General features: G+C 36.6%; 49 protein-coding genes, 1 tRNA gene and 1 pseudogene. 8 read left to right on the forward strand and 43 right to left on the reverse strand.

Going from position 1 to position 42,273, the window contains the following annotated elements; all coding sequences use genetic code 11:
* Positions 1–102: 102 nt before the first annotated feature.
* Positions 103–176 (reverse strand) — tRNA-Ala (locus tag G7Y56_RS15400).
* A gap of 360 nt (positions 177–536) precedes the next feature.
* Between G7Y56_RS15400 and G7Y56_RS15405 the strand changes: the two genes are divergently transcribed.
* The 4 genes from G7Y56_RS15405 to G7Y56_RS15420 all read left to right on the forward strand — a co-directional run bounded on the left by G7Y56_RS15405 (position 537) and on the right by G7Y56_RS15420 (position 3,570).
* Complete coding sequence (locus G7Y56_RS15405) at positions 537–1,115, forward strand: RteC domain-containing protein (RefSeq protein ID WP_165044884.1); 579 nt, start codon at positions 537–539, stop codon at positions 1,113–1,115.
* A gap of 121 nt (positions 1,116–1,236) precedes the next feature.
* Positions 1,237–1,614, forward strand: coding sequence for an AlpA family transcriptional regulator (locus G7Y56_RS15410; RefSeq protein WP_165044886.1), 378 nt, complete (start codon positions 1,237–1,239; stop codon positions 1,612–1,614).
* A gap of 14 nt (positions 1,615–1,628) precedes the next feature.
* Positions 1,629–1,913 carry a helix-turn-helix domain-containing protein gene (locus G7Y56_RS15415; RefSeq protein WP_165044888.1) on the forward strand — a complete coding sequence of 95 codons (285 nt, stop codon included), beginning with the start codon at positions 1,629–1,631 and terminating at the stop codon, positions 1,911–1,913.
* Positions 1,914–2,118: 205 nt separating this feature from the next.
* The gene (locus G7Y56_RS15420; protein ID WP_165044890.1) at positions 2,119–3,570 is read left to right on the forward strand and encodes an IS1182 family transposase; all 1,452 of its coding nucleotides are present in this window, start codon (positions 2,119–2,121) and stop codon (positions 3,568–3,570) included.
* A gap of 250 nt (positions 3,571–3,820) precedes the next feature.
* On the opposite strand, the gene G7Y56_RS15425 is transcribed toward G7Y56_RS15420, so the two are convergent.
* The 5 genes from G7Y56_RS15425 to G7Y56_RS15445 form a co-directional block, all read right to left on the reverse strand.
* On the reverse strand, positions 3,821–5,029 hold the full coding sequence (locus tag G7Y56_RS15425) for a hypothetical protein (protein ID WP_165044892.1): 1,209 nt from the start codon (positions 5,027–5,029) through the stop codon (positions 3,821–3,823).
* 100 nt (positions 5,030–5,129) lie between these two features.
* The gene (locus G7Y56_RS15430) at positions 5,130–6,236 is read right to left on the reverse strand and encodes a ParB/RepB/Spo0J family partition protein (RefSeq protein WP_165044894.1); all 1,107 of its coding nucleotides are present in this window, start codon (positions 6,234–6,236) and stop codon (positions 5,130–5,132) included.
* Positions 6,237–6,249: 13 nt separating this feature from the next.
* Positions 6,250–6,567, reverse strand: a complete 318-nt coding sequence (locus G7Y56_RS15435) for a hypothetical protein (RefSeq protein WP_165044896.1) — start codon at positions 6,565–6,567, stop codon at positions 6,250–6,252.
* Between the two features lie 13 nt (positions 6,568–6,580).
* Positions 6,581–6,829 (reverse strand): hypothetical protein, encoded by a 249-nt coding sequence (locus G7Y56_RS15440; protein WP_165044898.1) that lies wholly within the window; start codon positions 6,827–6,829, stop codon positions 6,581–6,583.
* Between the two features lie 126 nt (positions 6,830–6,955).
* Entirely contained in the window at positions 6,956–7,993 is a 1,038-nt protein-coding gene (locus tag G7Y56_RS15445; RefSeq protein ID WP_165044900.1) for an ArdC family protein, read from the reverse strand.
* Between the two features lie 103 nt (positions 7,994–8,096).
* On the opposite strand from G7Y56_RS15445, the gene G7Y56_RS15450 reads away from it, so the two are divergent.
* Positions 8,097–8,249 (forward strand): hypothetical protein, encoded by a 153-nt coding sequence (locus G7Y56_RS15450; protein ID WP_165044902.1) that lies wholly within the window; start codon positions 8,097–8,099, stop codon positions 8,247–8,249.
* Between the two features lie 126 nt (positions 8,250–8,375).
* Here G7Y56_RS15450 and G7Y56_RS15455 read toward each other — a convergent pair whose 3' ends face one another.
* The 13 genes and pseudogenes from G7Y56_RS15455 to G7Y56_RS18465 all read right to left on the reverse strand — a co-directional run bounded on the left by G7Y56_RS15455 (position 8,376) and on the right by G7Y56_RS18465 (position 15,549).
* On the reverse strand, positions 8,376–8,924 hold the full coding sequence (locus G7Y56_RS15455; RefSeq protein WP_165044904.1) for a hypothetical protein: 549 nt from the start codon (positions 8,922–8,924) through the stop codon (positions 8,376–8,378).
* A gap of 136 nt (positions 8,925–9,060) precedes the next feature.
* On the reverse strand, positions 9,061–9,843 hold the full coding sequence (locus G7Y56_RS15460) for a hypothetical protein (protein ID WP_165044906.1): 783 nt from the start codon (positions 9,841–9,843) through the stop codon (positions 9,061–9,063).
* Positions 9,844–9,880: 37 nt separating this feature from the next.
* Positions 9,881–10,294, reverse strand: coding sequence for a hypothetical protein (locus G7Y56_RS15465; protein ID WP_165044908.1), 414 nt, complete (start codon positions 10,292–10,294; stop codon positions 9,881–9,883).
* 73 nt (positions 10,295–10,367) lie between these two features.
* Positions 10,368–10,895, reverse strand: coding sequence for a hypothetical protein (locus G7Y56_RS15470; protein ID WP_165044910.1), 528 nt, complete (start codon positions 10,893–10,895; stop codon positions 10,368–10,370).
* Between the two features lie 10 nt (positions 10,896–10,905).
* A complete protein-coding gene (locus tag G7Y56_RS15475) occupies positions 10,906–11,448 on the reverse strand; it encodes a hypothetical protein (protein WP_165044913.1) in 543 nt (180 codons plus the stop codon).
* Between the two features lie 19 nt (positions 11,449–11,467).
* Entirely contained in the window at positions 11,468–12,079 is a 612-nt protein-coding gene (locus tag G7Y56_RS15480) for a helix-turn-helix domain-containing protein (protein WP_165044914.1), read from the reverse strand.
* 86 nt (positions 12,080–12,165) lie between these two features.
* The gene (locus tag G7Y56_RS15485) at positions 12,166–12,546 is read right to left on the reverse strand and encodes a hypothetical protein (protein ID WP_165044916.1); all 381 of its coding nucleotides are present in this window, start codon (positions 12,544–12,546) and stop codon (positions 12,166–12,168) included.
* 12 nt (positions 12,547–12,558) lie between these two features.
* A complete protein-coding gene (locus G7Y56_RS18460; protein ID WP_185154003.1) occupies positions 12,559–13,134 on the reverse strand; it encodes a hypothetical protein in 576 nt (191 codons plus the stop codon).
* A gap of 18 nt (positions 13,135–13,152) precedes the next feature.
* Entirely contained in the window at positions 13,153–13,560 is a 408-nt protein-coding gene (locus tag G7Y56_RS15495; RefSeq protein WP_165044918.1) for a hypothetical protein, read from the reverse strand.
* A gap of 1 nt (position 13,561) precedes the next feature.
* Positions 13,562–14,539, reverse strand: a complete 978-nt coding sequence (locus G7Y56_RS15500) for a hypothetical protein (RefSeq protein WP_165044920.1) — start codon at positions 14,537–14,539, stop codon at positions 13,562–13,564.
* A gap of 83 nt (positions 14,540–14,622) precedes the next feature.
* Positions 14,623–14,907: pseudogene (locus G7Y56_RS15505) on the reverse strand (DUF4326 domain-containing protein); the annotation flags it as partial.
* Position 14,908: 1 nt separating this feature from the next.
* Entirely contained in the window at positions 14,909–15,067 is a 159-nt protein-coding gene (locus tag G7Y56_RS15510) for a hypothetical protein (protein WP_165044922.1), read from the reverse strand.
* Positions 15,068–15,108: 41 nt separating this feature from the next.
* The gene (locus G7Y56_RS18465; RefSeq protein WP_185154004.1) at positions 15,109–15,549 is read right to left on the reverse strand and encodes a hypothetical protein; all 441 of its coding nucleotides are present in this window, start codon (positions 15,547–15,549) and stop codon (positions 15,109–15,111) included.
* A 1,261-nt stretch (positions 15,550–16,810) separates the two neighbouring features.
* Here G7Y56_RS18465 and G7Y56_RS15520 point away from each other — a divergent pair.
* Positions 16,811–17,326: a hypothetical protein gene (locus tag G7Y56_RS15520; protein WP_165044924.1), complete on the forward strand. Its 516-nt coding sequence runs from the start codon at positions 16,811–16,813 to the stop codon at positions 17,324–17,326.
* 85 nt (positions 17,327–17,411) lie between these two features.
* Here G7Y56_RS15520 and G7Y56_RS15525 read toward each other — a convergent pair whose 3' ends face one another.
* From G7Y56_RS15525 to G7Y56_RS15640, 24 genes are all read right to left on the reverse strand, one after another.
* Positions 17,412–18,371 carry an SLOG family protein gene (locus G7Y56_RS15525; RefSeq protein WP_165044926.1) on the reverse strand — a complete coding sequence of 320 codons (960 nt, stop codon included), beginning with the start codon at positions 18,369–18,371 and terminating at the stop codon, positions 17,412–17,414.
* A gap of 11 nt (positions 18,372–18,382) precedes the next feature.
* Complete coding sequence (locus G7Y56_RS15530) at positions 18,383–18,832, reverse strand: DUF3873 family protein (protein WP_165044928.1); 450 nt, start codon at positions 18,830–18,832, stop codon at positions 18,383–18,385.
* 6 nt (positions 18,833–18,838) lie between these two features.
* Positions 18,839–18,991: a hypothetical protein gene (locus tag G7Y56_RS15535; RefSeq protein WP_165044930.1), complete on the reverse strand. Its 153-nt coding sequence runs from the start codon at positions 18,989–18,991 to the stop codon at positions 18,839–18,841.
* A 173-nt stretch (positions 18,992–19,164) separates the two neighbouring features.
* A complete protein-coding gene (locus tag G7Y56_RS15540; protein ID WP_165044932.1) occupies positions 19,165–19,869 on the reverse strand; it encodes a radical SAM protein in 705 nt (234 codons plus the stop codon).
* Between the two features lie 77 nt (positions 19,870–19,946).
* Positions 19,947–20,993 carry a hypothetical protein gene (locus tag G7Y56_RS15545; protein WP_165044934.1) on the reverse strand — a complete coding sequence of 349 codons (1,047 nt, stop codon included), beginning with the start codon at positions 20,991–20,993 and terminating at the stop codon, positions 19,947–19,949.
* Positions 20,971–21,723 carry a hypothetical protein gene (locus tag G7Y56_RS15550; RefSeq protein WP_165044936.1) on the reverse strand — a complete coding sequence of 251 codons (753 nt, stop codon included), beginning with the start codon at positions 21,721–21,723 and terminating at the stop codon, positions 20,971–20,973. Before G7Y56_RS15550 ends, G7Y56_RS15545 begins: the two co-directional genes overlap by 23 nt.
* 127 nt (positions 21,724–21,850) lie before the next feature.
* Complete coding sequence (locus G7Y56_RS15555) at positions 21,851–22,609, reverse strand: phosphoadenosine phosphosulfate reductase family protein (protein WP_165044938.1); 759 nt, start codon at positions 22,607–22,609, stop codon at positions 21,851–21,853.
* A 29-nt stretch (positions 22,610–22,638) separates the two neighbouring features.
* On the reverse strand, positions 22,639–23,037 hold the full coding sequence (locus tag G7Y56_RS15560; protein ID WP_165044940.1) for a hypothetical protein: 399 nt from the start codon (positions 23,035–23,037) through the stop codon (positions 22,639–22,641).
* Positions 23,038–23,690: 653 nt separating this feature from the next.
* Positions 23,691–24,215, reverse strand: a complete 525-nt coding sequence (locus G7Y56_RS15565; protein WP_165044942.1) for a hypothetical protein — start codon at positions 24,213–24,215, stop codon at positions 23,691–23,693.
* A 67-nt stretch (positions 24,216–24,282) separates the two neighbouring features.
* Positions 24,283–24,954 carry a hypothetical protein gene (locus tag G7Y56_RS15570; RefSeq protein ID WP_165044944.1) on the reverse strand — a complete coding sequence of 224 codons (672 nt, stop codon included), beginning with the start codon at positions 24,952–24,954 and terminating at the stop codon, positions 24,283–24,285.
* Positions 24,955–24,978: 24 nt separating this feature from the next.
* Positions 24,979–25,614, reverse strand: coding sequence for a hypothetical protein (locus G7Y56_RS15575; RefSeq protein WP_165044946.1), 636 nt, complete (start codon positions 25,612–25,614; stop codon positions 24,979–24,981).
* Entirely contained in the window at positions 25,611–25,829 is a 219-nt protein-coding gene (locus tag G7Y56_RS15580) for a hypothetical protein (RefSeq protein WP_165044948.1), read from the reverse strand. The genes G7Y56_RS15575 and G7Y56_RS15580 overlap by 4 nt, the downstream gene beginning before the upstream one ends.
* 7 nt (positions 25,830–25,836) lie before the next feature.
* Entirely contained in the window at positions 25,837–26,673 is an 837-nt protein-coding gene (locus tag G7Y56_RS15585; RefSeq protein WP_165044950.1) for a hypothetical protein, read from the reverse strand.
* Positions 26,674–26,689: 16 nt separating this feature from the next.
* Positions 26,690–27,088, reverse strand: a complete 399-nt coding sequence (locus tag G7Y56_RS15590) for a hypothetical protein (RefSeq protein ID WP_165044952.1) — start codon at positions 27,086–27,088, stop codon at positions 26,690–26,692.
* 241 nt (positions 27,089–27,329) lie between these two features.
* Positions 27,330–27,908, reverse strand: a complete 579-nt coding sequence (locus tag G7Y56_RS15595; RefSeq protein WP_165044954.1) for a hypothetical protein — start codon at positions 27,906–27,908, stop codon at positions 27,330–27,332.
* The gene (locus G7Y56_RS15600) at positions 27,905–28,372 is read right to left on the reverse strand and encodes a hypothetical protein (protein ID WP_165044956.1); all 468 of its coding nucleotides are present in this window, start codon (positions 28,370–28,372) and stop codon (positions 27,905–27,907) included. The genes G7Y56_RS15595 and G7Y56_RS15600 overlap by 4 nt, the downstream gene beginning before the upstream one ends.
* A gap of 12 nt (positions 28,373–28,384) precedes the next feature.
* On the reverse strand, positions 28,385–29,176 hold the full coding sequence (locus G7Y56_RS15605; protein ID WP_165044958.1) for a hypothetical protein: 792 nt from the start codon (positions 29,174–29,176) through the stop codon (positions 28,385–28,387).
* Between the two features lie 224 nt (positions 29,177–29,400).
* A complete protein-coding gene (locus tag G7Y56_RS15610) occupies positions 29,401–29,574 on the reverse strand; it encodes an RNA polymerase (protein WP_165044960.1) in 174 nt (57 codons plus the stop codon).
* 13 nt (positions 29,575–29,587) lie between these two features.
* Positions 29,588–29,806 carry a hypothetical protein gene (locus tag G7Y56_RS15615; RefSeq protein ID WP_165044962.1) on the reverse strand — a complete coding sequence of 73 codons (219 nt, stop codon included), beginning with the start codon at positions 29,804–29,806 and terminating at the stop codon, positions 29,588–29,590.
* Between the two features lie 4 nt (positions 29,807–29,810).
* Complete coding sequence (locus G7Y56_RS15620; protein WP_165044964.1) at positions 29,811–30,317, reverse strand: hypothetical protein; 507 nt, start codon at positions 30,315–30,317, stop codon at positions 29,811–29,813.
* 10 nt (positions 30,318–30,327) lie between these two features.
* Complete coding sequence (locus G7Y56_RS15625; protein ID WP_165044880.1) at positions 30,328–30,885, reverse strand: hypothetical protein; 558 nt, start codon at positions 30,883–30,885, stop codon at positions 30,328–30,330.
* A 23-nt stretch (positions 30,886–30,908) separates the two neighbouring features.
* Positions 30,909–31,817, reverse strand: coding sequence for a hypothetical protein (locus G7Y56_RS15630; protein ID WP_165044882.1), 909 nt, complete (start codon positions 31,815–31,817; stop codon positions 30,909–30,911).
* Positions 31,814–32,230, reverse strand: coding sequence for a hypothetical protein (locus G7Y56_RS15635; RefSeq protein ID WP_165044966.1), 417 nt, complete (start codon positions 32,228–32,230; stop codon positions 31,814–31,816). The genes G7Y56_RS15630 and G7Y56_RS15635 overlap by 4 nt, the downstream gene beginning before the upstream one ends.
* An 82-nt stretch (positions 32,231–32,312) precedes the next feature.
* Positions 32,313–32,708: a hypothetical protein gene (locus tag G7Y56_RS15640; RefSeq protein ID WP_165044968.1), complete on the reverse strand. Its 396-nt coding sequence runs from the start codon at positions 32,706–32,708 to the stop codon at positions 32,313–32,315.
* Positions 32,709–33,616: 908 nt separating this feature from the next.
* On the opposite strand from G7Y56_RS15640, the gene G7Y56_RS15645 reads away from it, so the two are divergent.
* The gene (locus G7Y56_RS15645) at positions 33,617–36,595 is read left to right on the forward strand and encodes a T9SS type A sorting domain-containing protein (RefSeq protein WP_165044970.1); all 2,979 of its coding nucleotides are present in this window, start codon (positions 33,617–33,619) and stop codon (positions 36,593–36,595) included.
* A gap of 103 nt (positions 36,596–36,698) precedes the next feature.
* A partial coding sequence (locus tag G7Y56_RS15650) for a SpvB/TcaC N-terminal domain-containing protein (RefSeq protein WP_304487072.1) occupies positions 36,699–42,273 on the forward strand: 5,575 nt, incomplete at its 3' end.

The following is a 42,273-nucleotide window of genomic DNA, read 5'->3' on the forward strand; positions in this document are numbered from 1 at the left end:
TCGCGGTTAAATTTATTTATGCAAGGGTAATAAATTCTATCAAATTTATCTTTTTGCTCTTGTTACATCATGTCAAAGATCATTATTCTATTACTAGAAATGTGGAGAATAACGGATTCGAACCGTTGACCCCCTGCGTGCAAGGCAGGTGCTCTAGCCAGCTGAGCTAATCCCCCATTGTTGTAGTTAACGGTTAGCAGTCTACGGTTAGTAGTAAACTACTGCGGCTTGCTGGTAACTGTTGAACTGACCTGGTAGTCCCAGGCAGAGTTGAATAAATTAGATAATCAACTGTACATAAGCACATTAACTAAAAAGTCCTAATTTTCTTCTTGTTTGCCCATTATTTAAGGACTCAGCTTCATTATCTCGAAATTCAGCTCGCTTGCTGAATGTTTTTGGAACATCTTGTTCGTTTAACCGGGTGCAAAAGTAGAAGATTATTTTGAATCTGCAAAGGATTTGAACTTTTATTTTTAATTTTATTTCCTAATATCAATCGGGTCTGGTATTAATAATTTATAATACAAGATCTTATGAACACAGAAATAAATTGTAAATATAATGATTTATTAGTTTCCATCATTGAAAATTTAAAGAATGAAGAAGTAGATAGACGATTAGAATCATTTGTTCACGAAATGATTGAATTCTGTTCCTCTGATAGCAGGATATTTACTATATATCGTATCTTAAAGGAAATAGAAGTTGATATAGCTCTTAAAAAGAAGAGTTTAGATCCTTCTATGGCTGGTATTCTTGAGAAAATATGTTCCTATATTAATACGGAAGTAGAAATCGCTCTCTTTAAATTAAATCAGCCTACACTTATAGATATTGAAAATAATATGAAAGCTGATATTCCTCCCCTACTTAAATGGACGGATGATAAGGTAGCACTGGTTGAGTTAATATATGCCATTACAAAGTCTGTTAATAATGGAAAAGGCAGTGCCAAGAAGATTGTGGCTTGCTTTGAATTTATCTTCCAGATAAACTTGGGTAATTTTTATGATACTCTATCTGCTATCAACGACAGAAAAACTAATATAACCAGATATTTAGATTCTCTTCCTAAAAACCTTCTTGATACTCTAAATAAATTAAACGAGTAAATCGCTGTTTATCTGCATAATAGAAATAAATCGTTACCGATCTCTGTACTGATCTCGGTAACGATTGATTTTTTAATACTTCATCTTTGTCACAGATTAATTCTTTAAAAATTACATAGTTATGGAATCTCAAAGAAACATAGGGTTTGAGGATGAAGCCTTCAAGACTATAATGAACAAATTAGAAAGGGTAGATGATTTCGTTAGACAGGTCGCTCCTCTTATAAAAGAATATCATGATATTAAGAAATGCAGTCTGGCTGAAAAGAGATTTATCAGCTCAAAGGAAGCTGCAAAAGTACTTGGCATTTCTCGCAGAACATTGGATCGTTATAAGAAAGCAAAAAAAGTATTCCATTATGTGCAGTTGGGAGGCCGTGCTCAATATGATTACAACGAACTGGTAAGTTATAGGTATAACCAAAGGCATCCGAATACTAAAACAGGTTTCATGTCTAAAATATGCACATCCATTGCCAATAAGAAGAAGAAAAAATAATACGAACAAAGCTAATGGATAATCTTTCTGAAAATTTAGATAAGTGGATGACAATAGTTATGAGACTATTGGAAAAGCTGAATGATAAGCTGGATAGGCTTAACAAGGTAAAGGACTGTTTAGACGGTGACGAATTATTAGATAATCAGGATTTGTGCTTATTGTTGGGTGTAACCAAAAGAACTTTACATCGCTACAGGAAAAAAGGACTAATAACCTATTACATGATAGATAGTAGAAAGGCATATTATAAAAAATCAGAAATTCCTGATTACTTGATCAAAAAGAAACGAAAATGAGGACTTTTTCTATTATTAACAATTTCCATAAGATTCATAATTAATTATCAATGTCACTTACTGTCGGGAGATAGAATTGTGACAAAGAACCCGGAAAACCGTGAGGGAGGGCACTGAAAAAGTGGTAATTTACATTCAAACAGTGGGCATATCCTTTTGAGGTATGCCCACTGTTTTGTATATTTAAAGTATAAACGATATGCTTATGCTACCACAACAAGGTCGTCTTTTATTGAGTAACCACAGTGATCTTTACGATATAATAATCGCGAAAGATAATCTATTGCGTCGCATCAAAGAGTTGATTGATTTCTCGTTTGTTCGGGAAGAATTAATCAATAAGTATTGCCATAACAATGGTCGCAGAGCTGTGGATCCCGTTTGCCTGTTTAAGTACTTGCTCCTGAAAACGATCTACGATATTTCGGATGTGGATGTGGTAGAGCGTTCCCGTGTGGACATGTCTTTCAAATATTTTTTGGATATGGCACCCGAAGATGATGTCATCAATCCCAGCACTTTGACTAAGTTTCGTCGGCTGCGGCTCAAAGATACGGATTTGTTGAATCTGCTCATCAGCAAGACAGTCGGACTGGCTATAGACAAAGGCATAATCAAATCCACGACTCTTATCATGGATTCTACGCACACATCTTCGCGAGCAAATCCCCATACACCTATTGAGGTGCTGAAGATGCGTTCCAGAGAGTTGCGCAAATCGTTGTATGAAGTAGATGAATTTATTAAAGACTCGTTACCCGGCAAGAATATAGACTATAATTTGGAAAACGAACTTACATATAGTCAGGCATTGGTACATAATCTCAAGGATAATGAAAGATTGACCTCTATTCCGAAGGTAAGAGAAAAACTAAACCTGTTGCGCGAAACTCTAGATGATATTGCAGACCATTATACGATCTCCACCACAGATACAGACGCACGCGTAGGGCACAAAACCAAGGATACCTCTTTCTTTGGTTTTAAGACTCATATAGCCATGTCTGAGGAACGTATTATTACAGCTGCCACCATTACCTCTGGCGAAAAAGGAGACGGATATCAGTTACCTTCATTGGTTGAAATCAGTAAAGCCAATGGGATACAGCTTGATACGATTGTGGCAGACACAGCTTACTCAAGTGCATACAATCTGAGATTAGCACATAATCAGCAGATAGAACTGGTTTCCAAATTACACCCTTCCATCAGTCACGGCTTTCGTGAAAATGCTGATTGTTTTAAATATAACAAGGATGCGGGTATGTATATTTGTCCGGCTGGACATATGGCAATCCGAAAGGCGAAGGATTCAAGGGCTAAGGAAAAGCTGACGCCAAGGCAAGTGTACTATTTTGATGTAAACAAATGCAAAGTTTGTTCCTTACAAGAAGGATGTTATAAGCCCGGAGCCAGCTTCAAGACCTATAAGGTCACCATAAAGACAGACACACAAATTGCGCAGTTGGAATTCCAGCAAACTAAATATTTCAAACAAAAGTATAGAGAACGATATAAAATCGAAGCCAAGAATGCAGAATTAAAACATGTACACGGATATAGCAGAGCCATATCATATGGTTTACCTGCCATGAGAATGCAAGGAGCAATGACTATATTTACTGCAAATCTAAAAAGGATACTCAAGCTGATATAATGAAAACATAAATATACTCTTTTGCATTCGGAGAAACTCTTCTGAAGGTATTTATCTCTTTTCTCTTGTCTCTAATGGTTTTCCACCCTGAAAACGAATCACTACAAAAATAGCAACCAACAAAAAGTAATTGTCAGTTGCTAGAATTTACCATACTTTACACCTTAAACATCCTAATTTGAACCACTTTTTCAGTGCCCTCCCGTGAGGCAATCCGGGTTTTGTAATTACCACATATATATAATGTATACTATGCTGTTACTTCTGTAGTTCTCTTTTTTTCTTTCGCTTCTTCAATCTTCTTAATTTTAAATGCTATTTTTTTATTATTTTTTTTATATGGACCCCAATGTTTATTGATTACAGCCTGAGTCTCGACCTCGAAATGCAACTTAGACAATTGTGCCACGTAAAATGTAATTTTAGCATTAGGATCTGGTGAGTTGGGAAAATGCTTTATAATGAATTTTCTATAAAGAAAAGACCTTAGTTCGGGCGTAATGCTTTTTATTATTGAACCTTTATCATCATCCGTCAAACGGGTCTTTTTTTCTTCTTTTATTCCAAAACGAATAAAATCTTTTTTATCCAAAAAGTCGAGCAGTAGAAACAGGTATATTTCATCTTCGAATATTGAAAATTCAATATCAGGTATAGTATTATTTTTTAGAATCTCAAATGCTTCTTTGTACACATTCTTAAGGGCAGTCTCTTTATTCTTCTTGTCCTGCTCTTTTAACTCGGAAACAGGATCGAGCGAATTTGTTTTTTCTACGGGTGCATAACAAATTTTAGGATTACCATCTCCTATATATACAAACTTCTTATATTCACCTTTTTCGACCTTAGTTTCAATTTCTTCGACTTCATGATAAAATGCTAAATCTTCTATCCTATATTCTTCCAACGCCTTTTCATATTCGAAATTCATCTTAAAAGAGGAAGCCTCCGGTTTGATAGGAGCTACGGGATAATCCTTCGTAACAACTGTTTTTATCTCAAGCCCCTCGTCTTTCAGTTTTGCACCGATATCTTCTTTCACCTTATCAAAAGGATTGACGCAAAGGGTAATCGAAGGATTCTTTTCTGATTCGATTTTACAAAAGCTCAATGTATATTCATTACGTTTTTGTTGAAGGCACTCATTATTGGTGCATCGTCCCTGGCTGGATTCTGTAAACAGATCATACACTTCTGTATTAAATGGACAAGTAGTACATTGTGTTTTATCAAAATTGAATGTAGACAAGTCCATAGTATATAAACGTTGTATTCGCCCGGAAAAGTCTTTCATACCAAGGTCTTTCCAGTTTGTATTGCCGTCTGTAACGAAATGTTCACTGTATACATCAGCTTGAATTTCAGCAGAGTACTTTGACAATTCAAAAGCCATCGTGAAAGTGATTTCATTCTTTTCGAGCATGTTACGGAAGTCGTCGGTCAGCCTGAGCAATCTCAACCTGCCACGGATATAGTTTTGGTTTTTTCCAAATTTATGGACCAGGTCTTCAATTGTATAACTATAGTTTTCAACGAAATATAAGAATCCATTGGCTTCTTCAACAGGTGATAAGTTTTTTTCGTTCCAAATTTTCGGTCAACGCTATGAGCATAACCTCTTCGTCTGTTACCTCTTTTATAATAGCCGGTATTGTTTCATCCTTATTAAGAATAAAAGCCCGGTAACGGCATTCACCTGCAACTATTTGTAGTTTTTCATCTTTATACCTGAGTGTTATGGGATGTAATAATCCTATCTCTTTGATACTATAAGCAAGTTCTGCTATTTCCGCATCGACGATTCTTTTTCGGGGATTCAACGGGTTAATTGATATTTTGGATAACGAGATATCCTGTATTTTTCTTAAATCTGATTTTTCCATGATTCTTCCTGTTTTTAATTCTTGTTTTTGGAATTGATTTATTGTCGTGCTTTTATAGCTTTCGTCAAGGCCCACTATGTAGATTTCAGCAGCACACTTGGTATAGGTAAATGATTCAGCCATATCTTCCCGATGAAGTACATTTAAGCGTTTAATATACTCTTCCAGTTTAGTGGGACGTACTTTTGTAAGAAAGCCTTTCGGTAAGAGTAAGATCGCTTTGCCTTCATTGGTAAGTGAAGTTGATAACCAATTAAGAAACGGGATCAAATCCTTTTGTTTATGAGGAGGATTTGAAACAATCAGATCCCATTTATCACTGGTCTCTCTTTGATCTTCATAGTCAGGTTTACTTTCTATAGTAAAGAGCTTAAAGTCTGATTGGGGATAAATATATTTGCATACTTCAACCATTTCCGGATCAGCATCAAATCCTGTTACATTAAATTTATTTTCCAGAAGGTATTTTGTTAATTGTCCTGTTCCACAACAGGCATCCAGCACTTTATGGTCTTTGGGTATGAAATTATTGGTCAGTTCTACGAGTTGCCTTGCAGTCTGATCAGGTGTTATATACTGACTATTAATAACTCCATGCCGTTTTTGTCTTTCGATCATGGTATCAAATACCCAGTTATCTCCGCCATATTCAAAAGGTAATTCGCCGAATTCTTTCCAATAGAGAACAATTTCCAATAGTGTATCCGGATAATTATATTTCCTGTTCTTAAAATAAGAGTTATTCAACGCATACCTCTTATCTACTTTTACTATTTTACTCATGATATATCTAATATTATTTATTAGCTAACTTTGCGGCAATCTTATCTGTCCATTTGCCCTTTTTATAGATGTGATGCTCAAGCACCTCATTAGCCAGTTCGTATGTTATGACTTGGATATAAAGTGTGTCGTCTTTATATTTGGTAGTTAATTCCTCCATTTCTGCTTTAGGGAATTCATTGGAGGAAGCAAATTCAAACTCGGTACTTTCATCTTCCACTTCAATGGTACTGTAGCATTCAAATCGATTTTGGACCCACTTGACTATTTGTTTTATTTTCAATGTATCCTGACAATGTATTTCAAGGATATTGGTACATATATTTGCCATATTTTTTATGTTATTAAAATTTAGTATTGATAAACCGATAGATATTCTTTACTCCTTCCAACCTGTTTTTATTTAAAAACGAATGCCAGTACCTGTATTTACGGCTCCACGAGAAGTTATTCAGACGAACATGCTTGCGAATGTACGAGGGTGGCTTCTTAGCGAATACCAGCATAATTTTCTTATTATTTTTATTGATGGTCAGTTTCAGGAAATTTGATTTTGAACCCTTCGTCCTGCGGTGGTAACTTTTGCGTGCCATACTCCGTAACTCATTATACCGTATATCGATCATTATAAATTGGTTATTTCAGGTGAATCATATTGCCGTTAAAGAAAAATCCAGTACTTTTTGAGTACAGGAATCATTTTATTTCTACAAATTAGTTTAATCGACTATTACAAGTTCTTCGGTTTCAACATTCGTTTTTTCTTTTGGTAAAGAGCTTATTTCTTGTACAAAAGGTTCAAAATGAATTGTATCGAAAGTGTATTTCACAGCTTTGACTACATCGCCCAAAACATTTATCAGGTAATCAGGCTCTTTTTTCATTTTGTTTATCCAACCTTTCAGGTAACTTACATGATCTTCTCTAATCGTTGATTCAATACCCATATAATAGGACATGAGTGCTGCTGAAAGTTCTGCGACAAGTTCTTCCTGTGCATACTCCTCTGAGGTCTCATCCCCTTTTTCGAACCGGTTTAACCGACCTTCTGCTCCTGTGCTATGAGTCATTTCGTGCAGTGCTGTGGCATAATAGCTATGTCCGTCGTTAAACTGTGCTTTTAGAGGAAGAACGATCCTGTCTTGCGTCAGGTTGTAGTGAGCCGAGTTGGATAATCTAATATCAAAAGGGCACAACCACTGTTGATTATCAAGAATATTATCCAGGAAAGGGTCACTATACATTTTGTTTTGATTTAAGGTAACTTCTTCATTAAATCTGCTCATAATTTCAGTCCACTCTTGGGGGTAAACTTTATCATAGTCAGTCTGATCGAGGTTAAAAACATCGAAAACCTTAATGCTGGGAACTTTATGATAGTCGGCCTGCATTATTTCGGGTAGTTCCATAAAAGCCGTTTCTGTAATTCTGTCATAGGTACTGGGATTAAAATACATATACAGGAAATGGTACACCGGAAAGGAATGTTGCCCTTTTACACTTAAACCCAGTTCTTTTACTTTATTAAAAGTTAAGAATACAGGAGTCCGATACTGTGTAAACATTAAATACACCAAAAGCATAATTGTATTCCCACCCTGATAATGACGGCCGGAGATATTCTGGGGCAAAAAATTCTTCATTTTTACTTTAATCCAGGGTCTTGTCCAGTCCTTTTCAATTTCATTCATCTGCTGAATCATAAGTGCTGCGAATTTGCCAGCTACTTTCTCCATACTTTTACTCATTTTCTTCATAACATATTAATTATAATTATTATATACGTCAAATGAAGGCTGACGCTTTGCCGTTTCAAAGGCTCGTCAAAGGTCGTGTTCCGGACAATACAAAGCTTTTTTTGTGAAATACGAGCCTCGCCAAAGGCGAGGTATGGAGATTTCACAAAAAACCGGCAGGGAAAGCTTTTATTTCCGATGGAACACGAAGATACCTTTGCCTTTGAACGGTAAGCGTCAGCTTTATATGGTTCTTGGTGTGGTGCATACTTATTAAAGTATCAGGTGAGAATAAACAACATATTGTTTCATTTAGTTGTAGCATAATAATCAGTGACATTTCTTAAAAATAAGAAAGGGAGCAATCTGATCGATTACTCCCTTTCTCTAATGGACAAAACTATTATTTTCTTGATTCTTTACGCCAGATATCCTGTGCAATAAGACCCATTGTACGTGCATCAAGTTCCTGAAAATTGCAATCTGTTTTAGAACCGAGTTTAACCCAAAGAGTAGCTCCATCATCCTCCAGTATCGTTAAGGTACAATCCGTATAATTTACTTCAAAGCTCATACCTCCATTTTGCAATACGACCCTATAGACATAATGAAAGATTTCTGATACCAGATCAGACATACGGCTAGCAAATTTCGGGTCCCTCTCTTCGTTACGAAGCTGTTTTTTACGCTCGAAATTACAACTGTAGTTATCTTTTATGAATTGTTCAATTTCTGTTATCAATTCTCTTTTACGTTTCAAACTAATCTTGTAGTCCAGAACTTCCTCATCGCTCAGATACCAAACGTAGGGGTCGTGGTACGGCTCATTATCTTCGTCATCCGCATTACTGATATCATCTAACAGGAAGTCGGCAATTGTGCATTTCCTTTTGATCTGCTCTTCATTTTCAAGTATAACAGATTCAAGGACCTCTTTTATATCTGCTCTCATAAAGTATATGTTTAATTAAAATTCTTGTAAGATTAGGTTATTACAGTAAATATATCCAATTATTCTCTACACTTGTCAGTAAATTGTCGAATATTCCTGACAATACATTGTCTAGTTTCGTAAAAATATAATTGATTTAGTATTTATACTGCCAGATTGAATATTTAGTGCCCTTACCCTCTCTATAAGCAATACATTTCTCTTTATACTCATCCCATTGAGAATAGTTACTCTCAAAGAATCCAAGTATATTATCTGAAAAGAAACGAAGTAATATCTTTTCAAGCTCTTTGCGGTCTATATTGTATTCGATGTCAATGTATACAATATATCTGTTATTTTTATCAACAACAGAGACAAATGGAAAATCAGTTCCATTGAGTTTAATCTTGTCCGGATTGGAGTCAAAGAGATCATATACATCGGAAATATCGTTATCTTCCATAAAATTGAATAATTCCACTGAGTGGGATGCTGACTCCGCATCAAATATAAAAAACTGTTTGCGATAATCTATCAAAGACCGGATTTCATCTTCGGTCAGATTTATAGGTTTTTGAGCACAGTAATATTTATTATCGTACTCTACACACAGGGTATGTATACTAAATGCAGATTCCTCACCCCTTAAAAAGAAAAAAGCGAAATTCTTTTTTAATGAATGTCGCTCAATCTTCAATGTATTTACTAAGTTAAAGTATTCTGTCTGCTCGATTTCTTTGAAAACCGTTTGCACTGAAAGGATATATTCTTCGAGCATTCGTTCAAATTCTTCAACGGTAACTGTAATAAGTCCGGGCAATTGCTTTTGATGCTTGTAGGTCTCGAATTTTAAAGCTGTTCCATTGACATACTTATCATCTGACATTTTGGCTACAATACAGCCGGTGAATGAATTTTTATCTACGATATAAAGCATGGTAGTTATATTTATTGGTTTATAATTGAAATATTGTTTATGACCAGATTAAGAAATCTCCTTTTAATTCGACTATACGTTCATGAATTTGAATAATTCGCTCCATAATTTCTTTTGGATCAACGCCCTCTCTTTCTTTGTTATGTTCATTAATCAAACGGATCACTTCTTCATCGTTTGACGGAAGCATAAAGCCATAATCAAAATTGAATATCTTTTGTCCTTCAAATTCTATCAGCTTTATATCCGGATTTCTGCGGTCACATTCATAGTGATTTATTTCACCCAGAAAACAACTGCCATGTAGTTCCTTAAATTTAACTATGCTTGCTCTGGAAATATCGTTTATCGAATGGTCAAATTCACTTGTTCCTCCGGTATTGCGGTGTTTGCGTATATACTCATAAGCAAGCAATTGTAATTCTTCATATGTATTATTATTGAGATTCATAAGCTAATTATTAATGTGGATTTATATATTTAATCAAATGCCAAACCGTTAAGTATGACTAATATTCAGAAGTTTATTGTTCAGGGATATCTCCGTCAATCATCTCTCTTGGAATATTCTTGTTGTATATTGTATATCCGTCTGCTATTAACGATGTAATCCGTTTTTGCAACTTAATTTTCTCGGAAGGTATCGACAGAAGAGTTTGAATCGGAATTTTCTTTTTACTCAAATTTTCATAAAAGATTAATTTAAGTTCTGATTTTGAATTTCCGCACACTATATTCAGCTTTTCTTCCTTACGGACTACTTTTTTTACTTCTTTTTTAAAAAGATCATCTTCAACTAAACCTCCAATAACGAGCTCCATATCCATTTCCAAATCATACTCTTCATTCTTTGGTAGTGTTTTAGCAAAATCTTTGGCTTCCCGTAAAATAGCTTCACAGCCTTTATTCGCTTTTATATTTATTTCACCGCCATTTCCATTATCTGTACATGTTGCTATAAATTTGCCATTTACATATAGGTTTGCTGAAAATGCGTTTGAGTCATCCGATAATTCTTCAGAATGTTTGATGTTTTTTAGTTCGATTTTCATTGTTTTTGTTTTAATTGTTTGACTTTTTGTTAATTGTGTAAATACTATTGATCAATTCCTTTGGAATATTTGTGTTGAAAATTGTAAAACCTTCTTTTATAAGTCCCGTCATATCTTTAATCAGTTTCTCCTTATATTGAGGTATTGACAATAATTTATCAATACTGATTTTAATCTTTTGTGAACCGATATAGTACATCCTTTCAGTATCTAATTTTGTTTTTCCATATATGACATGATCCTTTTCGTGCTTTCTCAACGTTTTATTTAACTCTACTTCAATTAGATTCTCATAAATGAGTCGGCTTACATAAAGCTCAAGATTCATATTCAGATCATTTTCGGTGTCCTTAGGAAGCTGCTTTACATAGTTTTCAGTATCTTCCAGCAAGGATCTGCATCCATCATTTGCATCGATTTTTACACATCCTCCATCGCCATCATCCTCACAAAAAGCAATATGTTTACCTTCTACATAAAGATTTGCTGTAAATGCAATACTATCCCGTGATAATGCATTACAATACTTGATATTCTTTAATTCGATTTTCATTGTGTTGTTTTGATTTAAGTTATTTTACAAGGTTATCCTCCAGTAGCTTTTTAATATCAGATTCCTTATAAAGTATTTTTCCAGCTAACTGATAATAAGGCAATAGATTATTTGTTCGATAATTTTGAAGTGTACGATCACTAATGTGCAATAATGCCATTAGTTCTTTATCGGTCAAGTATCTTTCTCCATCAAACATGGGAGGATTTTTATCTAAAAGCTCCCTGATTATATGTGGTATTTTTTCCAGGATGTCCTCCAGAGGCAAATCTTCATTTAACTTATTGACATATTGACTATTTCTATTTGCACTGCTCTTCGTATGATGAATAACTTCTTTTAAATCCGAAGCATAATAAAAAATCTTTCGCTCTATCTGAGAAAATTTGAGTAAGCCATTATCTCGGTAAGTCTGTAATGTTCGGGGTTTAATATTCAGAATGCGGCAGACTTCATCTCCGGTAAGAAGATCATCCATTCTTATAGCTCTATAATTAAGAAACAACTCATTCAAATGAGTTACAAACGAATTGATCCTTCGCTCTTTCTCAACAGGATTCATCTTTTCAAACTGTAAAATCACCTTTAAATCTTTTTCACTGAATATTTTATTTAGCCTTACTTCTTTCATAACATCTATTTTTATTCGTGAGTACTACTTTTTTTTATTAAATTACACCTATAATAGACTAATAAATAGTATAGTTATATTATTTATTAGTCGTAATTCGCACTAAAAATTTTACGCTGGCAATCAGGGCACATACCCGATATCAGTGATTCCCTCTCTTCCCGATTCATATACGGAAAACATTCCTGAACTGTTTTTCGCTCTTGCTTTCGCATCACGACATAATCGTATGGAATTACATTTAAAGAGTGGCTTTTACAACACATACGACAAGTAAAATCAACCTGCAATGTTCTGTGGTTATCTATTTCTGACGAGACATAGGCGACTTGTTTTTCATAGTCAAATGAAAGTGGGCGATACCCGGGGTGGGCATTAATAAATTCTTCCAGATCAGCGAATATGACGGATTTGACATGATATTTAATCCCGTTTCTTTCAATGTTTAAAATTTCATTTGTATTCATAGATGTACTTTATTAGTGATTAAGTTCATAGATACTCTTATACAAGTTTTCCTCTTTATCTGAATGCTCCCAGGAGAACGGAAATGTTTTCTCTGACAAAAAATCACCGTTTATGTTTTGGTTCTGCTCGGTTGCAACTACATTACCATCTTTGTCAAGAATCTGAATCAACATATCGGTCTTCAAAGGAAAACAAGGTTCTTCCCAATCTTTGGTAAGTGAAAACCAGGATGAATAGCACAAATTATTTCTTTTCTCCCAAAGCCGGCAGTATTTTGCTCCTTTCCCATTTGGAGCTTGGTATATATCCCGGCAACTGCCGGAATCATCATGTATAAATTGTAAGCGTATTGCCAATATTAAATAGTCAGAAGGAAAATTCAATCCATAAATATCCAGATCGGACTTTAGCAATTTTGCTATTTTAGGATACTTCATATCAACCCAGTCAAACTCACTTATAAAATTGATGTTCTTATCTATACCTGTTGCTGTTTGATGGCTAGTCTTAATTCCGGCAGGAATGGTTATAATCCCATAATTGCGAAATTCTAAGCTTATTTCTTGTTTTGTTATATTTATCAACATATATGGTTTATTTAAAGGTTATATAATACTTTCATCTCGATTATCTACCGCCAGTTCCCGAATCATTTCTTCTGTTACCTCTTTTGTTAACTCCTGTAGAATAGACATTTTCTTTCTGGGGACTACCTTATCTTTGAAATAGTGAAACTTACCTAATCCGGATTCCCACATAGTGGAATCTTCAGGTTTAATCCATACCGAAACATTCATCACAGGTATTTGATTCCCTGTCTGACGATCTTTATTTATTTCATTTTGAAAATAAAGGGTAGCTTTAATTTTATAATCATCTGTGACAGTAAGAACCTTAGAAAGGTTTTTATCACCCAACAGTATAAAATCTTCTTTATCAAATTGAAAACCATTGCCACATTTACTATTGATTGTCAATATTTCCTTAATCACTTTGATTGTTAGTTTTGCCATTTTAGGGGATTTTAGGTGATTTGTAAGTCAGGCGAAACTCTTGCTTCCAATATGATGCAATAAATCCATAAACCTTGTCTATACATTGACCTGTATCACATCTACGTTCATCAACACAAATTTCCAGCTTATCATACTGTGAGCTATCAGTTCTATTGACCGGTACTGTCAGATCACGAAGCAATTCCATTTCCATTAATGAACCGCAGCCATCCCAAGAATTAAACATACCACATCTGTTACCTTTCGGTATGGTAATCTCCTGTATCTCCTGAAAATCGTTAGCATACAAGCTCTTTAACGGTAGCATTCCGATGAAAGTAAACAAACAGCCGCAATGCTGATTGAGTAGTTCATCCGCAAATTCTGTATACAAAACTGCTTCTTTACCGTTTCTATCCGCTTCTTCGGGCCAGATACCCATCGTGTGAATACCTTTTTCGTTGAATACAACTTTGACTGTTGCAGGATTAAGGCAAAGCATATCTACTATATCCTTCAAATACTCATCATATTCATATGTATTCTTCAAATCGGAATTTGAAGACAGGAAAACATAATTAGTAAACAAGGTTGCTCTGCCACGTAATTTAGTACGCTCTACCATCTCTTTAACCGGCTCACTAATATCCTTTTCCTCTATAGTATCTATGATCAGTGATTCGTTTTCCTCGTCAGCAAGCCAAGCCGTAATGAAGGGATGGATTACTTTGTATGCTGAATTCTTTAAGATTTTACTTTTAAGTTCCTCCAGTTGATTAAGACTGCCATGATATCGACTGTCTGCCTGCCATTGATTATCGTCAATCGGAAGTCGAGATTTTTGATCTAAACAGTCTTGAATACTCTTTGGATCTTCTTCATAATAATTGATATCTCCTGTTTCGGCAAGTGAATAGCTTTCATCCATTGAATCTAAAAATGCCTTTTTGATGGCTTCGGATATTTCGGGGTTTAACCTGCTTAATGTCGTTTTCATAATTATTTCATTATTAATTGGTATAAAAGCAAAAAGTCCAGACTTAAAGCCCGGACTTTGATTTTTATTGTATAAGGTAATTATAGTGTATCGAGATACGCTTTTATGATATCTCCGTGACAAGGACCGGGTTTACAAAAGCATCCCAATGTTTTTCCTTTTAATTCATGCACTTTTTGCTTAAACAGCGGATCATTGTCCAATCTGTTCATAAAGTAGGTTTTATATGCTTCCAATGTTGATCCTTTGAGAGCACCTTTCTCTAACCTGACTGGATTGCCAAAGTAACCGTCTTGCCCTCTGCCGGCTCTTCCGATATAAATATCATAGGACTCCTTATTGATATTTACGACTCTCGTTTCGTTAATTTCACTCATGATCGCATACTTTATCAGCTATTTCCATTAATGCCTCGTTTACCGATGTACTATATAAAGTTTTAACCTCATTTTTACCCCATCCTGTTTTAGCTTCGAGCTTCTCACTGAAAAGTTCATCTATTCGCTTTAAAATTTCACTAGTTTTCATAATTCACAACGTATTGATTGTTAATATTATATTCTATTTGATTATTCATGCATAATAAAATGCCAGTGATATAAACCTTTTTTTACCTCATTTTTGGTATACCTGTAATAACGTGACAGTTTGTTACAAACTTCTTCTGTACTAAATACAAGTACTTTATTGGGATTATACATTACTGCAACCTCAATATCATCTTTTACCTTAGTTGAAAATAATTCTTTTATTTCCTCAACTTTCATTTCTGTAAACCGGATAGGTTTAAGTACCGGATATGCTTGCATAAAAGAAGCACAAGAATTTTCTCGTTTTGCAAAATTTTCAATTCTGGTAATCGCTTCTTCCGTTAAATTTTCGTCATAGTAACTTATCTCCCTTTCATAACCGATGTGAGCGACTGTCTTAAAATCATTACTCTCTAGCTGGTTACGATCCCAAACTGTAATTCCGTTGCCCATGTGACCGAATCCTAAATCTTCTTTCATAATGTTTAATTTAAAAAATGATTAAATAAAGTATACTTATAAAAATGACAAGCTTAAATAGAAACCATATTAGCCTGATAATAAACTCAATGAACCCGCGGCAGATAACTAATCCAACGAGGATATAAATTGTGGAATAGGATAATGTCTGTACGCATTGTACTAGCGTATAAACAATAGAAATCAATAATATCCATTTGATTATTAATACACTTAATATGTATATCTTATGTTCTCTGATATTTTTCATGAGCTTGTCATTTTTAATTTCAGCGGCAAAAGGAGAACCTGTTCAGGAGAAACAAGGTTTTTTGGAAAAATACTAGCCTCGCTGACAAGCGAGGTATGGAGATTTTTTCAAAAACCCGTAAGGGCCCGACCTTGTTGATCCGCCCGGAACAGGTTTTATCTTTGCCTGATGAAATAAAATGACAAGCATATAAAACTATTACTCTCCGCTTTTTTTGAGAAATTCAGAAGTTTATAGGCATAAAAAAACTGCATCACCACAGAATAATGACACAGTTCTCCGGATTTGGACTATTGATAATGTAAATTTAGGATCAATAAGAATTGTAGATCACTTCAAACCATTCTAATTTTGAGATAAGTGTGGTCCGGACTTTATTAAAGTTTGAGAATAGGTTACTTGGACTTATTCTACGGCTTATTTACTGGAGGATACTGAAAAAAAATAGGGGTAGAAGTCTGTGGGAGTTTATATTATAGAAAAACAAAAGCCACAAATAGAATTCAATTTGCAGCCTAAGAATAGATAATAGCCAAAATAATTAGGATAAAGGCGGGGGTGTCCCCATGCGAGATAAGCTCTTTATAACCGGAGGGGATAGAATTTGTGATAGCACCATCTTCCCTGCAAATTGTCATTTCACTACCAAGGGTCAAAACCTGAAATGTAATTTTAAAATTATATATATAGCTGAATACCAGCTCCAGACAACCATTTGATCCATATCCTATCTTAATAATTAGCAACGAAGATACTCCAAAAAGATATCTTTGGCAAACCTGTTTTTACTTATTTAAAAGATCATATTAATAAACAATTGAAAGAGATTGGTATAACAAAAACAATAACAATGATTAGAAGTAGATACATTTAAATGTTTATCAATTCTATTATTTACCACTATGATAATTTCTTTGCAAAAATCAACTCAATGCAAAAACAGCCAATGTTTTTAGTTCAATTTATTATCTTTGGAAATTATAAAACAACCTTAACAAAGATCTTATTAATATGTTACAATTGGAAGTCGGCAAAATATTCCCAATCGAAAAATACAGGAATATTGGTGAAAAAACATTCGCAATATTAAATGAGAATTTTTTTGATACACTACTCTCTATTGGCGATCCTTCAAAAAAGGAAATTCAAGCCTTCAATAGAGGAAAACTAACTATTCATCTTTTTGTAATAAAACATGTAGCTTTTATCATCTTTGATATCAAAGGCCTATTTACTTTTGATTTTACAATAGATATTAATAAGATAAAAGATGAATTAGCTATAGATCAATGGTTAAATTCTCCTGCCAATTCTACAAGTCTGTATCTTGTAAATGCAGATACCGGAATTCTACTGGGTTTAAGAGTACTGGGTTTACCGATAAGCTTTGCAGAAAAAATAAGGGATGTTTGTGTAGTCAGACTCGAAAAAGACGAATTTGAAGCTATTCAGAAAGAAGTGCACGCTACAATTTCTACGGATGAAATGATTAAAAAATCAATCATGAGTTTTACGTTTAAGTATTAACTTGAAGATCTTTATACGATAAAAAAGGAAACTATAAAAGCGGTAAATACAGTAATAGTTTCCTTTTTATATCCCAACTTAGTACTTAGAGTTTTTCTAGCAGTGCAAAATAATCGTCATAATATTCATCAAACTTCCTCTGATAAACTTCTGCATATACTTCAGTATTATTTTTGTCTTTAAATTCTTCGGGCAACATCCTAAATACATCTACCATCTTTTTTTCAGCTAACAGACAGGACAATTCATTTATTTTATTGCGTCTGTCATCTACCAGGCTATTATCCTTATTGGTAAACAAGGGGTTACTGGTATCGTGGATAGAATAGTATTCAATGGTTTTGATCTCTTTGTTATCCTTCAAAGAAAAAGTTTCAACCGGCTCTGTAAGGTATTCGTAACTTAAAGGAACAATAGTTTTTTTGTTTAACTCATTGACATCACGAAAATTTAAGAGACGTATGGCTTCAAGGGCTTGCTCATAGGAAAACGCTTTTACATAAAAGGTGCTCCTGCCCCAGCCTTTAATTTGTTCGTCCTGATAAAAATTAAATACTTCCATGTCAAAATCAAATAGGTTAATGACAGGTATTCCACGTTCTTGAGCGTGATTGACAGTATAAGATACATCTCCCTTTGACCATTCATCATAATATACAATCATCTGAGAGGCGTTATTAACAAGGTAATCGTTTCTGCGAAAGAAGCAAGCTTCATAGTAAAATTCTGAAAGGCATTCTATCCTATCTGTTGCACTTAATACGGATTCATAACGTTCTTTATCTGAGTCATAAAACCGCTGTGCTTGTCCTCTGAAAGGGATAATACAATGTAACCTGATCTCCGGATAGCTCTCTTTTAGCTTTATAACCTCTTCAGCAGCCAGAAGGTCAAAGCCTTCAGACACACCACTTAAGAAAATACGATACCCTTTAAGGTAAAAATCGATAATGAGTGCATGTAATGTATCCGACAGGTCTTCCGGATTTTCAGTAATCTTTTGATGTCCTGTAAAAGCGATTGTTTTTGATTTGTTATTTTTCATCTTTGTATAATTTAATATTGTTGTTTTTCCTTTTCTATAATCTTATTAAGTATTGTATATGCCTGAAGCATTAGTAAATAGGACTCTTCTTTATCCATTATTTCCGGCATCAGGGAGTCCACGTTAAGTTTGAACTTATAAAAGAACCGGACACGCAGTACTCTGACTGCCTTGGCTGACTTTAAGTTAATCAGGATAATATGCCCTTTTAAATTGGTATTTAAAACCAAATACCCTTCTTCGGTAATTAACTCATATACGATTTGATTCGTTGCAAGCAGATACGATTCTCTAATCCATGCATCCCGTCTGGTTCTGCACGCAGCTACACTCTGCTCTATACAGGAAAACTGTGCACCATCTGTATGCCGGTAATTGTATACTATGTATTCCTTCTTCGGTTTATAGAATTCAAAACTTTCTACTCCGGTTAGATTCTTTGTATAAGTATTTTCATTCATACTGCATTAATCTTTTGTTTCATCAAAAACAGGAATTATTGACTCATAAAACTGATTTAGAATCAGATGTATTTTCGTTTGTACGTCTTTTGCTGCCACATGAAATGTGATATTACGGGGTATTTCAAATGTAAAATCAAAATCAAGGATTATCTCCATGGTTTTAACTATATGTATATTCATACTGTCACCTCCCATCGTTACATTGACATGATTATTATAATAGTAAAAGCTCCTATATAGTCAGAACGGGTAACTTTTTGAATCAATTTATTGTAATTCATATTTTATATATCTTGTTTTAAAAGTTATCAGAATCAATACCCAATATATTATCTGGAGTACAATGACTTTGTTTGTTTCGATTTTAAATAATCCATCAGTTTATTTGAGTGACAAATCCGGTGCTTATCCTGATTCCTGTAACTAAAATCACTTGCACTGATAATATAGCCAAGTGCATTCAGATAAATATAACCTTCGACTTCATCCGAGAAGAGGCTTATCGTATTTTCCCATAATTCATACCCGGTTTTACTGCGTCCCTGTTTAATTAATGGTACACCATTAGTAGTAGTAGTATAACGGTTGGAAAAAAACGGATATTTTGATAGCTTTTCAAACGCCTTGGTCTGCAACTGTTCGTCATGGTATTTATCATTACTCATTTCCAGCATAGCCTGATTTTGGTCTTTGTCCGGTTTTTCCTGTTGATAAGCATATAATTTTGAGCAAATTCCGATAAACTCCTCCGAAACAGCCGTTTCTGAACCATTGGTAATAATCTGGAATCTGTCTACTGTTATTTTACGGCGTTTGAGCTGGGTAAGTATAAATTTGATAGCATCAACATTCATCGATGGTTCTCCACCCGTTATATTCAGATAGCGTATTCTTCTTGCATGACGAAGAACATTCGTAATGTATTCCGGCTTAATATTTACATTCCGGGAACTGCCACGCATACAATGGGAACATTTCATATTACACTTACGTGTTATTTCGATGGACAAACCCGGTATTTCATTTTTTTTCATCTTGCTTGTTTTTAAGACATTAAAATCCTTAGGCAGTACCCAAATCCAGCACTGCCCAATAAGGCTTAACATGTTTTTTATTTATCTATTTCATATTCGTAGGCATACCAGGCGGCATAACTTCCTGTTTCCTTCGTATTATAGGCAACATATTCATACCAGACTGCTCCGCATTTTTTATGCATTCTCGCGACACGGATAATCCTGTAATCTTCGTTCAGAAATGTGAAAGTATGAAGTACTTCTGTTTTGATTTTGGGGTGACTTGTCTTATTCGTTTGGTCAACTTCCTGTAAAATATTATCGGGATCAATTATAGAGTACATACAATCTCGCCAGTTGATTCTGTCGGCATAACTGACTTCATCAGGCATTTGTTCGTCCAGCCAATAGGCAAAACCATCTTTTGTAGCATTGGGGTACTTATCCTCAATTGATTTCCATTCCGACTTACAAACTTGATCCAGTGAAGGGAAGCTTTCTTTGTGTAGTAATTCATTATTTGAATCACGGCAGATCTCCTGCCAGTTATTATCGCAGACAATTAATTCAACCAGATTACTTACCGGATAATCAGCTTCACAATAACCGTTGGGTGCATCAGACAAGTATTGCCAGAAATGCCCTATACCTGTATCACGTCCCAAATAAATGTGTTTTCCTTTTATTGGTTCAGATTGCCATATTTCCATGCACTGACCCGATTCAATACGCAAAAGCCTGACTTTTAATTGCTTTATCTGTAAATTACTACAAGGAAACACCTGTCGATTCGGCTCTAGGGTATATATTTCATCCTTTAGCTGATTAGTGTAATTACTATTACCCAGATACATATTCATCGTATATCCGGTGTCAAAACAAAACGATTCACCTGCTGCCAGTTCAGAGGCTAAACACGTATTCTTCTTCCGTAATTCAAGTATTTCATACCGAAGGTATTTCTTTGTCCACACCATAATATCACCTTCTTTGTCCATTGGAAGAAATTCTAAACCGAAAGATTCAATATGCTTCTTCACACATTCCTCTAGTCCATACAAATACAGGCTTGTTCGGTTAACTCGGAAATTTGTACAATGTACATTCAGGTTCTTATTGTTATATTCTATTTTTAGTCTCATTGTTTTTGATTTTTGATTGTTCTAATTTTTTCGAGAATTCCCTTATTTCAGATGTTAGTTGCTCGTCAGATAGCCTGATACAACGTATACCGGAGTAATGCTTATCGTTGTATCGGAAACAAAAACGATACAATGTTCCGGTATAACATTCTCCCACGAAGAACCGGCCTTGTTTATGTCTTTTTGGAGGCACACTTCCCAGATAGCGTATATAGTCTTTTGCTGCAATCTCTTCAAAAGGCTTACATAAGGATTTATAGTAGCCATTGAATAAAGGATCAAGCTCTTTCCATGTAAGGGCTTTTAAGTTTGGATTATTTTCGCGCTTGCGAATTTCTTTAAGTGTTTCTCCTTCCCCGTAATCGTCATGTAAACCGTCACTTATGGTTGTAACCAGTTTACCTTCGAAGTTTTTAACATCGACAACAAAACGAGTTTCTAGCGGGGTTTTCTTCCCGAAAATGAACACTTTAAAGGTGTTGACAAACAACATAAACAATACAATGAGCAGTCCTATCAATATCGAACTGACTATAAATAATAGCATAGCTAAGAAGTAGTAAGCTATTACTAAAGAATCAGGATAAGCATCAATAGTTACTCCATAGTCCTTCATCAGAATATCTATAGTTATGAAGTCAATCCAAAAAACCATACAAATTTTTGAAAAATGTAAAGCCTTAGCCCATATGACTAAATCTTTAAAATAACTGATAATACATTTTTTCATAAGGTTGATTTTTTTTTCGAAGGCAAAAAGGACGTAGTGTTTAGTGGAGACAAGATTTTTTAAGGAAATACATTCCTTCAGGAATGGAGATTTCATTAAAAACCGATAGGGTAATCTTGGTGAAACGTTAAGAACACGTAAGTATCTTGCCTTCAAAAAGAATCAACCGTAGCTTCTCTGCAAACCTTACATCCAGATCGAATAGTGTATCGCCACTCTTTCGTCTGAAGGGTCTTTCCGTCTTGGATTGTAGTTCCAACAGCTTAGTCCAGTATTCGGGTATGTATCGATAAATATTAAAGAGTTCTTTTAAATTTTTGTTTCCACAGCAGAAGCAACTTACCCTGTCTAAGATTTCATAGAGAGGTATGCCGTTTTCTTTCCAGTCATATCCTTTTTCATAGCAGTATTGTAAGGCCTCGGGTTCTGTTATGCCCCATTTTACTAATTGTAATATTCTGTTAGGTCTATTTTCCTTAGCAAATCTCTCCGGCTCATCATAAGCAATGCCTACATAATCAAAGTTATTTCCTATATATTTCTTTAGTATTCTCATCTTTTCGCTTGTTCCCCACCTGCAAGGCCCTCCGCACCAGGAGTAACCGTATTTATGAATAATTTTTGTGCCGCGTTTTTTAACCGGTCGCTCCAGCATGGAGTACATAAAGGGGTGTTCGGGATGCAATTCCGTGAATTTAATTCCTAAACTATCCAAAATAGGAACGAGCTTATCACGCGTGTCATAGATTGCTTGAAACTCTACTCCATGATTAAAAAAGACTACCTCATCTAAGGGGTAGCCTCTCTCAATTAACAGTAACAGAAGGCATAAACTATCTTTCCCGAAACTTACGCTGGCATAATATTTCTTTCTATGACCTATCATAATAACAGTGGGTAATGTGTCGAAAACAGTTAGAACTTTGCAAATGCATTGTCAATAAAACTGATGTTGACCTCTTCAATTTCTATTTTTAAGTAATCTTTAATAACATGTATCACTAATTTTTCCAGATACTTCAGATATATTTCTTTATCCTGCTTTTTCAGTTTTTTAAAGTAATAGTTATCAACATACTCGTCAGACCAGGTACTTTTTTTAGAAACCATATCCAACTTAAAACCGGGAATAGCAACATTGATCGTCAGGCAGGTATCCTTATACTGTATGTCTGTACTAACCCTTGTCTGTGAAACAGTATTGGCTGTAACAGTTGCTCTTTTGTCCCGGGCTAATCCCTCTCGGTCAAATTCTCTTAGTAGGGTAAAACCTGTGAAGAAAGACTTAGGGATTTCTTGGATAATCACTTTCATAATGGTAAGCTCTAATTATTAATACTTTCTGCCATATAGCTGGATTGGTTCTTATCGAAGTAAGCGGGAATAGAGTGTTTAAGGTTAAGGCAAATTTTTTGACGAAAATATTTAGCGATGCGAAAGCGAGTAATAAATATTTTCGATAAAAACCGAAGGCCGGAATTTGACGAACCGTTAAAAACGCTCTATTAGCTTTGCCAAAGGATAAGAACCAATTTGAGATGATCATATTCAAAAAAATCAAAGAAAAAGTTTACTATACAGCTTATTATTACTCGGAATATTATTATCTTTATTTCAGTAATAATTAAATTTCCGACTATAAATTCCACATTTTATGACGCAGTAATGGCTTATGAAAAATTCTGTAAGAAAAATGCTATTATTTTTTGCCAACCGAGTGAATCCAGCTCTGAAATAGATCGTCACTTCGCTTACTTGAAAAATACGAATGGTGATTTAGGTAAATATGAAATAAATACCGGTAGGATTACAGTAGATGGATTTTAAATTCAAATTTGGCTTGTGACAGGAACAAATCTTTTTCCAAATAATGTCTAAAGACTTTATTTTTAGTTACATCATTCTTTATGAACAGTATTTAGAATGTCTGTTTCTCCATAAGTATTAGTAAAGCAACCCGGATTATATTATTCAAAGATCTTTAATTGGCTTACTTTCTCACGCTTATATATCCGTATTTTTCTTTTAAAATAAGTTTCAAAAGCATCAATCAGGTCTTGTGTTGCCAAGCCATACTCTTCGGAATCATCTTGCACAATGTGAGAGACGATTCTGTCAATTGTCCATGACTTCTCAATGAAGTATGACCAGATCCAATACCTGCGGGTAAGTTTATTCTGTTTCATTTCCTCCCATTCAAGGTCTGTGGCAGGTCGCTTATAGAGAATTTTATACCAATGTGTTTCCGCAGTCCTTGTCCTGTCCTGCCAGGGAGAAAGGTCTATAATGACTCCTATCTCCTGCTTCTTGATGCATTTATGCTTTTTACGAATACCGTACATCACGACAGGGCGATCCCAATCAGGGTGGGTTTGCCGATAAGCAATCGTTTTAAGTGCTTTACGATAAATAGAAACTAAGTCCGTTTTATCTAAAAACTCCTGAAGCCAGCGTGCTTTATCGGTTGAATAGGAATTATTATATTGAAGCATACCATATTTATTAAAAACCGCCAATACATTTACAGGTGTATTGGCGGTTCAAATTATTATTTATCTATTATTCTGCTTCGAAACGGTAAATTTCCGTAATTATAAAATCTTCCATACCTTTTTCACAGAGGCTCTTCAAAGCATGAGCACCATTACAGTAATAGAAATATTCATCGTCACCATTGGAACCGTGAGACAGCCGTATTTTTGTCTCGTCCATTGATTCATTTCCATTACAAAAAGTAACACGACAAACTGCCACTTGAGGTTCCCGACCTGTTTCCTCCATAAATAAAGCCAGTTCTTTATCAATTCTTTGCCTGATTTCATCTACATCGGTCAACTCGACTGAATCATCACATATTTTACAAGTTCCATAATAAAAACTTTCATCTGAAAAGTGATCCAAAGCTTCTTTGGTCTCTATTTTGTTCGGATTGATCCATGCCTCACAGGTAACATCCGTTTTTCCACATCGGGTACATATTACTTTCATACTGTTTGTTTTAGTTCGTTTGTTAATACTCTTCGGCGATTCTTCACGCATGACAATCCAGTTATTTACATTATCTACCAGAAGATCGTCATTGATGTCTTTCATAAAATTGGGTAATTTATATTTTGTTACTTTTCTTTCTAACCAAAGCTCATCGAGTTCCTCTAAAGAAAAAAATTGCGATTCCTCCAATGAAAAATCGCAAACAGGTAACATAAATATCAGTATCTGATCAGGTGTCATAGGTGTCTGTTTTTTAAAGGGTTATTATAATGTATCAAAAAATTGAATTCGATGTTCAGGGTAGTCGTAAGACCAGGTATCTTCACTTTCACTATCTTGTTCCAGTATTGAGAATAACCAATTTTTAAAATCATTGAATCCGTCAAAATTCATATAGATTTGCTCATCTTCTTTTTCAACAACTTCCAAATTCAGTTTTACTATTTCTTTCCCTGGCAGGTTATTACCTTCTTTATCCTCTAGCCATATTGTCGCATAGTTTGGTTCCAAGCAGAACTCTTTTTTATAATCTTCATACAGCATATCAATCTCGGTCCGTAGCTCAGGCAATTGCAAATCATTTTCGGCCACATATTCTAATGCAAACCAAAATGACTCCATCAGGTCTTCTGTAGACATCTCATTCGCAAAATTGCGCATCTGGTCATCACTTAGGTTATGAGGATTAAAACCTTTCTGGCAGATATCATCTCGACTGATTGTCAAGATCGGAAATTCCCCTTCCGAATTTTCGTGGTATTCTACAATTTGCTTTATAGCTTTCATAAAGATGCTATCATCCGCTTCGCACAGATTATTTACTGCATTTTTTAATAAACGGGCAATTGCGATTCTATCTTCGGGTATTACCGCTGGAGAATTAATGTTTAATGTTTTCATAATTTTCTAATTTCTAGTTTATCTTTCTTAGCTTTTCTTATTTGAAATGAATTGAGTTTTCGGTAGTAAACACCTGTATAACATACCGGTAGCTTTTTGCATAATCCGTTCTTTCCCAGAGCCACACATCCCCTACAGCCAAGATCTTCTGCCTTACAGACCTCTAAAACCAATTCTTTGTATTGAAAAAGTGTACCAACTTCCATTTTAGTCATCCCATAATTATTCTTTTTTCAATAATTTATCTGCCCACTCATTAGCAGGTAACAGACTAGAATAACCCACGTACGGATTTACAATACCGTCTACTTTGTACAACTTATAGGTGATAGAGTCATCTCTGTTTGTCCTCAGCTCTTCAACACGGGTGATTAGATATTTGCCATCCCTCATATACACTACCTCATCGCCGATCCCATAGTTGTATTTTGGTATAATCTCTTCTCCACAGAGTGTATAAACCCGATGAGTGGTAAAATGAATATCTATTGCCAATTTAATTCGACTAAGTATAAAGTCTTCCAGCCATTTAATTTGTTCTACAACACTTTTTGTTTTACGTTCTGTCTGTAGTCTAGCTAGCTCTTTTTTATAATTACCCGTTAGGAATTCAATGTATTGCTCTTCTGATAGCTCAAGGACAGATTTCAGTTGCCGTATTCTTTCTTCTTTATCCTTTCTGGCTTGGGCCTCCTGCTGTTCTTCATAAGCCCGAGTTCGAATTTCTTCGTTCTTTTTTTCAATAATTCTTACTTCTTCCAGATACGCTGAATACTTCTGACCTCCGCCTTGCAAGTATTTATAATACTCGACTTCCGCTATGTAATCAGTCACATAATCACCTATACATACTTTTTCAACATAGCCCGATTCAGCTTTTCGGCTATGTATTTTGTCTTGTGTTACTTCTCTCGTTAATTCAAAAGACTCAATAGCTTCATACAGGGACATCACTTTGTCCTTGTATTTACATCTTTTTGATAATGCTCTCAGAGCCTTCGTCTGAGTCATTCTTCCGCTCATAAAGGCAAAAGCCTGTTTATTAATTTCAGTTTCCATATTGTACTTGTTTTTATTATTCGAAATCTCTCATGCTAAATATTTTATCTACATATTCCCGGATAGTACCTTTTATGGGTTGGAACCATTCATCTTCTTTCGGTAAATGATCCATTGCGAATACGGATTTGATCTCATTGATTATGCGATTTTTAATCTGCGGACTCATTATCCGTTCAACAATCACTTTGGTTCCCTGAAAATTAATTGCAGGGTTAGCCCGGCAATCAAATACTTTAACGGCATTCTTTACCCTGATCAGCGAAGCCCCATCCGTATAGCGGATGCGAATGACATAGTAATCTCCGTCATATTCAGAGTCCATTTCAAAATGTGTCTTTGTGAAAAATACCGTAAGGACATTACTGACTAGAAAAAACTGCTTTTTCTTTTGTGGTTTTGTTAATACTTCCATAATTCATAATTTATTTTTTTCATTATGGATACCTCCAACGGGTATCCGTTTATTCACAGGCATTAAAGGTTACAGCGGTACGGCTAGGCAAGGTTTTATACCCAAAACAGCTACCCCAAAGGGTGGCTGTTTTGGGTATAAACGCTGGAAGGCAGACCTTGCAAAGCCGTAAAAACCGGTGTAATACCTTGCCTGGTGAATAAGCGGATAGTTAAAGACTCTTTTTGCTTAAACATGGGTATTAAATAATCGATGCTATTTCCTTCAATCGATTATGCAGTTCTTCAAAATAGTGTAATGACTTTCTTACAGTGTAGTTATTGCGATAAGTATCAATCAGCCTGAGTTCATCTATTTGTTCATCCACTTTGAATTTTTCAGCAAAATCTTTAAACTGCTCAAAGTAGCAGCCATCACACTGTCGAAGACAATGTACTATATGTATATGTGTGTCACCAGATATACTTAATTCGACTCCATCCGAAGTTTCCCGGACACGGAAAAACAGATTGAAAAACGAAACGAAATCAGCTGCGTTGCGGTACGCTTTTCCGTTTTCAATTTGTTCAGGAGTCAGGCTCCTGCTTTCCAGTTCTTTTTTCATCTCCAGTAATTCTTCCTGATTTTTGAAGAATAGCTTTTCTTCATCTATGCCTTTTTGCGATAATTCATCACGCAACCGGTTCGATTCGACATAATTAGCAAGGCTTACGACTGCATCGTCCTGCGTTTTGTAACTGCCGCAAATAATTGTATCATCATGGTAAACAACCCATTCCCCTGCATCATTTTTCCTGAAATTATATCCTTTGTTTTTCATAAGGCTTCCTGGTTTTCGTTATCTATTATCTTTTGGATATCCGTGGGGATACATTTTGTATTTCGTATAGCCACATCTTTGAGCTTTTCAAAATTGGCGTAATTTGTTTTTAAACCAAACTTCTTACAACAATCGGTCAGTATCGGTTTCATCTTTTTTCTATAATTACAGTTATCATGACAGAATTTAAGATGTAAGATCCCTATTTGTTTCAAATACCAGCTGAATGGTGTTTGTGTTTGGGTGCAAATCATACAGTTTTGGGTTTCTTCATATTCCTGCCTGTCGTCATCACACTCGACAGCCCCGTTTATACCTCCCCTGAATGTCCTGCCACAGCAGGAACATTCATACAGTTTTGCATAACCTGAATTGCCTATAACCTTACAATCCGGATGAAGTGTTGCCAGATATCCGAAATTCTCTGAATAAAAATATTCAGCACATTCTAGTTCTTTTTCCATATCAAATATAAATTAGTTATAGCCGGCAAATAGCCTGAAAGCACTTTCTAGTTCTCTAAAATAATCGGTTTGTCCGTCTCCATCTGCTGTGTCAATGGAAACCGAGTACTGATCACCGACAAGATTGACCCATCGTTTTAAAGTAACCACCGAATTTTTAAGCTGCTTTGTCATAGCGTATGGATACTCCTGACCGGGATGCTTCTCTTCCCAATATTCCAGACAGATTTTAAAAAGTCGCTTTTTCATCTCTTGCGAATCGATATACTCTTGTATTTCTTCAAAGGGCATAAGCCATTTACATCCACAGGCAATGCAGGTAAAACAGATTTTCATTTCATCTGTATCATTGGATATTGCACATAAACAAAATGGGTTTCTTCTGCCACTCCAGACAAAATTTGCTTCTTCATTCGAAGCATTTTCTTTAAGTCCATGGTAACAGGTCAGATTAACCAATAAGCCCAGTTTGACTCCAACCAGTTGATAGAAACCCGTCTGATAGGACTTGTTATCAAATAACCGGGATATATCAGAAGTCAAAAGACAATCGGAGTGAATATATTCCAGGGAATTAGTATCAACACATACATAAGGATTATGATATTCATATTCGCCCACTTGCAGCTCATCTTCATCAGCAAGAGGAAGCCTCCACAATACATTCTTAATTGTTTGAGTATCTATACTATCATTACTTTTACGGACTTTATGCCGGTCCTCGTATCTCAGATAATACATTTCTTCGCATTTACCGATCTTTACTATCTTATTATCTTCTATTCGTATTGCATTTTCTCCCATTCTAAATCACCTGTATACGGCAGGATTTATTTTCCCGTATATATTTCACATTGAATAATTGAAATTTTACTTTGTTTTCTACATAAAAGCCTATATATACTCACCACTGCCAGAGAAAGCTCCGATTGAATTCGCTATCATCCGCAGCTCCATTCAGTTTACATAGTTCCATTTTATGATGCTGTTGTTTATTTTTTCCATAAACTACCAGCTTACAGTCTATATTAAAGGAAATCATCCAGTGCCAATACCAGACCGTCAAAATCTTCACCCTCTCCTAATAGCTCAGATATGCTGGTTACAGTATACATATCTACTCCATTATCTTCAGCCAGGCTACGCAGATAATCATTTCGGTCTTTATAGCCGTTTTGCTCGTAAACATTTTCATTAGTCATAGCTTCTGTTTTTTTAATAATGAGTTATAAATTCAAGCGTAGACTCATCGTCCTGCGGTTCGGATACCGAAACTAAGGAGAGAAGGTGCTCCTCATTGATTATTTGTGTCACCTCCTCAATTTCCGTATCGTTAAATCCATCTCCTCCATCAGACGAAAAAAGCGAGATAAATAATCCCGCCTGCCATTTTGGTACTGTTAGCTTTTTAGTCCTTACCGTACTCTTTTTCATTGTCTTACCGATTGATATTAATTCTTTTGAAATTCGTCCAAAACCAATGGATGCAGGCCATCTTATGCTCATTACCAAAAATCAACCGATCACTTCCTTCTTTTCCGAATTGCCTGAAGACAACATTCATTTTATGATATTTCCCTTGATAGTTCGCTGCATCCTCCCACTGAACAGATTGTACATGAATTATTTCATTTTCTGAAATACTAGGCTGAAGAAGAAGTGTATCGATGTTCTGTAAGGCTATATATATTCCATTTTCAAGGTTACAGATAGGATCATTCATTTGATAGCAGGCTAATTCATTTGCATCCATTTTACGGATAAATTTAGTAGTGCTGTTCTCAAACCAACCAAAACCACAACCATGCCTGTTACTACTGTCACTACGCATTGTTATTGCTTCCATTGTAGCCGAATCTTTACCTAAACAAATGATTACGTATTCGATATCAGTCCGTTGACCGAAGGTGAATACCATTCCTAATTCGAGTTCTTCTTTTTTCATGATTTCATTTTTATTCGTATTCAAAATCTGCTAATTCCGCTATCCGGTTATAGTATTTATCATAAATGGGATTAAATATATTTTGATAAAAGTCTGTATATCCTCCATCCTTGTTCATAAAATATTCAGGGAGCTTTCCATACCCGTCTGACATTTCCTTTTCAGCTAATTCACAGGCCATTTCCATTATAGTGGAGTTGATATTGTCTTTGATTTCCTGCGTATTCTCTTTTTTATTCCATTCTAATACATAGGCAATAAAAAAGAGAATATCTGAATATCGCTCTTCTTCTATTTCGAAACCGGTTTTACGACATATAGAATCATCGTCAATACCATCAGCATAGATTCTCACTCCTCCCTCATCAAGGTATACATCCGTAATTGAGATAAAATAAATGTCTTTACTTCCGGATAATAGGGTCGTCAATGGGTATTCGTCATCATCTTCTTCTTTTTTGAACGTTATGCGTCCGTTATGTTCTGTGATAGCTTTTATAATCAAAGTTTTCATCTTTCCTCTGATTATTTCTTCTTTGCTCTTCAGCATGTAATATTCTTCTTTCATATAATTCTTTATTTATTGATTAATCATTTATTGCTTATCAGTCCGTTACCTAACCAATACATATTTCCGTTAATTTTCCCATCAATGAGTGCTACTACTGCATACATATACCATCGGGCGTTGCACATACTATGATGCTGTGCATATCGGACAATATGGTATCTCTTACCCATATAGTCGAAGTGCATCAGAAAAGCTGTTTTGAAATCGCCTTTATCTTCGCGGCTGACTCTAATACCATCCTCAATAAGATTATCTGGATCTATATTGTGATAATAATTATAGTTCCAGTTTAAATTATCGATATTACATAGATTATCGGGCTTAACTTCTTCCAGGAAGTGTACGAGTTCGGGTTTACCGACAGTGGGAAGATGTTCGTGCCTTATAGTATTCCAATGTTTTTCACAAGCCTGATCGAATGTTGGAAAGCCATCGGGAAACCTTGTCCGGTCATTCCCTGTACGGTAATATTCTATCCAATCCGAATTGCAAATAACAATTTCAATTTCTTTAGGAACAGAATGTTCGGGTTCAGCATAACCATATGGTCCGCCACTGAGAAACATCCAATCTCCACACTCGGTATCATATCCGAGCCAGTTGGCTTTCTCATTTTCAGGTTTTGCCTGCCATATTTCCCGGCAAAAGCCTACATCGGCGGAATGGTATCTGACCAGTATTTCTTTTTGTTTCATATTTTTACTTGTATTTGGGTAGGGTTTATATACACTAAAAAGCTTACATCCGTTTTGGCGTTCGTGCCGGATAGTCTGCTGGCATAGTTGTTTGACAATTCTCATATCCTTGATACGCAGAACTTCAAACCTATAAAAATCTTCATCACAATTATTACACTGGAATGTATAACCTTTGATTCGTGATTTGACTACAGGGCGTCCACAGTGCGGACAGAAACGACGGGTTTTCATAATGTCTTATTTAAATTTCCCCAGATATTATAACCTTCCTTCGTTTGTCCTGAAGGATTTCCCAGTGCATCCTGTACTTTGCCTTCCCCATTGATATTAAATTTCGAATGAGACTGACCAAAACCTGTACCACTTCTATCCATAATAATAGTTCCTCCACCCTTGAGTATAAGTAAAGCCAAAGAAATTATTATTTCATTTTTAACGCCTTCACTTGGAACAGAAACAAAAGCAAGGGTATCGGCACTAGGGATTATTTCATAATTTACAGGAAGCCCTGCTTTTTTGGCATCTTCCAAATAGATTCCTGTTGATGACTTTCTGTTGTCAACACCAAAGCCAATAAAAGCATTGGCATAATTGGCTTTGCCCTGATCTTTTCCGGTTTTATCAATTGATAGTGTAAATCCCATTTGTGTGTATATTTTAATGACTGTTTATTATTTAAATTTATCCCCAAAACCATCAGTTCCGGAGCATTTATAATTTATCGTCCTAAAAATCTCTGATATTAAATATTTTCTGTAGATAAGTTTCAACTTTTTCATTAGTCGGTTCAAACCAATCTTTGACATTTAATTCAGTATTTATTTTAAACACAGTTTTCATTTCGCTCAACAACACCGACTGAACTTCATGGCTCATCTGTCTATCTATAAGAATGTTTACTTTAATAGTGTTTCTACCGGCAGAATACCTTTGTGGAAATTGTCTGGTAATATTTCTTACCCTCGCTTTAGAGACACTATCAATGTAAGAGATTGTAATAATGGTTTTATTATACTCTTGTGTAGTCTTTATATTAAAGTAAATCTTTGGAAAAAAGACTTTTAATTCTTTACTAATGTCTTTTACTAATGTTCTGGTTTTGACAGGAATTAAAATACTCATACGCTTAATTTTTTTAAATTAATATTATGAATACCTGCATAAACAACAAGTATTCGGTTATTCTAAGGCAGACAAAGCATGAGACGTCCCGCAGATGCAAGGTTTTTGTACTAAATACCAGCCTCGCGGATAGCGAGGTTTGGAGATTTAGTGCAAAACCAAGGGCCTGACCTTGCATCTGCGAATTGGACGCGAAATAGCTTGCCGAAAGAATAACCGAATACTTATTATTTATATCTCCTCTTATTTAAATCAGGAAGATTGCAAAGAAGGATATAAATAAATTTATTTTAGCCTGACTTTTATATTACTTACCATCTATTAATTCCTTTATTCAGATTGCAGAAATCTATAGCTACATTTTCTCAACATTCTGATTAGAAGTTTATCTCAATATTTAAAATCAGTAAAAATCTATATGTATCATTATACTGTATAAAAATGGGTTAAACAATGTATATTTTTGCAACTCTGTTTTACTGATAAACATCATTACCTATTCTCTACTTCTTTTCATATACAATAAATGTTATTTAATTAAATTTAACCAAAATATATTAATTACTATAATTGATATTTAAATAAAGCATATATATTTGCGTCTGATAAACACGTATTAATTTTTAAATCATACTGATATAAAAAACGTACATACAAGACTATAGGCTATTATTAAAACAAACAGAGTAAAGCACAACGTAAAATTCTATTATTTTCAAAATAAACAAAAAATAACAATCGGAAGGCAATTCAAGAAATTGGCTGTGGCTTATATTTCTCTGCATTTAACCTTCTTATGAGATGTTCCCTGAAACTTCCCCGGGTTAGCTATTGCCTGAAGTTTCATGTTCTGCTTTTTAAATTATCTATACTAGAAGTACAAACTACCAATAATTATTACTTTTTTTATGAAGAAACGATTTACGCATTTACTTCTCCTGTCACTATGTACAGGAAGCCTCTTTGCGCAGTCGCCCGGAGGCGTGGGCAGTCCCGAACTCTGGTTTCAGGCAAGGCCTACAGGCACAGACCTGAACGGCACTTACCGCTGGCAGGATTTCAGCGGCGATTCGCTGCGTCTGAATGTATACAGCGACCAGGGAGCCGCCCTCGGGGATGAGTTTACCAACAGTTCCGTCCGTTTTTATAACGGTAACCCCGCTTTGAGCATGAACAAATCGCTGGACACCAAAACAAGGGAGGTACGCCTGAAACGCACCAACCTGTCCCAGGCAACCATTGTCGGCCTATTCGCACCCAATGCCAACTTCGACAAGGAAATGATTCTCTACGGAATAAACGGCCGTCCCGGACAAGGTGTACTGGTCACCACCGATAAAATCATACCGAGCATTGAAAGCGGCAAAAGTAAATTCGATTACGGACAATCCGAAGGCATGGATTTGATGTATTCATCGGGCGATGCCGAATCAAGTGTTAATGACTTTCGGGTTAAATCCATGCGGATAGCCGCCTATTACCGCAGCATACCTCCCGCCACTAGCATCTGGGGTGAAAAAGATATAGCTACGTTAAGCTTAGGCAGCACCTACACTAAAACCAACGTTAATTATAACTCGACCTTTTCGTTAACCAGTAGTGAGAACAAAGCTTTCACAGGTTATATACCCGAACTGATCGCCTACAACCGCCTGCTTACACCCATAGAAAGGCGTAGGGTCGATTCCTATCTGGCTATCAAATATGCTTTGTCACTCCCTGTTTCCTATATCGGAAGCAATGAAGAACTCCTTTGGGACTATGCAGCTAATCCTGCATACAATAACCGGATTACAGCTATTTACAGGGATAAGAGCAGCGGGCTTTACCAATATGAATCAGGCACAAGCTATGAAGAACTAACCAATTACTCCGACCAGAACGATTACTTCTACAACAGCAGCCCTTATAACCGCTCGTCGGCTTCCCGCCTGCTTGTTTTAGGCCGTCAGGATGCCAGTCCGTTAAAAGACAACAATTACCTTTTCTGGGGAGATAATAATGCCGCTATTACGATTAAAGAGATAGAAGGCAAACTGGGATATAAAATAATGAGCCGCCAGTGGCTTGTAAAAACCAATATAACCGCTACTACACCAGCCGAAAGGACGCTTGCCTGGCAGCAATACGACCTTGTTATCAGCACAAACGGGTTTAAATCGTCTGTAACAAAGTCCTCCACAACTACAGCACAGGGAGTAGCCTATACCGCTACCCCTTTACTGGATTCGGACGGCTATCTGGGACTAAGCGGATTCTCTATCAGTGGCGATTTCTATATTAAATTCGGTTCGAATCAAAGCATTCTTTCAAATGGCAGCCATGATTACGGCTATTACATCACTACATCGGGAAGTGTATATCCGATCATACAAGGGGTAGTATCTGCGAACTCTGTACTTTCGGTGGTATTGGCCTCAAAGATAGAAATGGAGAAACGCGGTAATATCGTTTTCCTGCGTGTCAATGGAACCAGACAGGCTAAGACTGAAATTACGATTGCCGCTTCAGATATGAATAAGCCTTACTATGGAGCTATCAGTATGTTGAAAGGCGGCAGCGACAGTAAAATAGGAGAACTGCGCCACGGAGGGTTTACCGATACGGGTAATAAGATCGAACTTTCTTACGCATCGACCCGTGCTGCTGAATTCAAAGACAATAACAAGGGACGCAGCTTTCTGGTTATCGACCGTTCGGGATCAGGGAGCATTGATGTGAATACAGCTGAAATTATCGAAGTAGATGAAGTCGATATTACACGTCAAAAAGCTGTTTTTAATAATGTATTCCTGAATACAGGGGATGAGTTTACCTTTATGTACCGTGAATCTGATATTGCCGGAGAAATAGAAGTAACCGATCCTACTTGCAATCAGACTGACGGAAAAATAAAAATCAGGCTGACTTCCGGAAATCCGGCATTTAACTATACCCTGACTGATGTAAATACAGGGCAGATTGTCAAATCAGGCAAAGAGTTCGATTACACCATTGAGATAAATGGACTCTCGGGAGGAACTTACGATCTGGCAATCACCGAAGCCGGAGGCTTTAACTTCCAGAATATCGATGCCACTATTAAACCTACCCGTGCCAAAACGACGAACTGTTTACCTGTTATGGACGGGGCTCTGGAATGGACCATCTCCAATCTGACAGATTCGTATATGATCGGTTACACCACCTTTGTCGAGGATGTGAATAATACCAAGAATATCATTCATTACGGATTGAAGAAACAGGGTGCAAACCTGTATATAGTAACCAACGGAAAAGTAGCCACATCTGTTCTTACTTCGGTTGCCGTAGGCGATGTGATTCGTATTGAAAAAACGATGAGCGGCCTTAAATACAAGAAGAATGCTACTCAGATCGCCACTGGCAGTATTTCATGGCTCGATTACCTTTTGAAATTTTATGGACTGATCGATACCAGCTTTGGTCCTGCCGAAATCTTCAATGTAACAGCCACGGGCTTCTTCGACCTTGCCGATTATAAGTGGGCAAGAACGGACAACCTGACCATCGGGCAATCCAACAACTCTTCCATTATCTACAGGGTGACGCTGGAAGATCCGTGTAACGGAGATCCGCAGGGAGACTCGGAGCAAACTGTACAACCTCAGGCGGAAAGCGATAATATGACCGTTTTCTACAAGAATGCAGGGGATACAAGATCAGTGACAGCCCGTGTAACATTCGCTGAACCCGAAGTAGTGACTTTTACAGCTTACAATATGACGGGAGTACTTATTAAGAAGGTGAACCTTCCGACCCCCCGTGTATTGCAGGAAGCCGATTTTGACTTCACCCAATCCGGTGTGTATATTATCAAGGCTATAACTACCACCGGGGAATTCAGTAAGAAAGTGATAGTTAAATAAGGTCTCAGACCTTTTTATTGCTTTGGCTGGGTGAATCAACTATAGTTAGTTATAACATTAAAATGTCGCATTAAATACTTTGTATTACTTAATAAGTAGACCTATGAAACAAAGAAAGAAACAATATATACTCATCGGCACACTCATAGCGTGTGCCGGGATATTGGGAGCGGTGACCTTCTCTCAAAAAAGCCCACAGGAATATGCTTCTGTTCCGGCTGAAAATAAGACCGGTCAGATAACGGCAACAGCCGCAGGTAATCCTGTGTATGTACAACCTTCGGATTCTGTTCAACAAGGAAAAGAAGCCACAACGAAAACAGCCGTGATTCAATACCTTTCTACTAATAAAGAAGGTATTATCGGCAGTTATGCGGGAAAACAACTCGACAATCCTTCGGATAATATTTTCACTGTCAGTTTAGATCAGGCATTTTCTGAAAATGACAAAGTATGGTTAAGCTACGAACTGGAAGGCGTATCTGATTATACCAGTGTACCAAAAAGCATTAACGACCGCTTGGCAACAGGCGGTTATCTGGTAAAACTATCGGATAAACCGGCTTTGCAAAGAGAACAATTGAACCCCGGATGGCTCAAAAAAGGAGACAACCAAATTCAGTTTAGTTTGCCCGAGAATGCGCAGTACGGATACAAGGTAAAGAACCTGTCCATCGAGGTGGAAAAAGGAGCGAACCAATCGCCGCTGATCGTAAACGCTACGCAAACGAGCTATGATAATAAAGCCTATGTACATGGTTTTATTCAGGACAAAAATATAGCCGGCTCTAAAATCTATGTCGACGGAAAACAAATAAATGCTTCCAATGGCGAGTTTGAAACCGTTGTTCCGTTAAATGCAAACAGAACAGTAAACGTAAAAGCCATACTGGCAAACGGCAAAGAAGTAAGTAAAGAAATCAGCTTTACAAACGGTGCTTCTGCCGATATAGAGTATGCGATGAATAACAATACCAAACAAACTTCCAAAACCTTCCAAAAAGGTATTGCGGAAGATTTGAAACTCGAAACAGCTCTGTTGAATGTGGATTCGAAAGCCCTTCTGGCAACTAAAGATATTTCGATCACTACATTAAGGCATATCGACCTTCCTGCTTTGGATATGGCTATGAGCAATGTGACAGCTTCGCATAAAGGGTATCGTTTCCTTCCTCATGGCGAACATTTTGCAGAGGGAGCCAAAGTAACTATCAAGTACGACCGCACCAAGCTACCGAGCGGCTATACAGAGGATGATATCAAAACTTACTATTTCGACCTCGATACAAAACACTGGGTAGCATTAAAACGTGATACGATCGATAAGAAGAATCAATTGATCGTATCGACAACCACCCACTTTACGGATATGATAAACGGAGTGATTCAAACACCCGAATCTCCCGAAACGCAAGGTTTTGCCCCGACTATGATGAATGACATCAAAGCGGCAGACCCTACGGCAAAAGTACAGGTAATCGCACCTCCTGCGGCTAATAACAGAGGTTCGGCAGGATTGAGCTACGGTTTTGAGATGCCTCCGGCACGTAACGGTATGCAACCGAGTCTGGGTATTCAATACAACTCCGATGGTGGAGCAGGATGGTTAGGTGAAGGATGGGATTTAAGCACTCCTTCTATATCGGTAGATACCCGCTGGGGTGTACCTCGCTATGACGATGCGAAAGAAACCGAGACTTATTCGATGGGTGGAAGTATGCTTATGACGATGGACGATGCGGGCGAAAGCTCCGTAGCACATCGTGGAGATAAGATCAACCGCAAGGCAGACCGTCAGTTTTATCCGAGAAACGAAGGCAGCTTCTCGAAGATCATTCGTAAAGGCAGCACTCCTGCCGATTATACATGGGAAGTAACCGATAAGTCGGGAACTAAATATACATACGGTACAGTACTTAAAGGTTCTGCAAAAACATTAAGCGGCAATAAGGATGTAATTGTAGAATGGAAACTGTCTCGTGTGGAAGAATTGCACGGCGATTATATCGAATATATTTATGAAACGGTAGACGAAACCGTTAAAGGTAGTCTGACTGCCAAAGCTATTTACCTGAAAGAGGTAAGAGCCGGTAATAAAGGAAATGAACCGCATACGGTGGTTACTTTAACAAGTACTACCCAGAAAGATAAGAAAACCAATTCGGCAAGATACGGTTTCCTTACTTCAAGCAATAAGTTACTGAATAAAGTGGATATTGCTTTTGAGGGTCAAACGCTCAGAAGTTATACGTTTGCTTATAAGGCAGGTGCTTTTAATACCAATATATTGGATAAGGTGACGCATCTGGATGCTTACGGCGCCGAGTTTGCTTCACATACAATGGAGTATTATGATGATGTGGATTCGAAAAACGGGTACAAGCCATTTAAGAGTGATGCTGAGACGTGGAAGTTACATGATGATGGCATTGATGCCGGGTTTATTAATCCGGTATCAAATCTGGGTGTTCCCGGATTCAGTGATAAGGCGAGTGCATTAGGTGGTAGTGTCACTACCGCAACAAGTGCCTCTTTTTATGCAGGTGTTGGTCCTTTTAATGGTGATTTAGCCACTAAAAGTATGACTGTCGGAGGTAGTTACAGTTATTCCAGCAGTACAACAAAAGGTCTGTCAACATTGGTCGATATTGACGGAGACGGACTACCGGATAAAGTTTATCAAAAAGGCAGTTCTGTTTATTACAGACCTAATGTTTCTCAAAAAACAGATTCGGAAACCAAATATGGTGATGAAATAAAAATAAACGGAATTTCAAAATTTGCAGAAACTAAGTCCTCGACCAATGGAGGAGGAGCAAAAGTCAACCCCGGATATTTAAAGTTAACAGCTGTGGCAGGTGTCGATAAGAGCAGTACAACCTCTAAAACTACAGTCTATTTATCGGATATAAATAATGACGGTCTGGTAGACCTTGTTCTGAATGGAAAAGTTTATTTCAACCACATTGAGAAAGATAACAATGGCAAGCTGATTCCTACTTTTACACTAAGTAGTGGAGACACCCCCAGTCCGATGATGGCAGGAGGTATTATAGATGATTCCGATACACAGATCGATCCCCAGGAGCAGGAAGAGTTGGTTCAAAACTCACCGATGTTAGATGCCGTTAGAGTTTGGGAAGCACCATTTAACGGAACTATCAAGATCGAAGGAAATGTTCAGTTACAGTCGCCACAAGCAGGCTATGACGAAGAGGAATATGAAAAAGCGGATGGTGTACGAGTAGCCATTCAGGTTGGAAGTAACGAGAGATGGTATAAATCTATAGCTAAAGGGGACTTCAATTCTTATCAGGCAACAGTAGGTAGTATAAGTGTAACCAAAGGACAGAAAGTATATTTCCGTCTGCAATCAGGAGCAGACCGTATGTCCAACGGAGCTTTTGATGAAGTGATGTGGTCGCCGGTTATTACTTATATAGACCGAACTAACCAGATTAATCCGAATAGTCAGGGTACGGCTGTTTACAAAGCATCAGAAGGATATGTATACAGTGAGGATAACACGCTTCGATTGAACAGTCCGGTGAATGTACTGGTAAAAGGTGCATTCGAAAAGCCTGTTACTTCCGATAATGTAACTCTACGTGTATTATTGTCAAACGATAAAATATTAGATGATGGAAGTAACAACCCCTCTTATACGGAATCAGTCGTTTATACCAAAAACTTTGCATGGGACGAAACACATACGGGAGAGCTATCCTTCAATATAAATAATGCAATTAACGGAGTGAATCTGAAATTTGAAATAGCTTCTCAAACAAATGTAGCATTAGAGAATATTAAGTGGAATCCTGTTGCTGAATATAATGTTGCAGGTAATACTATTAAGAGCCGGGCTACCGTATCTTACCAGTCTTATGCAAGTCATGTGATGGAAGGGCAGCCTTATAATCTTGCAGTGAATGGCAATCTGAAAATAGAGCCGAAATTCTCGGGTCTTCCAGCAATAGCCGATCTTTCCATCAATGGAAAACTATTGATGGCAGTAAAGAATATTACAGGATTAGTTTTAAAACAAGAAGTAACAATCACTAATGGTATAATTGCCCCAAGCTCAATAATAAATTCGCTTGCAGCACAAGCAGGAACAATTTGGGTGGAATATTATGTAATTGATAAACAACTTTTAAGTAAATTAGGAAATCCTTCTGCAATTATCACAGTTAACGGATCAAGCTCAACTATTGCCATTAATACCTTTACAACAAGAGATTATGATGGATTTGGTATAACAAACCGTGGTTGGGGGCAGTTTGTCTATAATTCCAACAACGGGCGTTATGGAAATCCTATCGCAGAGAATATGCTGAAATTACCCGAAAGTGAAAATGATACGATGGATCCTGTCTCAACGGCATTCCTTCCGATGTCTATCAATCAGAATGATACTATTCAGCAGAAATGGTCAGGGCAGAATCAAGGAGCTTTCATTGCAGGAAATATAATCAGTAGTTCCCGTTTAGGAGAGCAAAATGTTGTCCTGACAAACCCACTTTCAACCATAGGGGGTGGACAGTCGACAGGTGGTAGTTGCATACCCGGTTCCGGAGCATTTGGAGTAATACAAGAAACCAAAAGCAGCAGTATAGCCGGGATGGTGGGTGTAATGGGTATCACTACCAGTACGTCAAGCGGAGAGAGTAAAACTCTTACATCTTTTGCCGATATGAATGGAGACGGTTATCCCGACATCATTACTTCTAACCAAATACAGTTTACTAATGCAAAAGGAGGTTTTGACGGAGAAGTTATAAGTGGAATAGGTAATCATAAGAGTAAGAGCTCATCAAAAAGTGCCGGTTACGGAGGTAATCCTGTACATGCTTCTTCAAACGTTACAGCTTCAGCTAAGTACCTGAGTAATCCTTCCGAAATGAAAAAATATAAAGACGGCCTACAACAGAAAAAAGACGCTCGGACTGCAAACCAGTCGGCAGAACAAGCTAAATTACAGGTTACGCCGGCAGGTTCTATCGAAGTACCATGGAATGAAGATGAAGCGGTAGAGACTTTTATGGATGTCAACGGAGACGGTTTACCCGATAAGATTCTTTCTAATAAACAAGTACAGTTAAATATGGGTTATGGATTTTCCCAAGCTGTTGACTGGGATCTAAATTCAATCAATTCAGGTAAGAGTATATCCATCAATGCAGGGGCAAGCCTCGGATTTGATTTCGGAGGATCGAGTATTTCTGCAGGTTTTGGTTTGGCAACAACATTTAATGACACAAATTACGCTCTGATGGATGTGGATTCTGACGGGCTAGCAGATAAAGTATGGAAAGAGGGAAACTCAATACTGGTTGCATTCAATACCGGTAATGGATTTACCGGGGCTATTCCATGGCAAGGTATGGGCGATATAAGTAAATCGGCCAGTACATCAGAGTCGTTGAATGCATCATTTACAACAAGTTTCCCTATTCCTATTCCTTTTGCACCACTAAAGGTTTCTATTAATCCGGGGCTTAGTGTATCCAAAAGTATGAGCCGCACTCAATTTGACCTACGTGATGTTGATGGCGACGGTTTCCCCGAAATCGTCTCATCCGACGAAGATGGCAAGATGACGGTTTACCGATCCACGATAGCCCGTACCAACAAACTGAAATCCGTAAACAATCCATTAGGCGGCAGCTTTACCGTAG

It is taken from the genome of Dysgonomonas sp. ZJ709 (genome assembly GCF_011039195.1).
GTDB lineage: Bacteria > Bacteroidota > Bacteroidia > Bacteroidales > Dysgonomonadaceae > Dysgonomonas.

Bases quoted from the DNA above. Each gene is read 5' to 3' on its own strand.
- G7Y56_RS15405 (WP_165044884.1), top strand. From the start codon at position 537: ATGAACACAGAAATAAATTGTAAATATAATGATTTATTAGTTTCCATC.
- G7Y56_RS15410 (WP_165044886.1), top strand. From the start codon at position 1,237: ATGGAATCTCAAAGAAACATAGGGTTTGAGGATGAAGCCTTCAAGACT.
- G7Y56_RS15415 (WP_165044888.1), top strand. From the start codon at position 1,629: ATGGATAATCTTTCTGAAAATTTAGATAAGTGGATGACAATAGTTATG.
- G7Y56_RS15420 (WP_165044890.1), top strand. From the start codon at position 2,119: ATGCTACCACAACAAGGTCGTCTTTTATTGAGTAACCACAGTGATCTT.
- G7Y56_RS15430 (WP_165044894.1), bottom strand. From the start codon at position 6,236: ATGAGTAAAATAGTAAAAGTAGATAAGAGGTATGCGTTGAATAACTCT.
- G7Y56_RS15435 (WP_165044896.1), bottom strand. From the start codon at position 6,567: ATGGCAAATATATGTACCAATATCCTTGAAATACATTGTCAGGATACA.
- G7Y56_RS15440 (WP_165044898.1), bottom strand. From the start codon at position 6,829: ATGGCACGCAAAAGTTACCACCGCAGGACGAAGGGTTCAAAATCAAAT.
- G7Y56_RS15445 (WP_165044900.1), bottom strand. From the start codon at position 7,993: ATGAAGAAAATGAGTAAAAGTATGGAGAAAGTAGCTGGCAAATTCGCA.
- G7Y56_RS15455 (WP_165044904.1), bottom strand. From the start codon at position 8,924: ATGAGAGCAGATATAAAAGAGGTCCTTGAATCTGTTATACTTGAAAAT.
- G7Y56_RS15460 (WP_165044906.1), bottom strand. From the start codon at position 9,843: ATGCTTTATATCGTAGATAAAAATTCATTCACCGGCTGTATTGTAGCC.
- G7Y56_RS15465 (WP_165044908.1), bottom strand. From the start codon at position 10,294: ATGAATCTCAATAATAATACATATGAAGAATTACAATTGCTTGCTTAT.
- G7Y56_RS15470 (WP_165044910.1), bottom strand. From the start codon at position 10,895: ATGAAAATCGAACTAAAAAACATCAAACATTCTGAAGAATTATCGGAT.
- G7Y56_RS15475 (WP_165044913.1), bottom strand. From the start codon at position 11,448: ATGAAAATCGAATTAAAGAATATCAAGTATTGTAATGCATTATCACGG.
- G7Y56_RS15480 (WP_165044914.1), bottom strand. From the start codon at position 12,079: ATGAAAGAAGTAAGGCTAAATAAAATATTCAGTGAAAAAGATTTAAAG.
- G7Y56_RS15485 (WP_165044916.1), bottom strand. From the start codon at position 12,546: ATGAATACAAATGAAATTTTAAACATTGAAAGAAACGGGATTAAATAT.
- G7Y56_RS18460 (WP_185154003.1), bottom strand. From the start codon at position 13,134: ATGTTGATAAATATAACAAAACAAGAAATAAGCTTAGAATTTCGCAAT.
- G7Y56_RS15495 (WP_165044918.1), bottom strand. From the start codon at position 13,560: ATGGCAAAACTAACAATCAAAGTGATTAAGGAAATATTGACAATCAAT.
- G7Y56_RS15500 (WP_165044920.1), bottom strand. From the start codon at position 14,539: ATGAAAACGACATTAAGCAGGTTAAACCCCGAAATATCCGAAGCCATC.
- G7Y56_RS15510 (WP_165044922.1), bottom strand. From the start codon at position 15,067: ATGAAAACTAGTGAAATTTTAAAGCGAATAGATGAACTTTTCAGTGAG.
- G7Y56_RS18465 (WP_185154004.1), bottom strand. From the start codon at position 15,549: ATGAAAGAAGATTTAGGATTCGGTCACATGGGCAACGGAATTACAGTT.
- G7Y56_RS15520 (WP_165044924.1), top strand. From the start codon at position 16,811: ATGTTACAATTGGAAGTCGGCAAAATATTCCCAATCGAAAAATACAGG.
- G7Y56_RS15525 (WP_165044926.1), bottom strand. From the start codon at position 18,371: ATGAAAAATAACAAATCAAAAACAATCGCTTTTACAGGACATCAAAAG.
- G7Y56_RS15530 (WP_165044928.1), bottom strand. From the start codon at position 18,832: ATGAATGAAAATACTTATACAAAGAATCTAACCGGAGTAGAAAGTTTT.
- G7Y56_RS15535 (WP_165044930.1), bottom strand. From the start codon at position 18,991: ATGGAGATAATCCTTGATTTTGATTTTACATTTGAAATACCCCGTAAT.
- G7Y56_RS15540 (WP_165044932.1), bottom strand. From the start codon at position 19,869: ATGAAAAAAAATGAAATACCGGGTTTGTCCATCGAAATAACACGTAAG.
- G7Y56_RS15545 (WP_165044934.1), bottom strand. From the start codon at position 20,993: ATGAGACTAAAAATAGAATATAACAATAAGAACCTGAATGTACATTGT.
- G7Y56_RS15550 (WP_165044936.1), bottom strand. From the start codon at position 21,723: ATGAAAAAATGTATTATCAGTTATTTTAAAGATTTAGTCATATGGGCT.
- G7Y56_RS15555 (WP_165044938.1), bottom strand. From the start codon at position 22,609: ATGATAGGTCATAGAAAGAAATATTATGCCAGCGTAAGTTTCGGGAAA.
- G7Y56_RS15560 (WP_165044940.1), bottom strand. From the start codon at position 23,037: ATGAAAGTGATTATCCAAGAAATCCCTAAGTCTTTCTTCACAGGTTTT.
- G7Y56_RS15565 (WP_165044942.1), bottom strand. From the start codon at position 24,215: ATGCTTCAATATAATAATTCCTATTCAACCGATAAAGCACGCTGGCTT.
- G7Y56_RS15570 (WP_165044944.1), bottom strand. From the start codon at position 24,954: ATGACACCTGATCAGATACTGATATTTATGTTACCTGTTTGCGATTTT.
- G7Y56_RS15575 (WP_165044946.1), bottom strand. From the start codon at position 25,614: ATGAAAACATTAAACATTAATTCTCCAGCGGTAATACCCGAAGATAGA.
- G7Y56_RS15580 (WP_165044948.1), bottom strand. From the start codon at position 25,829: ATGACTAAAATGGAAGTTGGTACACTTTTTCAATACAAAGAATTGGTT.
- G7Y56_RS15585 (WP_165044950.1), bottom strand. From the start codon at position 26,673: ATGGAAACTGAAATTAATAAACAGGCTTTTGCCTTTATGAGCGGAAGA.
- G7Y56_RS15590 (WP_165044952.1), bottom strand. From the start codon at position 27,088: ATGGAAGTATTAACAAAACCACAAAAGAAAAAGCAGTTTTTTCTAGTC.
- G7Y56_RS15595 (WP_165044954.1), bottom strand. From the start codon at position 27,908: ATGAAAAACAAAGGATATAATTTCAGGAAAAATGATGCAGGGGAATGG.
- G7Y56_RS15600 (WP_165044956.1), bottom strand. From the start codon at position 28,372: ATGGAAAAAGAACTAGAATGTGCTGAATATTTTTATTCAGAGAATTTC.
- G7Y56_RS15605 (WP_165044958.1), bottom strand. From the start codon at position 29,176: ATGGGAGAAAATGCAATACGAATAGAAGATAATAAGATAGTAAAGATC.
- G7Y56_RS15610 (WP_165044960.1), bottom strand. From the start codon at position 29,574: ATGACTAATGAAAATGTTTACGAGCAAAACGGCTATAAAGACCGAAAT.
- G7Y56_RS15615 (WP_165044962.1), bottom strand. From the start codon at position 29,806: ATGAAAAAGAGTACGGTAAGGACTAAAAAGCTAACAGTACCAAAATGG.
- G7Y56_RS15620 (WP_165044964.1), bottom strand. From the start codon at position 30,317: ATGAAAAAAGAAGAACTCGAATTAGGAATGGTATTCACCTTCGGTCAA.
- G7Y56_RS15625 (WP_165044880.1), bottom strand. From the start codon at position 30,885: ATGAAAGAAGAATATTACATGCTGAAGAGCAAAGAAGAAATAATCAGA.
- G7Y56_RS15630 (WP_165044882.1), bottom strand. From the start codon at position 31,817: ATGAAAACCCGTCGTTTCTGTCCGCACTGTGGACGCCCTGTAGTCAAA.
- G7Y56_RS15635 (WP_165044966.1), bottom strand. From the start codon at position 32,230: ATGGGATTTACACTATCAATTGATAAAACCGGAAAAGATCAGGGCAAA.
- G7Y56_RS15640 (WP_165044968.1), bottom strand. From the start codon at position 32,708: ATGAGTATTTTAATTCCTGTCAAAACCAGAACATTAGTAAAAGACATT.
- G7Y56_RS15645 (WP_165044970.1), top strand. From the start codon at position 33,617: ATGAAGAAACGATTTACGCATTTACTTCTCCTGTCACTATGTACAGGA.